The 55,110-nt window shown below is 67.9% G+C and carries 60 protein-coding genes and 2 pseudogenes (2 of these 62 cut by a window edge); 23 read left to right on the top strand and 39 right to left on the bottom strand.

All coding sequences use genetic code 11. The features are described from left to right. The 3 genes from ACTWPB_RS18495 to ACTWPB_RS18485 form a co-directional block, all read left to right on the top strand. Positions 1-10, top strand: the 3' portion of a protein-coding gene (locus tag ACTWPB_RS18495) for a geranyl diphosphate 2-C-methyltransferase (RefSeq protein WP_446221856.1). It extends 863 nt beyond the left edge of the window; only the last 10 of its 873 coding nucleotides appear in the window; the start codon falls outside the window, past its left edge; the stop codon is at positions 8-10. Further along, entirely contained in the window at positions 7-567 is a 561-nt protein-coding gene (gene idi, locus ACTWPB_RS18490) for an isopentenyl-diphosphate Delta-isomerase (RefSeq protein ID WP_446221855.1), read from the top strand. Before ACTWPB_RS18495 ends, idi begins: the two co-directional genes overlap by 4 nt. A gap of 211 nt (positions 568-778) precedes the next feature. After that, positions 779-1,132 (top strand): hypothetical protein, encoded by a 354-nt coding sequence (locus ACTWPB_RS18485; protein ID WP_446221854.1) that lies wholly within the window; start codon positions 779-781, stop codon positions 1,130-1,132. A gap of 66 nt (positions 1,133-1,198) precedes the next feature. Here the strand turns inward: ACTWPB_RS18485 and ACTWPB_RS18480 are convergent. After that, positions 1,199-1,384, bottom strand: a pseudogene (locus tag ACTWPB_RS18480) (Asp/Glu racemase); the annotation flags it as partial. Between the two features lie 21 nt (positions 1,385-1,405). Beyond that, the gene (locus ACTWPB_RS18475; RefSeq protein ID WP_446221853.1) at positions 1,406-2,134 is read right to left on the bottom strand and encodes a GntR family transcriptional regulator; all 729 of its coding nucleotides are present in this window, start codon (positions 2,132-2,134) and stop codon (positions 1,406-1,408) included. Positions 2,135-2,240: 106 nt separating this feature from the next. On the opposite strand from ACTWPB_RS18475, the gene ACTWPB_RS18470 reads away from it, so the two are divergent. Beyond that, positions 2,241-3,419: a serine hydrolase domain-containing protein gene (locus ACTWPB_RS18470; RefSeq protein ID WP_446221852.1), complete on the top strand. Its 1,179-nt coding sequence runs from the start codon at positions 2,241-2,243 to the stop codon at positions 3,417-3,419. A 211-nt stretch (positions 3,420-3,630) separates the two neighbouring features. Continuing rightward, a complete protein-coding gene (ilvA, locus tag ACTWPB_RS18465; RefSeq protein ID WP_446221851.1) occupies positions 3,631-4,854 on the top strand; it encodes a threonine ammonia-lyase in 1,224 nt (407 codons plus the stop codon). Between the two features lie 178 nt (positions 4,855-5,032). Here the strand turns inward: ilvA and argH are convergent, their stop codons facing one another. Both argH and ACTWPB_RS18455 read right to left on the bottom strand, forming a co-directional pair. After that, positions 5,033-6,451: an argininosuccinate lyase gene (argH, locus tag ACTWPB_RS18460; protein ID WP_446221850.1), complete on the bottom strand. Its 1,419-nt coding sequence runs from the start codon at positions 6,449-6,451 to the stop codon at positions 5,033-5,035. A 208-nt stretch (positions 6,452-6,659) separates the two neighbouring features. After that, positions 6,660-7,856 (bottom strand): argininosuccinate synthase, encoded by a 1,197-nt coding sequence (locus ACTWPB_RS18455; protein WP_446221849.1) that lies wholly within the window; start codon positions 7,854-7,856, stop codon positions 6,660-6,662. A 266-nt stretch (positions 7,857-8,122) separates the two neighbouring features. Between ACTWPB_RS18455 and ACTWPB_RS18450 the strand changes: the two genes are divergently transcribed. The 4 genes from ACTWPB_RS18450 (at position 8,123) to ACTWPB_RS18435 (ending at position 9,514) form a co-directional block, all read left to right on the top strand. After that, on the top strand, positions 8,123-8,263 hold the full coding sequence (locus ACTWPB_RS18450) for a hypothetical protein (RefSeq protein ID WP_446221848.1): 141 nt from the start codon (positions 8,123-8,125) through the stop codon (positions 8,261-8,263). A 30-nt stretch (positions 8,264-8,293) separates the two neighbouring features. Next, positions 8,294-8,425, top strand: a complete 132-nt coding sequence (locus ACTWPB_RS18445; protein WP_446221847.1) for a hypothetical protein — start codon at positions 8,294-8,296, stop codon at positions 8,423-8,425. A gap of 62 nt (positions 8,426-8,487) precedes the next feature. Continuing rightward, positions 8,488-8,643 (top strand): hypothetical protein, encoded by a 156-nt coding sequence (locus tag ACTWPB_RS18440; RefSeq protein ID WP_378917529.1) that lies wholly within the window; start codon positions 8,488-8,490, stop codon positions 8,641-8,643. Between the two features lie 118 nt (positions 8,644-8,761). Then, a complete protein-coding gene (locus ACTWPB_RS18435; RefSeq protein ID WP_446221846.1) occupies positions 8,762-9,514 on the top strand; it encodes a DUF4184 family protein in 753 nt (250 codons plus the stop codon). Positions 9,515-9,597: 83 nt separating this feature from the next. Here ACTWPB_RS18435 and ACTWPB_RS18430 read toward each other — a convergent pair whose 3' ends face one another. The 7 genes from ACTWPB_RS18430 to ACTWPB_RS18400 all read right to left on the bottom strand — a co-directional run bounded on the left by ACTWPB_RS18430 (position 9,598) and on the right by ACTWPB_RS18400 (position 16,317). Further along, a complete protein-coding gene (locus ACTWPB_RS18430; protein ID WP_056824335.1) occupies positions 9,598-10,101 on the bottom strand; it encodes an arginine repressor in 504 nt (167 codons plus the stop codon). A gap of 114 nt (positions 10,102-10,215) precedes the next feature. Next, entirely contained in the window at positions 10,216-11,148 is a 933-nt protein-coding gene (gene argF, locus ACTWPB_RS18425) for an ornithine carbamoyltransferase (RefSeq protein WP_446221845.1), read from the bottom strand. Continuing rightward, the gene (locus ACTWPB_RS18420) at positions 11,145-12,347 is read right to left on the bottom strand and encodes an acetylornithine transaminase (protein WP_446221844.1); all 1,203 of its coding nucleotides are present in this window, start codon (positions 12,345-12,347) and stop codon (positions 11,145-11,147) included. Before ACTWPB_RS18420 ends, argF begins: the two co-directional genes overlap by 4 nt. Beyond that, complete coding sequence (gene argB, locus ACTWPB_RS18415) at positions 12,344-13,258, bottom strand: acetylglutamate kinase (protein WP_446221843.1); 915 nt, start codon at positions 13,256-13,258, stop codon at positions 12,344-12,346. Before argB ends, ACTWPB_RS18420 begins: the two co-directional genes overlap by 4 nt. After that, complete coding sequence (argJ, locus tag ACTWPB_RS18410) at positions 13,255-14,481, bottom strand: bifunctional glutamate N-acetyltransferase/amino-acid acetyltransferase ArgJ (RefSeq protein ID WP_446221842.1); 1,227 nt, start codon at positions 14,479-14,481, stop codon at positions 13,255-13,257. Before argJ ends, argB begins: the two co-directional genes overlap by 4 nt. Next, complete coding sequence (argC, locus tag ACTWPB_RS18405) at positions 14,478-15,536, bottom strand: N-acetyl-gamma-glutamyl-phosphate reductase (protein WP_446221841.1); 1,059 nt, start codon at positions 15,534-15,536, stop codon at positions 14,478-14,480. Before argC ends, argJ begins: the two co-directional genes overlap by 4 nt. Before the next feature lie 289 nt (positions 15,537-15,825). Continuing rightward, positions 15,826-16,317 carry a pyridoxamine 5'-phosphate oxidase family protein gene (locus tag ACTWPB_RS18400; protein ID WP_446221840.1) on the bottom strand — a complete coding sequence of 164 codons (492 nt, stop codon included), beginning with the start codon at positions 16,315-16,317 and terminating at the stop codon, positions 15,826-15,828. A gap of 62 nt (positions 16,318-16,379) precedes the next feature. Here ACTWPB_RS18400 and ACTWPB_RS18395 point away from each other — a divergent pair, with 62 nt between their 5' ends. Beyond that, positions 16,380-17,345 carry a helix-turn-helix transcriptional regulator gene (locus tag ACTWPB_RS18395; protein WP_446221839.1) on the top strand — a complete coding sequence of 322 codons (966 nt, stop codon included), beginning with the start codon at positions 16,380-16,382 and terminating at the stop codon, positions 17,343-17,345. A gap of 238 nt (positions 17,346-17,583) precedes the next feature. Here the strand turns inward: ACTWPB_RS18395 and ACTWPB_RS18390 are convergent, their stop codons facing one another. Both ACTWPB_RS18390 and ACTWPB_RS18385 read right to left on the bottom strand, forming a co-directional pair. Further along, the gene (locus ACTWPB_RS18390) at positions 17,584-18,498 is read right to left on the bottom strand and encodes an FAD-dependent monooxygenase (RefSeq protein ID WP_446221838.1); all 915 of its coding nucleotides are present in this window, start codon (positions 18,496-18,498) and stop codon (positions 17,584-17,586) included. After that, positions 18,420-18,680 (bottom strand): FAD-dependent oxidoreductase, encoded by a 261-nt coding sequence (locus ACTWPB_RS18385; RefSeq protein WP_446221837.1) that lies wholly within the window; start codon positions 18,678-18,680, stop codon positions 18,420-18,422. Before ACTWPB_RS18385 ends, ACTWPB_RS18390 begins: the two co-directional genes overlap by 79 nt. Before the next feature lie 100 nt (positions 18,681-18,780). On the opposite strand from ACTWPB_RS18385, the gene ACTWPB_RS18380 reads away from it, so the two are divergent. After that, entirely contained in the window at positions 18,781-19,329 is a 549-nt protein-coding gene (locus ACTWPB_RS18380) for a TetR/AcrR family transcriptional regulator (protein ID WP_446221836.1), read from the top strand. Between the two features lie 22 nt (positions 19,330-19,351). Here ACTWPB_RS18380 and ACTWPB_RS18375 read toward each other — a convergent pair whose 3' ends face one another. The 4 genes from ACTWPB_RS18375 to ACTWPB_RS18360 are packed head-to-tail and all read right to left on the bottom strand — an operon-like array spanning position 19,352 to position 22,362. Beyond that, positions 19,352-19,621 carry a GntT/GntP/DsdX family permease gene (locus ACTWPB_RS18375; protein WP_446221835.1) on the bottom strand — a complete coding sequence of 90 codons (270 nt, stop codon included), beginning with the start codon at positions 19,619-19,621 and terminating at the stop codon, positions 19,352-19,354. A 48-nt stretch (positions 19,622-19,669) separates the two neighbouring features. Next, positions 19,670-20,311, bottom strand: a complete 642-nt coding sequence (locus tag ACTWPB_RS18370; RefSeq protein ID WP_446221834.1) for a bifunctional 4-hydroxy-2-oxoglutarate aldolase/2-dehydro-3-deoxy-phosphogluconate aldolase — start codon at positions 20,309-20,311, stop codon at positions 19,670-19,672. Then, the gene (locus ACTWPB_RS18365) at positions 20,308-21,006 is read right to left on the bottom strand and encodes a hypothetical protein (protein ID WP_446221833.1); all 699 of its coding nucleotides are present in this window, start codon (positions 21,004-21,006) and stop codon (positions 20,308-20,310) included. The genes ACTWPB_RS18370 and ACTWPB_RS18365 overlap by 4 nt, the downstream gene beginning before the upstream one ends. Before the next feature lie 9 nt (positions 21,007-21,015). Continuing rightward, positions 21,016-22,362, bottom strand: a complete 1,347-nt coding sequence (locus ACTWPB_RS18360; protein WP_446221832.1) for an amino acid deaminase — start codon at positions 22,360-22,362, stop codon at positions 21,016-21,018. Positions 22,363-22,467: 105 nt separating this feature from the next. Here ACTWPB_RS18360 and ACTWPB_RS18355 point away from each other — a divergent pair, with 105 nt between their 5' ends. From ACTWPB_RS18355 to ACTWPB_RS18340, 4 genes and pseudogenes are all read left to right on the top strand, one after another. Beyond that, on the top strand, positions 22,468-23,490 hold the full coding sequence (locus ACTWPB_RS18355; RefSeq protein WP_446221831.1) for a sugar kinase: 1,023 nt from the start codon (positions 22,468-22,470) through the stop codon (positions 23,488-23,490). Further along, positions 23,487-24,257 (top strand): IclR family transcriptional regulator, encoded by a 771-nt coding sequence (locus ACTWPB_RS18350; RefSeq protein WP_446221830.1) that lies wholly within the window; start codon positions 23,487-23,489, stop codon positions 24,255-24,257. The genes ACTWPB_RS18355 and ACTWPB_RS18350 overlap by 4 nt, the downstream gene beginning before the upstream one ends. Positions 24,258-24,262: 5 nt before the next feature. Continuing rightward, a pseudogene (locus ACTWPB_RS18345) lies at positions 24,263-24,708 on the top strand (RidA family protein). Between the two features lie 55 nt (positions 24,709-24,763). Continuing rightward, entirely contained in the window at positions 24,764-24,931 is a 168-nt protein-coding gene (locus tag ACTWPB_RS18340) for a hypothetical protein (protein ID WP_446221829.1), read from the top strand. Positions 24,932-24,934: 3 nt separating this feature from the next. On the opposite strand, the gene ppc is transcribed toward ACTWPB_RS18340, so the two are convergent. The 3 genes from ppc to ACTWPB_RS18325 form a co-directional block, all read right to left on the bottom strand. Continuing rightward, the gene (gene ppc, locus ACTWPB_RS18335) at positions 24,935-27,706 is read right to left on the bottom strand and encodes a phosphoenolpyruvate carboxylase (protein ID WP_446221828.1); all 2,772 of its coding nucleotides are present in this window, start codon (positions 27,704-27,706) and stop codon (positions 24,935-24,937) included. A 90-nt stretch (positions 27,707-27,796) separates the two neighbouring features. Further along, on the bottom strand, positions 27,797-28,354 hold the full coding sequence (locus ACTWPB_RS18330; protein WP_446221827.1) for a sugar O-acetyltransferase: 558 nt from the start codon (positions 28,352-28,354) through the stop codon (positions 27,797-27,799). Between the two features lie 54 nt (positions 28,355-28,408). After that, positions 28,409-29,476 (bottom strand): ABC transporter substrate-binding protein, encoded by a 1,068-nt coding sequence (locus tag ACTWPB_RS18325; RefSeq protein WP_446221826.1) that lies wholly within the window; start codon positions 29,474-29,476, stop codon positions 28,409-28,411. Between the two features lie 83 nt (positions 29,477-29,559). On the opposite strand from ACTWPB_RS18325, the gene ACTWPB_RS18320 reads away from it, so the two are divergent. The 5 genes from ACTWPB_RS18320 (at position 29,560) to ACTWPB_RS18300 (ending at position 34,596) form a co-directional block, all read left to right on the top strand. Next, positions 29,560-30,591 carry a FecCD family ABC transporter permease gene (locus ACTWPB_RS18320; RefSeq protein ID WP_446221825.1) on the top strand — a complete coding sequence of 344 codons (1,032 nt, stop codon included), beginning with the start codon at positions 29,560-29,562 and terminating at the stop codon, positions 30,589-30,591. Then, complete coding sequence (locus ACTWPB_RS18315) at positions 30,588-31,670, top strand: FecCD family ABC transporter permease (RefSeq protein WP_446221824.1); 1,083 nt, start codon at positions 30,588-30,590, stop codon at positions 31,668-31,670. The genes ACTWPB_RS18320 and ACTWPB_RS18315 overlap by 4 nt, the downstream gene beginning before the upstream one ends. After that, the gene (locus ACTWPB_RS18310; protein WP_446221823.1) at positions 31,670-32,476 is read left to right on the top strand and encodes an ABC transporter ATP-binding protein; all 807 of its coding nucleotides are present in this window, start codon (positions 31,670-31,672) and stop codon (positions 32,474-32,476) included. Before ACTWPB_RS18315 ends, ACTWPB_RS18310 begins: the two co-directional genes overlap by 1 nt. 16 nt (positions 32,477-32,492) lie before the next feature. Continuing rightward, entirely contained in the window at positions 32,493-33,134 is a 642-nt protein-coding gene (locus ACTWPB_RS18305) for a TetR/AcrR family transcriptional regulator (RefSeq protein ID WP_446221822.1), read from the top strand. A 79-nt stretch (positions 33,135-33,213) separates the two neighbouring features. Further along, a complete protein-coding gene (locus tag ACTWPB_RS18300) occupies positions 33,214-34,596 on the top strand; it encodes a lipase family protein (RefSeq protein WP_446221821.1) in 1,383 nt (460 codons plus the stop codon). Between the two features lie 35 nt (positions 34,597-34,631). Here ACTWPB_RS18300 and ACTWPB_RS18295 read toward each other — a convergent pair whose 3' ends face one another. The 9 genes from ACTWPB_RS18295 to ACTWPB_RS18255 form a co-directional block, all read right to left on the bottom strand. Further along, positions 34,632-35,198 (bottom strand): GTP-binding protein, encoded by a 567-nt coding sequence (locus ACTWPB_RS18295; protein WP_446226404.1) that lies wholly within the window; start codon positions 35,196-35,198, stop codon positions 34,632-34,634. Positions 35,199-35,235: 37 nt separating this feature from the next. After that, entirely contained in the window at positions 35,236-35,676 is a 441-nt protein-coding gene (locus ACTWPB_RS18290; RefSeq protein WP_446221820.1) for a DUF742 domain-containing protein, read from the bottom strand. Continuing rightward, positions 35,673-36,101, bottom strand: a complete 429-nt coding sequence (locus ACTWPB_RS18285; RefSeq protein ID WP_446221819.1) for a roadblock/LC7 domain-containing protein — start codon at positions 36,099-36,101, stop codon at positions 35,673-35,675. Before ACTWPB_RS18285 ends, ACTWPB_RS18290 begins: the two co-directional genes overlap by 4 nt. 28 nt (positions 36,102-36,129) lie before the next feature. Beyond that, complete coding sequence (locus ACTWPB_RS18280) at positions 36,130-39,012, bottom strand: nitrate- and nitrite sensing domain-containing protein (RefSeq protein ID WP_446221818.1); 2,883 nt, start codon at positions 39,010-39,012, stop codon at positions 36,130-36,132. A gap of 379 nt (positions 39,013-39,391) precedes the next feature. Next, complete coding sequence (locus ACTWPB_RS18275; protein WP_446221817.1) at positions 39,392-40,417, bottom strand: hypothetical protein; 1,026 nt, start codon at positions 40,415-40,417, stop codon at positions 39,392-39,394. 49 nt (positions 40,418-40,466) lie between these two features. Next, entirely contained in the window at positions 40,467-40,967 is a 501-nt protein-coding gene (locus ACTWPB_RS18270) for a PspA/IM30 family protein (protein WP_446221816.1), read from the bottom strand. Between the two features lie 40 nt (positions 40,968-41,007). Continuing rightward, positions 41,008-41,763 (bottom strand): alpha/beta hydrolase, encoded by a 756-nt coding sequence (locus ACTWPB_RS18265; protein ID WP_446226403.1) that lies wholly within the window; start codon positions 41,761-41,763, stop codon positions 41,008-41,010. Beyond that, on the bottom strand, positions 41,763-43,247 hold the full coding sequence (locus ACTWPB_RS18260) for a TerD family protein (RefSeq protein WP_446226402.1): 1,485 nt from the start codon (positions 43,245-43,247) through the stop codon (positions 41,763-41,765). The genes ACTWPB_RS18265 and ACTWPB_RS18260 overlap by 1 nt, the downstream gene beginning before the upstream one ends. A 52-nt stretch (positions 43,248-43,299) precedes the next feature. Then, positions 43,300-43,800 (bottom strand): MarR family winged helix-turn-helix transcriptional regulator, encoded by a 501-nt coding sequence (locus ACTWPB_RS18255; RefSeq protein ID WP_446221815.1) that lies wholly within the window; start codon positions 43,798-43,800, stop codon positions 43,300-43,302. A gap of 86 nt (positions 43,801-43,886) precedes the next feature. Between ACTWPB_RS18255 and ACTWPB_RS18250 the strand changes: the two genes are divergently transcribed. After that, positions 43,887-44,438 carry a hypothetical protein gene (locus tag ACTWPB_RS18250; protein WP_446221814.1) on the top strand — a complete coding sequence of 184 codons (552 nt, stop codon included), beginning with the start codon at positions 43,887-43,889 and terminating at the stop codon, positions 44,436-44,438. 65 nt (positions 44,439-44,503) lie between these two features. Here the strand turns inward: ACTWPB_RS18250 and pheT are convergent, their stop codons facing one another. The 3 genes from pheT to ACTWPB_RS18235 form a co-directional block, all read right to left on the bottom strand. Beyond that, positions 44,504-47,005, bottom strand: a complete 2,502-nt coding sequence (gene pheT, locus ACTWPB_RS18245) for a phenylalanine--tRNA ligase subunit beta (protein WP_446221813.1) — start codon at positions 47,003-47,005, stop codon at positions 44,504-44,506. 19 nt (positions 47,006-47,024) lie between these two features. Then, a complete protein-coding gene (gene pheS, locus ACTWPB_RS18240; RefSeq protein ID WP_446226401.1) occupies positions 47,025-48,086 on the bottom strand; it encodes a phenylalanine--tRNA ligase subunit alpha in 1,062 nt (353 codons plus the stop codon). 191 nt (positions 48,087-48,277) lie between these two features. Further along, a complete protein-coding gene (locus tag ACTWPB_RS18235) occupies positions 48,278-48,835 on the bottom strand; it encodes a Uma2 family endonuclease (protein WP_446221812.1) in 558 nt (185 codons plus the stop codon). Positions 48,836-49,594: 759 nt separating this feature from the next. On the opposite strand from ACTWPB_RS18235, the gene ACTWPB_RS18230 reads away from it, so the two are divergent. Beyond that, positions 49,595-49,840, top strand: a complete 246-nt coding sequence (locus ACTWPB_RS18230) for a hypothetical protein (RefSeq protein WP_446221811.1) — start codon at positions 49,595-49,597, stop codon at positions 49,838-49,840. Here ACTWPB_RS18230 and ACTWPB_RS18225 read toward each other — a convergent pair. The 6 genes from ACTWPB_RS18225 to infC form a co-directional block, all read right to left on the bottom strand. Next, complete coding sequence (locus ACTWPB_RS18225; RefSeq protein ID WP_446221810.1) at positions 49,825-49,992, bottom strand: hypothetical protein; 168 nt, start codon at positions 49,990-49,992, stop codon at positions 49,825-49,827. The genes ACTWPB_RS18230 and ACTWPB_RS18225 overlap by 16 nt on opposite strands. 335 nt (positions 49,993-50,327) lie before the next feature. Further along, on the bottom strand, positions 50,328-50,918 hold the full coding sequence (locus ACTWPB_RS18220) for a DUF1707 SHOCT-like domain-containing protein (RefSeq protein WP_446221809.1): 591 nt from the start codon (positions 50,916-50,918) through the stop codon (positions 50,328-50,330). Between the two features lie 91 nt (positions 50,919-51,009). Further along, positions 51,010-51,807 (bottom strand): TrmH family RNA methyltransferase, encoded by a 798-nt coding sequence (locus ACTWPB_RS18215; protein WP_378917431.1) that lies wholly within the window; start codon positions 51,805-51,807, stop codon positions 51,010-51,012. Between the two features lie 35 nt (positions 51,808-51,842). After that, positions 51,843-52,229, bottom strand: coding sequence for a 50S ribosomal protein L20 (gene rplT / locus ACTWPB_RS18210; RefSeq protein WP_019046423.1), 387 nt, complete (start codon positions 52,227-52,229; stop codon positions 51,843-51,845). 116 nt (positions 52,230-52,345) lie between these two features. Next, positions 52,346-52,543, bottom strand: a complete 198-nt coding sequence (rpmI, locus tag ACTWPB_RS18205; RefSeq protein ID WP_056824456.1) for a 50S ribosomal protein L35 — start codon at positions 52,541-52,543, stop codon at positions 52,346-52,348. A gap of 29 nt (positions 52,544-52,572) precedes the next feature. Continuing rightward, a complete protein-coding gene (gene infC / locus ACTWPB_RS18200) occupies positions 52,573-53,319 on the bottom strand; it encodes a translation initiation factor IF-3 (protein ID WP_446226400.1) in 747 nt (248 codons plus the stop codon). A 334-nt stretch (positions 53,320-53,653) separates the two neighbouring features. Here infC and ACTWPB_RS18195 point away from each other — a divergent pair, with 334 nt between their 5' ends. Beyond that, a complete protein-coding gene (locus ACTWPB_RS18195) occupies positions 53,654-53,995 on the top strand; it encodes a DUF1844 domain-containing protein (protein ID WP_446221808.1) in 342 nt (113 codons plus the stop codon). Between the two features lie 463 nt (positions 53,996-54,458). On the opposite strand, the gene uvrA is transcribed toward ACTWPB_RS18195, so the two are convergent. Further along, positions 54,459-55,110: the 3' end of an excinuclease ABC subunit UvrA gene (gene uvrA / locus ACTWPB_RS18190; RefSeq protein ID WP_446221807.1), read on the bottom strand. Its footprint extends 2,324 nt past the window's final position; 652 of the gene's 2,976 nt are visible here — the last part of the coding sequence; the start codon falls outside the window, past its right edge — the gene reads right to left on this strand; the stop codon is at positions 54,459-54,461.

Below are 55,110 nucleotides of genomic sequence, written 5' to 3'. Positions count from 1 at the left end.
GTCCAGGTGACCGAACAGCTCGCCGACCCGTCGACCGACCGTGAAGCCATGCTTGTCGAGTTGGTCGACGAATCAGGTGTAGCGATCGGAGCGTGCTCGGTGGCCGATGCTCATCGGCCACCGGGCACGCTCCACCGCGCCTTCTCCGTGCTGCTGTTCGACCGGCACGGGCACGTCCTGCTCCAGCAGCGCGCCGCGGTGAAAACCAGGTTCCCGCTGCAGTGGGCCAACACCTGCTGTGGGCATCCGGCGCCCGGTCAGGCGGTTGTCGAGGCCGCCGCGATCCGGTTGCGCGAGGAGTTCGGGATGGTCGCCGAGCTCACCGAGGTCGGTGTGTTCACCTACCGCGCCGGCGACGAGCGGACCGGTCGCATCGAACACGAATACGACCACGTCCTGATCGGCGCCGTCGGCGACCTGCCCCCGCAACCGGACCCGGCCGAGATCGCCGGCTGGGCGTGGATCCCGGCGCAGGCCGTGCGTGCCGACTTGGCGGAGAACCCTGGCAAGTTCACGCCATGGCTGGCCCAGGTGCTCGAGATCGCCGAACAGGCCCATCAGCACTGACCAGGGCTGTCCCTGCTAGCTCTGACCAGGGCGGTTCCTGCTAGCTCTGACCAGGGCGGTTCCTGCGCAGGCTACCGGATAGATGCGCATATCTATATCTGTAGATGTTTCTGATTCCTTGGCGAAATCACAGGCTCACCACAGTCCGCGAACAGGCCACCCGGCGAAGCTGGACTCCGAACGGTCCGCACGACGGCGAGTGAGGTATGTGATGGTCGAGGTCGAGATCAACGACGACACGGTGACGGTCAATGTGCTCGGTGGGCATCGCCTACTCGCCCTGCGCCAGCAGGTCGTGATCGACCGCGCCGCGATCACCGAGATCGCCACCGCCGAAGTGGACCTGCGGCCCCCGTGGGTGCGCGCTCCCGGCACCTTCATCCCCGGCGTGATCGCGGCGGGCGTCTACCGCGGCAAGGGCCGCAAAGAATTCTGGGACACCACTTTCGGCGGCAGCGCGGTCCGGATCGACCTGGACGGGCCCGACTTCACCCGCCTGGTCGTCGACGTCGACGATCTCGAGGCGGTGCTGAACGCCCTGAGCACCGAGACCGCCCGCGTCTGAACAGCATTCACGAGCCGAAGAGTTCCAGCAGACCCAGATAGGTCTTCGGCGGCGGTGTCGCGAACGCTCCCCGACCCCCTCGGTGACGATCTCGCGCGCGTCCGGGTCGGTCTCGAGCGCGAGTACCGGTACCTCACCCGCGTGGATCCCGCGGCAGAACCATTGCATCCCCTAGTGTTCCGCCAGATCCGCAGCTCGCCCTACGGTGCGACCGAGCGTCGTGACGACACCGAATCCGCGACCGAGATAAGTATCAGCGGTTTCCCGGGAATTTCACGCCTGTTGCACCGAAGGTATATCTTCCGGCGCGAGCAGTCCGGTGTCGGCCGGCAGGGTCGCTACCACCGTTTCCAGCCTGCGGTGGTGCTGCTCGGCGGCCACGAGCAGGCGGTCGATGTCGCGCGCGAGGAACGCGTCGAGCATGGCGATATGGTCGATGTGCAGTCGCTCGCGGTCGAGCCGGTCGATGTGGACCATCGACTGCACCGGTTCGGTGACATTCCACGCGGCTTCGAGCATGTGCAGCAGCCGGAACATCCGCGACGGCCGCGTCAGCGCCACATGGAAGCTGCGCGACTGTCGCTGGTATGCCTCGGGATCGTCGTCGAGGATGGCACGTTCGAGTAGCTCGTTCACCGCGAGCAGGTGCGCGCGTTCGGGCTCATCGGCGTGCATCGCGGCCGCGGCGAGTGAGGCCGTCTCCAAAGTGTCACGCACGATGTACATTTCGCGCAGTTCACGGGCGGTGAGCTGGGCAACCTGGTAGCCGCGTTGCTGGCGGTGGGTGACCAGCCCCTCGCCGATCAGCGTCTCGAGCGCCTCGCGGACCGGGATGTGACTCACCCCGAACAGCTCGGCGACTGCACGCAAGGGGATCACGGTGCACGGCGGTACGGCACCGTCGAGGATCACCCGGCGCAGTTCGCCGAGAATCACCTGCGGTCGGCCTGGCTCATCGACCACAAGCCTTGCGAGCAGCGCTGATCGTCGTCCCGGGGGCATGCACACATGCTATGGACCGTGTATTGCGCGCGGACTGTTCGATGTGACAGCTGGGAAACGATCACCGTACCGACCGGTCCCTAGTGCGTGATGGCATCCTCGGAGGATGGAAGTTTCGACAGCGCAGTCGGTGGATCGCCGTTTCGTGCGTTTGGTCACCGTCTTCGACCATCTGTTCCGCAAGCCCTCGCACGGCGGTGGCGCGTTGTGTGTGTATCTGCACGGCGAGCCGGTGGTGGATGTGTGGGCAGGCTACGCGAGTCCGGGTGTGCCGTGGACCGCCGAAACGGTGGCATTGGGCTTCTCCACCGGAAAAGGTGTGGCCTCCACAGTGATTCACCAGTTGGCCGATCGTGGGCAGCTCGACTACGACAGCCCCGTCGCCGAGTACTGGCCGGAGTTCGCGGCGGCGGGCAAGGCTGACATCACTGTGCGCGATGTGCTCACCCACCGTGCCGGCCTGCACCGTCTGCGTGGTCTGCTGCCCGGCCCGATCGAGAGTTTCCTCGACGACAACGCCGTCACCGCCGCGCTGGCCGCGGCTACCCCCGACCCACGGCGCCGACTCACCAGCGGCTATCACGGAATCAGCTACGGGCACTTGGCCGCCGAGATCGTCCACCGTGTCACGGGTCGTGAGTTCGTCGATGTCGTGCGCACCGAACTCGCCGAACCCCTTGGCGCCGAGGAACTCTGGTTTCGGGTGCCGCACGACCAGCGCCACCGCATCGCCACCACCTTCCCGCGCCTGCGCGCCGCGGGTATGGACTGGGACACCGGCTCCGATCTGCTCACCCGCACCCGCTTCGCCGCCGCCGCGGAAACCACGCCCCGCGGATTTGCCGACCTGATCGTCGATGCGCGCGTCCACGATTCGGTGATGCCCGGCGTGAACGGCGTCTTCTCCGCCCGCGCCCTGGCCCGCGTCTACGCCGCCCTCGCCAACGGCGGCGAACTCGACGGCACCCGCGTCCTGTCCCCCGACTCGATCCGCCGCTTCGCCACCCGCCAGGTCTTCACCCCCGACTACGTTTTGGCCTTCCGTATTCCCTGGGCCATGGGCTTTCACGGTGTCCCGATGAAACCCTCCAAGTCCGACCCCATCTCGGCCTTCGGCCACTTCGGCCTCGGCGGCTCCGGCGCCTTCGCCGACCCCGAGACCGGCTTGTCCCTCGCCTTCGTCACCAACCGCCTCGGCGGCAAACTCACTCCGCTCGGCGATGCCCGCCTCACCCGCCTCGGCACCATCGCCCACAACATCGCCAAGGCCGAACTCCGCCCCTGACGCCGTACGCCCAGACACCTGGCGGCGGCTCGCCCATGACACCGACCGCTGACTGGACGGTTGATCACTAGGCGATCAGGTAGGCATCGCCCAAGTAGCAATCACCATGGTTGCCTGATGATCACACGTCCAGGAGGCGACGGTCGATGAACTCCGCCTGATTCGGACCACGGCACCTCGTTCCACGCCGTGGGACGCCGGGCCTGGCACCATGTGGCGAATGGAGACCGTGGGACTGGAGCGGATCGAGGCGGCAGCGCGACTGTTGGCGCCCGTGATTCGGCGGACGCCGACTGTGGGGTCGCGGGTGCTGTCGGAGCGGGCCGGCACGCAGGTGCTGCTCAAATGTGAGAACTTGCAGCGGACCGGGTCGTTCAAGCCGCGCGGGGCCTACAACCGGATCGCGAATCTGCCTGCGGCGGAGCGGGCGCGGGGTGTGGTGGCGGCCAGCGCCGGTAATCACGCGCAAGGGGTGGCGTGGGCGGCGAGCGAGCTCGGGATCTCCTCGACGGTGTTCATGCCGGTCGGGGCGTCGCTGCCGAAACTGGTCGCCACGCGCGCCTATGGTGCCGAGGTGCATCTGGTGGGCGCCACGATCGACGAGTCCTTGGTCGCCGCACAGGAATTCGCCGAACGCACCGGCGCGACCCTGATCCATCCCTTCGATCATCCCGACATCGTCGCTGGTCAGGCGACGGTCGCGCTGGAGATTCTGGAGCAGGTTCCCGACGTGGGCACGGTCGTCGTGCCGACCGGTGGCGGTGGGTTGCTCGCGGGCGTGGCGGTGGCGTTGCACGCGCTGGCGCCGCATGTGCGGGTCATCGGCGTGCAGGCGGCCGAGGCGGCGGCGTGGCCGGATTCGCTGGCGGCGGGCAGACCGGTTCGGGTGCCACGGATGTCGACGATGGCCGACGGTATCGCGGTCGGGCTGCCGGGTGCGGTGCCCTTCGCCCATGTCGCCGAGTTGGTGTCCGAGATCGTCACTGTCGAGGAGGACGCGCTGTCGGAGGCGCTGCTGCTCTGCCTCGAGCGAGCCAAACTCATCGTCGAACCCGCGGGCGCGGCAGGTGTCGCCGCCCTGCTCACCTCTGCCCTGCACGACCTCCCCGGCCCGGTGGTGACGATTCTGTCCGGCGGCAATATCGACCCGCTGCTACTCACTCGCGTCATCGGCCACGGCCTCAGCGCCGCGGGCCGCTACCTCGCCATGCACGTCACCATCGACGACCGCCCCGGGGCACTGTCCGAACTACTCGGCGTCGTCGGCCGCGCGGGTGCCAGCGTGGTCGACATCGTGCACTCACGCACCGGAATCTGGCTCGCGGTCGACGAGGTAGAGGTCTCGCTCACCGTCGAGACACGTGGTCCCACCCACCGCGACTCCGTTCTCGACGCTCTGCGTGCGGCAGGCTTCCGGGTGCACGCCGAGCTCTAGAAAACCCAGTGTGCCCCACCGAGTTCCAGCACCGGAGATGACGAGCAGAATCCACGACATGACGAGCCTCTTGTCGCACTCCGTGTACGGCTACCCTCGTCCGGGCTCACGCCAAGCTGTCACACCGGCAACCGCTCGGCAAGCAGGTGGTGGGTGATCACCACCTGCCGATCAGCGGTCAGCGCAGCCAGGCGCGCGCGTCGGCGGCGTTTTTGCGAACCTCGTCGAGCTGCTCGGCCACCCGCACACCGGCGGTACCACCGCGTGCGTTGCGCGAGGCGATGGAGCCCTGCACCGTGAGCACTTCGCGCACACCGGCGGTCAGCGCCGGGTCGACGGCGGCGAATTCGGCGTCGGTCAGCTCGTCGAGACCGACTCCACGCGCCTCGGCCACCCGCACACACGCACCGGCCGCTTCGTGGGCGACGCGGAACGGAACGCCTTGGCGCACCATCCATTCGGCGATGTCAGTGGCGAGAGTGAAACCGGCAGGGGCCAATTCGGCCATCCGGTCGGTGTGGAAGGTGAGGGTGCCGACCAGTCCAGCGATGGCGGGCAGGAGCAGTTCCAGCTGGGCGACCGAGTCGAACAGTGGTTCTTTGTCCTCCTGGAGGTCGCGGTTGTAGGCCAACGGCTGGGCTTTCAGCGTTGCCAGCAGACCGGTCAGGTTGCCGATCAGGCGCCCCGCCTTGCCGCGAGTCAGCTCCGAGACATCGGGGTTCTTCTTCTGCGGCATGATCGACGAGCCGGTCGACCAGGCGTCGGCCAGCGTGACGTAGCCGAATTCCGGTGTGCTCCAGATGATGACTTCTTCGGCCATCCGGCTCAGGTCGACACCGATCATGGCCAGCACGAACGCGGCCTCGGCGGCGAAGTCACGCGAGGAGGTCGCGTCGATCGAATTGGCCGCGGAGGCAGTGAAATTCAGCTCCGCGGCGATCTGCTCGGGATCGAGGCCGAGCGAGGAACCGGCCAGCGCGCCCGAACCGTAGGGCGAGACGGCAGCGCGCTTGTCGAAGTCGCGCAGGCGTTCCAGGTCGCGCAGCAGCGGATGCGCGTGGGCGAGCAGGTGATGCGAGAGGAGTACCGGCTGCGCGGCCTGCAGGTGGGTTTTGCCCGGCATCACGGCGTCGGGGTGCGCGGCGGCCTGCGCGACCAGGGCGTCGACCACGTCGAGCACACCGGCGGCGACGCGACGCACACCGTCGCGCAGCCACATCCGGAACAGGGTCGCCACCTGGTCGTTGCGCGAGCGACCGGCCCGCAGCCGACCACCGAGCTCGGTGCCGACCCGCTCGATCAGCCCACGCTCGAGCGCACCGTGCACATCCTCATCGGAGTCGGCCGGGCCGTAGGCGCCCGAGTCGACGTCGGCGGCCAGCGCGTCCAGACCGGCCAGCATGGCGGGCAGATCATCGTCGGCGAGCAGCCCGGCCTTGTGCAGCACGCGAGCATGCGCCTTGGAGGCGCGAATGTCATAGGGCGCGAGCACCCAGTCGAAATGCGTCGACTTGCTCAGCGCCGCCATCGCCTCGGCGGGACCGGACGCGAATCGCCCACCCCAGAGCGCACCTTCGTTGGTTCCGACGTGGGTCATCGTGTGCCCTTTCCCGGGTGTCGATCGGCGACAGCGGTCACGGCACAAGCGCGCACAAGGACCGCCCTTTCGAGCCTAATTGCTGACTGATCTCGCAAGTACATGGGCAACTCACCGGGCACGCCCAGAACGCTGGCGCATCCCAGGGTGAGCCCGGCAAGTCACACGACCACCACCCCACGACCGGCAACAGTCGCGGGGAGGCGGACTAGCGCAGGTCGCGGCGGGCGGCGACCTTGGAGGACAGGCCGTGGATCTGGACGAAGCCCTTGGCCAGCGACTGGTCGAAGGTGTCGCCCTCGTCGTAGGTGGCCAGGTTGAAGTCGTAGAGCGACTGCTCGGAACGACGGCCGTTGACGACCGCGGACCCACCGTGCAGCACCATCCGGATCTCGCCGGTCACGGTCTGCTGGGTGTCGGAAATGAAGGCGTCGAGCGCGCGCTTGAGCGGGGAGTACCACAGGCCGTCGTAGGCCAGCTCGCCCCAGCGCTGCTCGACCTGGCGCTTGTAGCGGGCCAGTTCACGCTCCACGGTGACGGCTTCGAGGGCCTGGTGCGCGGTGATCAGCGCGATGGCACCCGGTGCCTCGTAGATCTCGCGGCTCTTGATGCCCACGAGCCGGTCCTCGACCATGTCGAGACGGCCCACACCCTGACGACCCGCACGCTGGTTCATCTCCTCGATGGCCTGCAGCACCGAGACCGGGCGGCCGTCGATGGCGACCGGCACACCCTTGTCGAAGGTGATGATGACCTCGTCGGGCGCCTCGAAGTTCACCGTCGCGTCGGCGGTGTAGTCGTAGACGTCCTTGGTCGGCGCGTTCCACAGGTCCTCGAGGAACCCGGTCTCGACCGCGCGGCCCCACACGTTCTGGTCGATGGAGAACGGCGACTTCTTGGTGACGTTGATCGGGAGCTTGTTCTCCTCGGCGAAGGCGATGGCCTTCTCCCGGGTCCAGGCGTAGTCGCGGACCGGGGCGATGACCTCGAGGTCGGGCGCGAGCGCGCCGATGCCGACCTCGAAGCGGACCTGGTCGTTGCCCTTGCCGGTGCAGCCGTGCGAGACAGTGGTGGCGTTGTGGAACTTCGCGGCCTCGACGAGGTGCTTGACGATCAGCGGGCGGCTGATGGCCGAGACGAGCGGGTACTGGCCCTGGTACATGGCGTTGGCCTGAATGGTGGGCAGGCAGTACTCGTCGGCGAACTCGTCGCGCGCGTCGACCACGATGGCCTCGACGGCGCCGCAGTCCAGTGCGCGCTGCCGGATCGCGCTCATGTCCTCGCCGCCCTGGCCCAGGTCGATGGCCACGGCCACCACCTCGGAACCGGTCTCCTTCGCGATCCAGCTGATGGCGACGGAGGTGTCAAGCCCACCGGAGTAGGCGAGTACGACGCGATCGGACATGTCTGTTGTGCTCCTCGAAGTCTGGGACGTACGGGCTGCCCTGAGCAGTATGGATGCTCCGGCCGCCGGTTCGGCTCACGCCGTTGCTACAAATGATTATGCATGATGATGCAATCTCATTCATAACTGGGGGGTGCCGAATCGGTCCCGCCACGCCGAAATAGCCGATTACCTGCGATGACACTGCCACACCCCTTGGCGAGTACCCCCGGCTGTGAGACGCTGGTCACAGCAGATAGCCACGGGTCGGGACCGAAGGAGCCATCATGCAGTCGCTACGTGATTTCGCCGAGGCCAACTACGACCTGATCGGGACGGTCGTCATCGGACTCGGAAACTTCGGCCTGACGGTCGCCAAGACCGTCATAGAGCTCGGCACCCCACTGCTCCAGGGATTCTTCGCCTGACCCACTGACGTCGAATCCAGGGAGCACACCATGGACGAACTCCTGCAGTTCCTGTCGGACAATTACGAAGCCGGCGCCGCCCTCGGCCTCTATATCGGCCGCACCGCCTTCGAGATCACCGCACCGCTGACCTTGCTGATCCTGAACTTCCTCAACTCCTGATACCGCACGTGTGGCACGCTGGGAGCGCACTATTCGGCTCGCCACACGGGAGGACGAACAAGATGCTCCACTACATCGCCCAGGAATTCTCGACCCTCGGCAACGGTGTTCTCGATGTCGGCAGGGCCGTCGTCGAACTGGTCCAGAACATCATCGACATCGCCACACCGAACAACCAGGGTGGCGGCGCGGGCGGCGGACAGTACCCGTTCAACTGAGAGCCCCACCCCAGACGTTCACCGCCCTGGCGATGCGCATGGCTACCGACCGCGATCCCCGCCCAGGACTGTGCTCGAGGCTGAGTAACGCAGTACCACAACCGATTACGGTGGCCGTGTGCCGATCACATTCGCCCACCCGGTCGCGGTGCTGCCCTTTGCCCGGCACCTTCCCCTTCCCGCGCTCGTCGCCGGATCTGTCGCCCCGGATGTCGTCTACTACCTGCCGGTGTCCCTGTCCGGCTCCGTGACCCACTCGGTCATCGGGATCCTGTGGTGGGACCTGGTGATCGGTCTCGTGGTGCTGTCGGCATTCCGCGTCTCCGAAGGCCCCGCTGGTGCGCTGCTGCCCTTCTCGCTCTCCGTCCCGGCCGATTCCGGACCGGCGTGGCGCAGCGCGGTGCGGACCGTTGCCGCGGTTCTCGTGGGCGCCGCAACACACGTACTCTGGGATTGCTTCACTCAGACAACAGGTTTCGCTGTCCGTCACTGGGATGTGTTGCGGACGACGGTCGTCGAGCCACACAGGACCTACAACGTCCTCGGTTATGTCTGCTCTCTCGCCGCAACGGCGGCTCTCGCCTATCTCTTGGTGCGCCGCACCCGCCGCGCCTGCCGCACGGCCTCCGCGTCGCTGCGGTGGCGGTGGGTCTTCGTCGCCGTTCTGCTCGCGGCGGCCACGACCGGCGCGGGGCTCGCTGTCGGCGATCCGGTCACGCGGGTCAGCACCTACGACCTGGTCCGGCACACGATCATCGGCGCGGCCCAAGCGGCCGCATGCGCCTGGGTGATCTACGCCGTGCTGTGGCATATCGGTGCCAGTCGAAAGTCATCGCGACGAGCGGACACTGTGGAGCACGAGGACGGGTAGCGGTCACGCACAGCGCGAGGTTCGTCGGCGAGTGTCAATCCTGCGTGGTTGCGTAAACGTCAGGGAAACCAACCGTGCTCGAGTCAGGCCAGGTCTTCGATTTTCGCGGCCAGTTCGGCGCCGGTGAGTGGTTCGCGGGCGATGACGGCGATGGTGTCGTCGCCGGCGATCGTGCCGACGATGTAGGGCAGGGCGGCGCGGTCGAGGGCGCTGGCCAGGAAGTGGGCGGCGCCGGGTGGGGTGCGCAGGACGGCGAGGTTGCCGCTGGCGTCGGTGGAGACGAGCAGGTCACCGAGGAGTTTGGACAGGCGGCCGGTGCCACCGGTGACACCGCGGACGGGGCTGCCGTCCTCGGGGACGATGTAGACGCCCGCGCCGCCGTCGGCCGCCCGCAGTTTCACCGCGCCGAGTTCGTCGAGGTCACGCGACAGGGTGGCCTGGGTGGTTTCGATCCCCTCGGCCGACAGCAGGGCGGCGAGTTCGGTCTGGCTGCGGACCGAGTGGGAGGTCAGCAGCTCGATGATGCGCGACTGGCGGCCGGCGCGGGTGCGGGCGATCGCGGGTGAGCCCTTCTCGGGTGCACTCATGCCTGCGCCTCGCTGTCGCTCGGCTCCGGCATGAGTGCACGGGCAGCTGTGTTTTTCAGCCGCTCGCTGCGCTCGCTCATCGCCAGGCCTGCACGCCGGCCCCGGTTCGCGGTCTCACGCGGCGGCTTTCGCGAGCAGCCACACCAGCAGCGCCTTCTGCGCATGCAGGCGGTTCTCGGCTTCGTCCCAGACCACGCTGTGTCCGCCGTCGAGCACCTCGTCGGTGATCTCCTCGCCACGGTGGGCTGGAAGACAATGCAGCACAATCGCTTCCGGGTCGGCGTGGGCGAGGAGCTCGGTGTTGAGCTGGAACGGGCGGAACGGGCCGACGCGGTCGAGACCGTCGTTCTCCTGACCCATGGAGGTCCAGGTGTCGGTGACGAGCACGTCGGCACCGGTCGCGCCGACCACCGGGTCACCCGTGACCGACACTGTCGCACCGGTTTCCGCGGCCCGCTTGGCGGCGGCGTCAAGAATCCACGGCAGCGGCTCGAAGCCCGCGGGCGCGGCCACGGTGACATTCATGCCGGCGGTCACCCCACCGAGCAGCAGCGAGTGGGCCATATTGTTGGCGCCGTCACCGAAGTAGGTGAGATTCAGTCCCGCGAGGGCCCCCTTGCGCTCGCTGATGGTCTGCAGATCGGCAAGCACCTGGCAGGGGTGGAATTCGTTGGACAGCGCGTTCACCACGGGAACCGTTGCGGTGACGGCCATCTCGTCGAGGCGTGACTGTTCGAAGGTCCGCCACACGATGGCGTCGACGTAGCGCGAGAGCACGCTGCCGGTGTCGCCGAGGGTTTCCTCACGACCCAGCTGGGTGTCGCGGCCGTCGACGACCACGGCGTGGCCGCCGAGCTGAGCGATGCCGAGCTCGAACGAGAAGCGGGTGCGGGTGGAGTTCTTCTCGAAGATCACCCCGACCCCGCGCGGGCCGTCCAGGGGCCGGTACGCGAAGGGGTCTTTCTTCAATTCGGCGGCGATGGCGAGGATCTCGGCCTGCTCGGCCTGGGTCACATCGTCGTCGCGCAAGAAATGACGCAGGGTCATTCGGTCGCTCCCTTAGCATCGGCGGCGGCCTTGTCGAGGATCTCGGGCAGGTCGGCGACGAAATTGTCGGCCTGGGTTTCGGTGAGCACCAGGGGTGGTGCCAACCGGATCACGTTGGGCTTGGCGGGGTTCAGCAGGTAGCCTGCCTCGCGCGCCCGTTCGTCGACATACGCGGAGATGTCGTTGCGCAAGACGATGCCGATGAGCAGGCCCGCGCCGCGCACGTGGTCGATTTCGGGGTGCTCGAGCAGGGCGATCCCATCGCTGAGCCGCTTCCCGATCCACTCCACATGGGTCAGCAGGTCCTCGGAGTCGATGGTCCGCAGGACCGCCAATGCCGCTGCGGCACACACGGGATTGCCGCCGAAGGTGGTGCCGTGCAAGCCGGGCGTGAGCAGTTCGGCGGCCCGGCCCTGCGCCAGCACGGCGCCGATCGGCAGGCCACCGCCGAGGCCCTTGGCCAGGGTGATCGCGTCGGGCACGATGCCCGCCGCCTGGTGCGCGAAAAACGTTCCGGTGCGGCCGATTCCGGTCTGCACCTCGTCGAGGATCAGCAATGCCCCTGCCCGCGAAGTGATCTCGCGCGCCCGAGCCAGGTAGTCGTGCGGCGGGACAACCACACCGCTCTCCCCCATCATCGGTTCGAGGAATACCGCGGCGGTGTCGGAGTCGACCACCGCGTCGAGTGCGGCGGCGTCACCGTAGGGCACGTGCACGACACCGGGCGGCATCGGCTCGAACGGCGCCCGCTTGGCAGTCTGACCGGTGAGTGCCAGCGCGCCCATGGTGCGACCGTGGAACGCCTCCTCGGCGGCGACGATCTTGGACCGTCCGGTGAGCCGCGCGATCTTGAACGCGGCCTCGTTGGCCTCGGTGCCGGAGTTGCAGAAGAACGCCTTGCCCTCACCGTCGCCGAAGTGGGCCAGCAGCTTCTCGGCCAGCTCGATCACCGGCTCGCTGGCGTACAGGTTCGACACGTGGCCGAGCGTGCCGAGTTGCTGGGTGACCGCTTCCAGGATGGCGGGGTGGGCGTGGCCGAGGCTGTTGACCGCGATGCCACCCAGGAAGTCGATGTAGCGCTTGCCGTCGGCGTCGTAGAGCACCGCACCGGCGCCGCGCACCAGCGCGACCTTCGGGGTGCCGTAGTTGTCCATCATCGCGGCCGACCACCGCTGCTGCAGCATCTCTGTTTCGCTCATGATTGCGTTCCATCCGGTGACCCGGCGGGGGTCACCATGGTTCCGATTCCTTCTCCGGTGAACAGTTCCAGTAGTACCGAATGCGGCACGCGCCCGTCGATCACGTGGGCACTGGGGACCCCGCCGAGTACGGCGCGCAGACACGCTTCCATCTTCGGCACCATGCCCGCATCCAGGCGCGGGAGCAACTTCGCCAACGCGTCGGCGTCGATCCGGCTGGTCAGCGAGGAGCGGTCGGGCCAGTCGGTGTAGAGGCCCTCGACGTCGGTGAGCACGACGAGTTTCTCCGCGCCGATGCCCTCGGCCAGCGCGGCGGCGGCGGTGTCGGCGTTGATGTTGTGCACCACGCCGTCGGCGTCGGGGGCGATGGTGGAGACCACCGGGATGCGGCCCGCGTCGATCAGGTCGAGCACGGCGCCGGGGTTGACCTCGGTGACATCACCGACCAGGCCGATGTCGGTGGCGACACCCTCGACCGCCACGGTGCGCCGGGTGGCGGTGAACAGGTGCGCGTCCTCGCCGGAGATGCCGACCGCGTACGGGCCGTGCGCGTTGATCAGCCCGACGAGCTCACGGCCCACCTGACCGAACAGCACCATCCGCACCACGTCCATCACCTCGGGGGTGGTGACGCGGAAGCCGCCGCGGAATTCGCCTGCCATACCAAGCCTTTTCAGCATGGCGTTGATCTGCGGGCCACCGCCGTGCACGACCACGGGGTGCACGCCGACGGTGCGCAGGAACGCCATGTCGGCGGCGAAGGCGGCCTTGAGTCCGTCGTCGACCATGGCGTTGCCGCCGTATTTCACGACCACGATCTTGTCGCGGAATTTCTGCAGCCACGGCAGCGCGTCGGCGAGCACGTGTGCCTTGTCCAGCGCCGAAAGGGTGTGCACCGCACTGCTGCTCATGAGCTGTACGCCGAGTTCTCTTCGACGTAGGCGTGCGAGAGGTCGGTGGTGCGCACCATCGCGGTGCCCTCGCCCACGTGGAGTTCGATCAGCACGTGGACGTCTTCGCCGGACAGGTCGACCTCGCGGGCGCCGGGCGCCCCGACACTGTCGACACAGACCGGATTGCCGTTGAACGACACCGCGATCCGGTTCGGATCGAGGGTCACCGGCGCGATGCCGACGGCGGCGAGCACGCGACCCCAGTTCGGGTCGGAGCCGAACAGCGCGGTCTTGACCAGACTGTCGCGGGCGACGGCGCGGGCGACGGTCAGCGCCTCGTCCTCGGAGGCCGCGCCGGTGACGGTGACCTGGACCCGCTTGGTGACACCCTCCGCGTCGGCCATCAGCTGCGCGGCCAGGTCGTCACAGACGGTGAACACCGCGGCATCGAGTTCGTCTTGCGAGGGCGCGACGCCGCTGGCACCGTTGGCCATGAGCAGCACGGTGTCGTTGGTGGAGCAGGAGCCGTCGACATCGAGCCGGTCGAAGGTGTATTTCGTGGCCTTGCGCAGCGCGGAGTCGAGCTGGTCGGGTGTGGCGACGGCGTCGGTGGTGAGCACGACGAGCATGGTGGCCAGCGACGGCGCGAGCATGCCCGCACCCTTGGCCATGCCGCCGACGTTCCACTTGTTCTCGCTGTGGAACGCCGACTCCTTCGGGACGGTGTCGGTGGTCATGATGGCGTGAGCGGCGTCGGAGCCACCCGACATACCGCCGCCCATCTCGTGCACGATCTCGGTGATCCCCGGGATCAGTTTGTCCATCGGCAGGCGGTCACCGATGAGCCCCGTCGAGCAGACCGCGATCTCGCCCGCGCCGGTCTCGGTGCCCCAATTGCTCAGTGCCGCGGCGAGTTCCTCGGCGGTCTTGTGGGCGTCCTGGAAGCCACCGTGGCCGGTGCAGGCATTCGCGCCACCGGAGTTCAGGATCACCGCACGCAGGTGACCGGTCTTCAGCACCTGCTGCGACCACAGCACCGGCGCGGCCTTGACCTGATTGCTGGTGAACACACCGGCAGCCGAGTACTCGGGGCCCTCGTTGAGCACCAGGGCGAGGTCCGGCTTGCCGCTGGCCTTGATACCGGCCGCGATGCCCGCCGCGCGGAATCCCAGTGGCGCGGTGACGCCCTGGGTGTGGATCAGTTTGCCGTGGTCCGGGGTCTGCGGATCAGGGGTCGTCACGGTGCCACTCCTACGGTGGAAAGTCCTGCGGTCTCGTCGAATCCGACGGCCAGATTCATCGATTGCACCGCGGCGCCCGCGGTGCCCTTGGTCAAGTTGTCGATCGCGCCGATCACCACGAGCAGACCCGCGTCGGCATCGACGGTGACCTGCAGGGTGATGGCGTTGGAGCCGAGCACCGAACCGGTCTGTGGCAGTATGCCTTCGGGCAGCAGGTGCACGAAAGGTTCGTCGGCGTAAGCCTTTTCGTAGACGGCACGCGCCTGCGCGGCATCGACCTTCGTCGGAGCGGTGCAGGTGGCGAGGATGCCGCGCGGCATCGGCGCGAGCACCGGCGTGAACGACACCGAGACATCGACGCCGCCTGCGGCTTTCAGGTTCTGCGCGATCTCGGGGGTGTGCCGGTGCGCGCCCGCGACGCTGTAGGCCCGAACGCTGCCCATCACCTCGGAACCGAGCAGGCCGACATCGAGCTTGCGTCCCGCACCCGAAGTACCGCTCACCGCAACCACATTCACCGCGGGCTCGATGATCCCGGCGGCGATCGCCGGGGCCAGCGCCACACTCGACACGGTCGGATAGCAGCCTGGCACGGCGATCCGCCGGGCGCCGGTGAGCTTCGCCCGCCCACCGGGCAGCTCGGGCAGACCGTAGGGCCAGCTGCCCGCGTGCGGGCTGCCGTAGTACTTCTCCCAGGCGGCGGCGTCGGTGAGCCGGTAGTCGGCGCCGCAGTCGATGATGACCGTCTCGTCGGACAGTGCCTGCGCGATCGCGCCGGACTGGCCGTGCGGGAGACCGAGGAACACGATGTCGTGACCGGCCAGGATTTCGGGGGTGGTCTCGTCGAGGATCCGGTCGGCTAGCGGCAGCAGGTGCGGCTGCAGCGCGCCCAGCGCGGTACCCGCGTTGGAACCGGCGGTCAGCGCCCCGATCTCGAGGCGCCCCGCTCGGTATGCGGGATGCCCGAGCAGAAGACGCAACACTTCGCCACCGGCGTATCCACTCGCACCGGCAACCGCCACCCGCAGCACGGGTCCTCCCGACGAATCAACCATGTGATGATTATGCACGACTATGCAAGCTCATTCATGAGCGGGTGTGACCGACTTCGCCTCCGACGCCCCGATCAGGCGCGCTACCAGTGGAAACACCACAACGGTCGTCGCGCCCGCCGCAACCAGGATCGAGGCGACATCGTCAGTCAACAGGCCGGTCTGGGTAGCCCACCCTCCCCCGGCCAGGTTCGGTGGAAACTTGGACGATTGATCACCAGGCCTCTACGGCTGGTTTCGAGGGGAAAATCCGAACATGAGGGCCTGGTGATCAACCGTCCAGGTGGGTGACTCAGTGCTTGCGGACGATGGTTTCGCCTGCGCCGGGTTTCCAGACGGTGATGTCGAGGTGGTCGTCGTTGGTTTCGACGGTGGAGGCGCCGGTGAGGTCGGCGATGTAGAAGTGGTCGAATTTCTCGCCGCGGATGTCGAAACCGCTGTCGTCGAACAGTTTTTGAGCGAAGCGGGCGTGCACGGCTTCGTCGCGCAGATCGGTGACGGTGCCGAAGAGTTTCGCGTCGCCGTCGGAGACCATGGTGTCGACGGTGGCGGTGTGCAGGCAGAAGCGCGGATCGCGGGCGAGGTCGTCGAATTTTCGGGTGTTCGGCATGCCGGCCAGGACGAGCATGTCCTCGAAGACCATCGGCTCGATCGGGCTGATTCGTGGCGATCCGTCGGCGCGCAGGGTGGCGAGCATGCACAGGTTGCCGGTGGCCTGGTGCCTGCGCTGGAACAAGGCCGCGATGCTCGGTGCTTCTTCGGTGAACTGGCTCCACGTGGTCATATCTCGTACGGTACGACTCAACCTTGACATCTTGTGTCAAGGTTTGCGGCTAGTCTCGAGATATGCGGGCGAGCAGGTTGGTTCAGTTGCTGCTGCTGTTGCAAGCAGGCGGTGGCGCAACCGCGAGCGAGTTGGCACGGGAGCTCGAGGTGTCGGTGCGCACGGTATATCGGGACGTGGAAGCGCTCTCGGAGGCGGGCGTTCCGGTGTACAGCGAACCGGGTCGCGGTGGTGGTGTGCGGCTGATCGACGGCTACCGAACCCGGCTCACCGGCCTCACCTCCGACGAAGCCGACGCCGTCCTGCTCGCCGGTCTCCCGGGCGCCGCCGCCGACCTGGGCCTCGGTACCGTGCTGGCCACCGCCCAGCTGAAAATGCTCGCCGCCCTCCCGCCGGAACTGCGCGGCCGCGCCACCCGAATCGCCGAACGCGTCCACATCGACATGCCCGGCTGGTTCCAGCGCCCCGACGAAACCCCCACCCTCGCAACGGTTGCCGACGCCCTCTGGCACGACCGCGTCCTCACGATCACCTACCGCCGTCGCGACCGCACGGTGGAGCGGACCCTCGACCCACTCGGTCTGGTCATGAAGGCGGGCACCTGGTACCTGATCGCCCGCGACCACGCCGACATCCGCTCGTACCGCGCGAGCCGGATCATCACAGCCGAACAGACCGGTGAATCCTTCACCCGCCCCGCCACTTTCGATCTCGCCGCGCACTGGCAATCCGCGGCCGAGGAGTTCGCGCGATCCATGCTGCGAGTCAGCGCACACTGCCGGATCTCCACCGACCACCTGAGCCTGCTGCGCCTCGTGAACGACCCCGCCGCGGTCAACGATGCCCTCGCATCCGCGGGACCACCCGATGCTGACGGCTGGACCGACATCACGATTCCCGCCGAGTCCTACGAAGTCCTGGCTCACGCCCTGCTCCCCCTCGGCGAACACGTCGAAGTCCTCACCCCACCCGAACTTCGCGCGACCATGACCGCCACTGCCGCGGCGATGTTCGCGCGCTACCACTGATCTGCGGGCACTCGCTCAACACCGGTATCGCATCGAAACCTCGCTGACGAACCGCCGACCTCGACGCCTCATCGATGCACCGGCCGACTGAACTCGACGCCGTCCAGGCATTCACCGAAACAGGCGACCGCCGAACCGGAGCAGGGCAGGGGTAGGGGGTATACCCAGAGGGGGTATCACATGCGCCGGACCCTTCGGCGGCTGTCCAGAAACGGCAACTCAGCCCCCGGACCCGGTCTCAACAGGTCCAGTCGAGAACCTCTGCCATGGAACGCAACTGGATCGACGTGGGAGTGAGGCGCAATGATGTGTTGCGGAGGGTGACCAGGGGTCGCGCGGACAGTTGGGCGATGGTACCGATCCGCGCGGAGCGTTCGACGATCATCTGAGTACGGGGGCGACGTTCTCGGTCGTAGCGAGCGAGCCCGTCGGGTTCGGCCGCCAGGCGGGCCAGGACCACCGCGTCTTCGAGAGCTTGGCAGCCGCCCTGGCCGAGGTTCGGCGTCATCGCGTGGGCGGCGTCGCCGAGCAGGGCGATACGGCCGGCGGTGAAGGTCGGTAGCGCTGGTAGGTCATAGATATCGTTGTGCAGCACCGTGTTCGGGTCCGCGGCGGCGAGGAGGGCCGAGATCGGGTGGTGCCAGTTCTCGAAGCGATCCCGGACTTCGGCGAGGCTGCCGGTGGCGTTCTCGGGGGCGTTGTAGACCGCGAAGCAATAGACGCGACCGTCCGCGAGCGGGGCCATGCCGAAACGTGCGCCGCGACCCCAGGTTTCACCGAACTCGGTGAGCGGCTCGTCGATGTCGACCACCGCGCGCCAGGCGGTGTAGCCGGCGTAGCGCGGGGCGACTTCGCCGCAGACAGCACGTCGGACGACACTGCGAATCCCGTCGGCGCCGACAACCAGATCGGCTGTCGACACGCCTTCGGAGTGGATCACCGATCCGTCGACTCCCGCCTCGAGCACCGAGATACCGGTTCGCACAGCACCTTCGGGAAGTGCCGCGCGCAGGATCTCCAGGAGTGCGGCGCGATGGATCACGACCGGGGTGCCGAATCGCTCGCGCATCGTCGCTACGTCGGTGCGCGAGAGCCATCGCCCACGGTCATCCCGAATCCCGGCCGACACCTCCGCCATTGCCTGCGCACGCACCGCAGGACCGACACCGAGGAGATCCAGTGCACGTAAGGCGTTGGACCACAGCGAAATCCCCGATCCGACCTCCGCGACCTCCGGTGCCGCTCCAGCACCTCGACAGACCAACCCCTCCCCGCGAGCGCGAGCGCTGCGGCCACTCCCCCGATTCCGCCGCCGACGACGATTGCTGTAGGCATCGCACTCTCCCTCGTTTCAGGTACGCCCATGACCGTACTACGCCCGTAGTGCCCGCCTCCGCAACTGTAGCGTGGCTCACTACGGGCGTAGTATCAGCCCGTGGCTACCAAACGCGAGCAGGTTCTCGATGCAGCAATCGAGGTACTCGGTAGCGGCGGCTCACGCGCGCTGACCCACCGCGCCGTCGACCAGGCCGCCGAGCTACCGGCCGGCTCGGCGTCCAACTACTTCCGCACCCGCGAAGCGCTGCTGTGCGGCGTCGCCGAACGCCTGGAACAACGCGATCACGCCGACTGGGAAACACTGAACCGCACACTCGGCCCCGCCACCGTCGACCACCTCATAGACGGTCTCGCGCTGTTCGTCACCCACGCGACAACCACCGACGCCATCCGCACTCGAGCACGCCTGGCGCTGTTCGGCGAGTCGCAAACGATGCCCGCCCTCCACGACTCCGTCCAGCGTGGACACCGACGACTCCGTACCTGGGCGATCGAGATGGCCGCCTCGGTGGGCCTGACCGCAACCGACACCGGCATTCTCGTCGACTACCTCGACGGCGCCGTCGTACACCGCCTGACCGGCGCGGACCGCGGAAAAGACCCCCACGAGGCCCTCACCCGCCTGACGTGCGCATTACTCGCCTGACCAAGACCACGTGCCGATCGGATCATCCGCGTACCTGTGCGGCGACGGTTCCGCAGCCCCGCTGAACTCCACTCAGTCCGGGCATGATCACCGCGATGTGGCCGAGGATGCCACCAAAGCCTGCTTCCAGTAGTGACTCACCGGCTTTCAGTGGTGTGCCGACGATCTGGGAGATCGGCAGCCCGGCGGCCGGCGCCGGCAGCAGTCCGGTCAACAGCAGCGCGACGAACGGCTCCAGTCCGACCTTGATGATGGCGATGAGCAGGACAGCGATCGCGAGACCACACCACACCAGGTGGTGGTGCGCAACCAGTCGATGGTGGCGCCCATGGAAAACCTCTCAATCAAGCGAACGAACGAAATGCGCGGCTTTGGAGCCGATGTGGGACCATCGCGCGGCCTCGACGTCGGACGGGGCGACCACTTCGGTGCCCGCGGTGACGGCGATCGCGCCCGCGCGGAGGAAGTCGCGGGCGTTGTGGGAATTGACGCCGCCGGAGGGGATCAGGAACATGTGCGGGAACGACCCGAGCAGATCCTTGACGTACTGCGGGCCGAGCGCGCGGGCCGGGAAGATCGTCACCGCCGCCGCCCCCATCTCCGCCGCGGCGAGGACCTCCGACGGCGTGAACGCGCCCATGATGACCGGAATCGTGTGTGCCGCAGCCACTTCCGCAACCTCGGGACGCAACGCGGGCGTCACCAAGAACCGGGCACCGACCTCGATGGCGGCCTCGGCCTGCTCGCGGGTGGTCACGGTGCCGACCCCGATCACGGCGTCGGTGACCGCGGTGGCCTTGCTGATCGCGTCGAGCACACCGAGCGTGGTGAAGGTCAGTTCGAGTGCCCGCAGCCCGGCGCCCGCGAGTGCTCCGGCGAGCGCGGCCGGGTCGGGGATGTCGGGGGCACGGACCACCGTGAGGGCCCGGTCGGCGCGGATCACTTCCATGGCCTGCGACGACGAGCTGAGCAACGGGTTCATCGGGTCTCCTCCTTCGTGGTGTCCAGGCGCAGGGCGCGACCGGCGCGTACTCCGGTCGCGGTGCCGCGACCATCGCGCACAACGCGGCGAGTTCGCCGGTGTCGGCGTACATTCCGGGCGTGTAGGTGAGCTCGCTGGACATCCCGACCGCGCCCCTGTTCGAAGCCCTCGGCCAGCAGCGCGCACATCCGGTCGATCTCGGCGGTGGTGGCCACTCGCTGTTCGCCGCCGACCACGAGCATGCGCAGCATGCCCTGCGGAACGAGGTAGGCGGCATTGGGCGTGATGCCCTGGTCGAGGCGGGCCAGGTAGTGCGCGACGGTGCGCCGGTCGAAGGCGAAGTCGCCCGGGTTGCCGTTCCCGCCCGCGATCTGCTTGCGCACCACCGCGAGCGCGGCGTCGTCGATGGGCGCGTAGGACAGCTGGCCGATCACCTCGGTGGTGACACCCTGGGTGATCTTCGGGAAGTGGTCGGGATGGGCGAGCAGATACAGATCGGAATGCGCGTGCGTGTCGATGAATCCGGGCGCGAGGACCGAACCCGGTTGTACCGCAATAACGCTCGCGTCGGATTCGATGGTGCCGGGTGGCGCGATCTCGGCGATGCGGCCGTCGCGGATCCCCACGTCGCCGCGGGTGTGTGGGGCACCGGCGCCGTCGACGATGTCGATGTCACGCAAGAGCAAGTGCGTCATGCTCATCCGTCAGAAGTAGGTGCGGATCAGGTCGACCACGCGCGGGTGGGGCGCGTCGGCGCTGTCGATCACCGGGATGCGGCGCCACTTGTCGAACGCGGTGCAGGGGTGGGAGAGGCCGAGGCGCACGATGGAACCGACCGGCAGATCGTCGGAATCGGCACCGGGCAACCGCAGGAAGGTGTGCTGATCGTTGAGCGCGGTGACCATCGCGTTCGGCGGGAGGGTGCCGCCGATCACCTGCTGGGCCACCGGCAGTCCTTCGTCGAAGGGGAAATCCCGTTTGCCGCCGTCGAGCAGGGCCAGTTCCGGTTCGGGTCGCGAGACCACCCGGGCCCAGCCGTGCATGGCCGAACGAAGGCCTGGTTCCTCGGCGGGCGCGGTGAGCGGGGAGATTCCCGCGTAGAAGCCGTCGTCGTGGACGAGGTAGGCGCCGCTGCGCAGGACCACGGTGGTCGGCACGCCGCGCACACCCCGGGGATCGGCAAGTCCGGCGAGTTCGCCGACCACGAGTTCGGGGTAGGCGCTGCCGCCCGCGGTGACGACCGCCGGACCCGAATAGGCGCCCGCCGCAACGAGTTCGGAGTGCAACGAGGCCAGTTCGCCCAGATAGCCGCGCACCGCGGCGACACCCTCGGCGCTGCGATCGTGAGCCAGCGCGCCCTCGTAGCCCGCGACACCGGCCAGGCTCAGCCGCTCACTCGCACCGATGGCGGCGGCGACCGCGTGCGCTTCGCGACGGGTGCGGGCACCGGTCCGGCCGTGCGGTCCACCCAGTTCGACGAGCACCCGCACGCGCGGACCCGCGGCGGTATCGCGCAGGATCTTGTCCATCAGTTCGACGGTGGCGACGCCGTCTGCCCAGCAGTAGAGCTCGAAGCCGGCGTCCCGCGCAGATTCCGCTGCGGCCCAAGCCAATCCGACCGGGTCAGCCAGGGTATTGGCGAGCATGATCCGGCCGAGACCGAACGAGCGCGCGAGCTGCGCCTGCCACGCGGTGGCCAGGGTGATCCCCCACGACCCGGCCACGAGCTGCTCGCGCCACAGTTGCGGCGCCATCGTCGTCTTACCGTGCGGGGCGAGGGCGACACCTGCCGCGGCGGTCCACTCGGCCATGAGGTCGCGGTTCGTGTCGAGCCTGCCACGGTCGAGAGTGAGCAACGGCGTCTGCCACTGATCCAGACGCGGTGCGCCGGCGAGGTATTCGCGCACGGTGCTCCCCCACGCCGCGGGCGGCGCGCTCTTGTCACAGGGTCCGAGCAACTCGCCGGCGAGGGCGTCCACGACGTCGTTGTCGATGATCACAGCGTCCCCTTTCTCTTCGACCGAAACCTGCGTGGCGGCTCGATCAGTCATATCGAACAAGCATTGCATATGTTGCAACGATGGTTGCGCTGAATGTGGCCGCTCGTTATTGTGCATCTCCAGGACAGTGACCGCAAGCACGAAAGGGCGAACAAGGTGACCCAGGCAACAACCGTTCAGCCCAGGGCGGTCACCGTCGGCGAGGGGCTGGCCGTGCTGATCGCGGGCCCGGGACCCCTGGAACAATCCGTGCGGTTCGATCGCGGCGCGGGCGGCACGGAGGCCAACGTGGCCGTGGTGCCGACCCAGCTCGACGTGTCGGCGGCCTGGCTGTCACGGGTCGGCGACGACGGATTCGAGCGATACCCGGTCGCCGAACTCAGCGCTCGAGGGGTGGATGTCGCGGCAGTCGCCATCGATCCCACGCGGCCCACCGGCCTGTACGTCAAGGAACGTGGGGCGGGCTCCGGCGCGGCCAACGACCTGGATGCCGACGCCAGCCGCATGCACTGCTACCGCACGGGTTCGGCCGCCAGCGCGCTGTCACCTGCTGACCTCGTGGCCGGGGCACCCCCGCTCGACGGTGCCGATCTCGTGCACTTCACCGGCATCACCCCGGCACTGTCGGAGTCGGCGACCGCGCGCACCCGCACACTGCTGGCCCGGCCTCGGCGCGGGCTGGTCAGCTTCGACCTGAATTACCGTCCGGCAGTGTGGGGTTCGCGCGTCGACGAGGCCGCCGGCGAACTCGACGCGCACCTTCGTGGCGCCGACGTCGTGTTTCTCGGCGCCGACGAGGCCGAGGAGATCTTCGGCACCGGCGACCCGGCCGCCTTGCGCGCGTTGTTCCCCGAACCCGCCCAGCTGATCGTCAAGAACGACAAGCACACCGTCACCGGCTTCGAGGGTGAGTTCTCGATCGAGGTGCCCGCGCTGACGCTGGAGATCACCGAACGGATCGGTGCCGGTGACGGTTTCGCCGGCGGCTACCTCGCCGCCCTGCTGCACGGCGCAGATCTGCGCACGCGCCTGCGGTGCGCCGCGGCAGTGCTGACCGCCACCGGCGATTCGGCGAAACTGCCACCGCCGGAAGATATTCAGCGCCTCGCGCTACTCCCTGACGATATCTGGGCCATGCTGGGTTACCCCGCGGCACTGGATGAAACGATCAGCCGATGAGTCAAAGCGTGTCGCGGGCCCTGTCCATTCTCATCGCCCTCGGCGAGAGCTCGCGGTCCCTCGACGAGCTGGCTGTCCGGCTCGGCGTCCACAAGTCGACGGTGCTGCGGCTGCTGCAGACCATGCAGGCCGATCGGTTCGTCGTGCGCGACAACGCGCACCGCTATTCGCTCGGTACCCGGATGTTCGAATTGGCCAGTCGCGCACTGGAGAACCGTGATGTGCGCACCGTCGCCCGCCCGCACCTGAGCGCGCTGGGCGCGGCCACCGGGCAGACCGTGCACCTGGCCGTCTACGAATCCGGCGACGCCGTCTACATCGACAAGGTCGACGCCGAACAGGCGGTGCGGATGTACTCGCGGATCGGCAGGCCCGCACCGCTGCACTGCACCGCGGTCGGCAAGGTGCTCGTGGCTGCGCTGCCACACGACGAATGGCCCACGGTGGCAGCACGATTGGACTACCACCCCTTCACCACCCGCACCCTGCGTACCCCCGAGCAGTATCTGGCCGAATTGACTCTCGTTGCCGCGCAGGGGTTCGCCGAAGACCACGAGGAACACGAGAGCTTCGTCAACTGCATCGGTGTCGGCGTGCGCGACGGGATCGGTGCCGTCGTCGCCGCCGTGTCGGTCTCGGTCCCCGACGTGCTGCTCGACCATGATCAAGTGCTGGCGTTGTTGCCGCAGGTCAGGGCGACGGCCGACGCCATCTCCACCGAACTCGGCTGGGACCCGGGCCGAGACGGCACCGCGAGAAAAGGCTGAACCACATGTCCGGCATGACCGCCGACGCCCCGGCTCCCGCCCACTCCTTCTCCCAGGGCGTGCGCAAGGGCCCGTTCGTCCAGGTGTCGGGTCAGGGCCGGGTGGATCCCGAGACCACCGAGTACCTGCATCAGGGCGATGTCGCCGCGTAGACCACCCGCACCCTGTTGAACGTCAAGGCGATCATCGACGCCTCCGGCGCCACCTTCGACGATGTGCTGATGCTGCGCGTCTACCTCACCGAGCGCGAGGATTTCGCGATCATGAACCAGGCGTGCGGCGAACTCGTCACCAAGCACACCAGCAACGGCGTGCTGCCCTCGCGCACCACCGTCTTCACGGCCCGCCGCGCGCGGAGATGCTGGTCGAGATCGACGCGATCGCCGTCGTAACCGACTGTGCCACCGCGATTCCCATCATGTCGTGGACGCCACCGATGCGTGCGTGTTGAGATGGGGCGGCCCCCGCACGGGGGTGTTCACCCAGTCCTACCCGAGGATCAGCCTATGTTCGCCAAGATCGCCCGCCCGCTCGCCGTTGCCGCCCTCGCCCTGTCCGTGACCGCGATCGGTGCCGGAACCGCTACGGCCGCCCCCGCGCAGCCGGTCGTCGGCTCGGTGTCGATCTGCACCGGCATCCCGGTCGGCCCGTTCACCATCAGCGTCTGCCTCTGAGCGTTAGCCCGAATTGCGCAGCGCGGTGGCGAGGCCGTTCATGGTGAGCAGGATGCCCCGCTTCACCAGTTCGGAATCGTCACCGCCGCGTAGCCGGGCCAGCAGGTCGACCTGGAGCTGGTTCAGCGGCTCCAGGTAGGGGAAGCGGTTGTGGATGGACTCGGCCAGCGAGGGGTTGTCGCTGAGGAGTTCGGCGTGGCCGGTGACCGCCAGGTACATGCGGATGGTGCGGGCGTGTTCGTCGGCGATCATGGCGAAGATGTCGGCGCGCAGGGTTGCGTCGGTGACGAGCTCGGCGTAGCGGGCCGCGATGTCGAGGTCGCTCTTGGCCATCACCTGGGCCAGATTCGACAGCACGGTGTTGAAGAACGGCCAGCGCTGGTAAAGGTCGGTGAGACGCGCGAGGCGGGCAGGATCGTTACCGACCCAGTCTTCGAGCGCGGTGCCGGTGCCGTACCAACCGGGCAGCATGACCCTGGCCTGGCTCCAGGCCATCACCCAGGGGATGGCGCGCAGGTCCGAGACCGAATTGGTGGGTTTGCGAGAGGCGGGACGGCTGCCGATATTGAGGTCGCCGACCTCGGCGACCGGCGTGGATTCACGGAAGTACTCGACGAAGCCCGGGGTGTCGTGCACCAGAGTCGCGTAGGCGGCACGAGCGCGGGCGGCGAGGTCGTCGAGCAGTTCGTAGGCCGGTTCGGCGTCGTCGCCGAGGCCCTCCACATCCAGTAGCGTCGATTCGAGCGTGCCCGCGATCAGCGATTCCAGATTGCGATGTGCCGCACCGGATTCGGAGTACTTCGCGGCGATCACCTCGCCCTGCTCGGTCAGCCGCAGCGATCCCCGCACCACGCCCGCGGGTTGGGCCAGGATGGCGTCGTAGCTGCGGCCGCCGCCGCGACCGACGGTACCGCCGCGACCGTGGAACAGCCGCAACCGGATTCCCGATTTCCCGGCCACCTCCACCAGGTCCAGTTCCGCGCGGTAGAGCGCCCAGTTCGCGGCGAGGTAGCCACCGTCCTTGTTGGAATCGGAGTAGCCGAGCATCACTTCTTGGCGCATACCCGCCGCCGCGACCAACTCGCGATAGACCGCAACCTCCAGCACCGCGGCCAGAGTCGACGCACCGGCGCTCAGGTCCTCGATGGTTTCGAACAGCGGGACGATGCCGACGGGGCAGCTCGGCGCGGTGTCGGCGGTGCCCGGATCGAGAATGCCTGTTTCCTTCAACAGCAATGCCGCTTCGAGCATGTCACTGACCGAGGTGCACATGCTGATGATGTAGTTCGGGATGGCGGCGGCACCGAAGGTGTCGATGACCGCTTTGGCGGCGCGCAATACCCCGAGCTCCTTGGTGGCGAGCTCGCTCAGCTGCGCGTTCGGCCCGAGAAGTGGTCGGCGCGTGAGCAATTCGGCGGCGAGCAGTTCCACCCGCCCGGCTTCGGACAGGCTCGGATAGTCGACGTACACACCGGACCAAGCCAGCAGTTCGGTGACGACCTGTTCGTGCACCTCGGAGTTCTGGCGCAGATCGAGACCCTGGAGGTGGAAGCCGAAGGTTTCGATGGCGTGGCGCAGGGCGGCGAGGCGGTCGTCGGCGAGCAGCCCGTCGCCACTGGCGCGCAGGGATTCGTCGATCGCGTCGAGGTCGTCGAGGACGGATTGGGGCGTCGGATACGGGGCGGCACCGGCATCGAGGCCCTGCTCGGGCAGTGCACCGAGTGCCAGCTCGGCGGTGGCACTGAGACGGCCCCGAATCGCGTGCAGCGCACGACGATACGGTTCGTCGGCGAACAGGCCGGGGTCGGGATAACCCGCGGCCGCGAGCTCTGCGACCGGCGAAGTCACCTGCACCAGGCGCGCCGATAGCGACAGGGTCTTCTCGAGTTCGACCAACTCGTCCAGGTACCGGCCGAAGGCATAGGCGGCGGCTTGTCCGGCTGCCGTGTGCACGACTTCCGCTGTGACGAAAGGGTTTCCGTCGCGGTCACCGCCGATCCACGAGCCGGGGCGCAGGATCGGGCGTGGCAGAAGATCTTCGGAGGGCCAGCGCGTCCGCAGCGCCGCGCGCACCTGCGCGTTGATCGCGGGGATCACGTCGTAGAGAGTCAGGTCGTAGTAGCGCAGGCCGACGGAGATCTCGTCCTGGATCCGCAAGCGCGCCAACCGGATCAGCGCCGTGCGCCACAGGGTGAGCACTTCGCGCCGGATCCGCAGTTCGGATTCGTCGAGGCCGGGCTCGCCGGGTTCGAGCCGGCGGCGCAGGCGCATGAGTTCGGTGATCTTGGACTGCACGTCGAAGACGGTGCGCCTGCGGGTTTCGGTCGGGTGCGCCGTGATCACCGGCGAGACGAGCGCGTCGGTGAGCAGGTCGGCCACCATCGCACCGTCGAGCCCTGCCGCGTCGAGTTTGCCGTAGGTGGCGGCCAGCGAGGAATCCTGCGGCGGCTCACCCGCCGCCACGTGCGCGGCGCGCCGCCGGTCACGCTGGATGTCCTCGGCCAGATTGGCCAGCAGCACGAAATAGCTGAATGCCCGGATCAGCGGGATCGCGACCTCGGTGGGAGTGCCGTCGAGCATATCGGCGACGGCGCTGCGCTCGACCTCCTCGCGGCGCACCCGGAACGCCTCGATGCGAACGCGCTCGATCAGGTCGAACACCTCGGGACCTTCATGGTCACGGATGGTGTCGCCCAGGATGCCGCCGAGGAACCGGATGTCGGAGCGCAGCGGCCGGGTGGCTTCGGGTTCCCTCTCGATTCGCGATTCGCCCATGGTCAGACAGTATTGCCACGGACTCCCCGACGCGACCCGACACCGCACCCGCCCCGCATGTCGCGCGCAGCCGTGGTGGTGTCGGCGCACCTAGAGCTGCCTGATCACCCGCGCCGGATTACCCGCCGCGAAGACCCGATCCGGCAGGTCGCGGGTGACCACGCTGCCCGCGCCGACCACCACATCGTCGCCGATGGTCACGCCGGGGCACACGATCACCCCGCCGCCGAACCAGGCATTGTTCCCGATCCGGATCGGGGCCGCGGATTCCCAGCGCTGCCTGCGCTTTTCGTGCTCCTCCATCGGATGCAGCGCGGTGAGCAGCTGACAGCGCGGCCCGATCGAACAGTCGTCCCCGATGGTGATCGGCGCACAGTCGAGCAGAATCGCGTCGTAGTTGAGGAAGCTGTTGGCCCCGATCTCGATCAGGTACCCGTAGTCACACTGGAACCGCGGCATGATCCACGAGCCCTCCCCCAGCGTGCCGAGGAGATCGCCCAGCAACTCGGTGCGCCGCCCGGTCGCCTCCGGCCCGGTCCGATTGAACTCGTCGCACAACCGTTGCGCCCGCTGCCGTTCGGCCACGAGTTCTGGATCGTTGTCTCGATACAGCTCCCCGGCCAGCATCCGCTGCTTCTGTTCGCCCACCCCGCCGAGTGTAGGGGCGGGCGAACAGTGCACCGCGTGATGTTTTCGGGTCGGCTACTTCGCCGGGTCGACCTCGAAGGTCTCGGCGATGTCGTCGAGCACCTGGTGCGCGCCGGTGAGACCGACCGAGGTCAGCCAGACCAGGTCGTCGACCGGAGTGATCTTGCCCCGCAGCTGATTCCACAGCGGGTTGGCCTCGGCGGCCGCCTTGCGCTGGGTGGCGGCGTCCTCGCCGTTGCTGGTGAGGAAGACATAGTCGGCGTCGGCGTCGAGCAGACGCTCGGGGCTCAGCGTGATCGAGAAGTCGTTCTTCGGGTCGGCGGACTTGTCGGGCTGGTTCAGGCCGGTGTCGGCGAAGATGTCACCGATGAAGCTGACCCGCTGCATCAGCCGGTCTTCCTTGGGCAGGAAGCGCAGCAGCGACACAGTGGGCGCGTTGCCACCGTTCTTCGCCTTGATCGCCGCGCCGATCTTGGCGGCACGGTCCTGGTACGCCGCGAGCTTGGCCGTGGCGAGGTTCTCCTTGTCGATCGCCTTGGCGAGGAGCAGGAGATTTTCCTTCCAGGTGGCGCCGGTGGTCTGGCTGAACACGACCGGCACGGTGCCCGAACCGAGCTTGATGCCCTTGAACTGCTCGTACTGCTTCTCGTGGCGAATCTTCGCCGACACGATCAGATCCGGTCGGGCACCGGCCAGCTTCTCGATATCGGGGGTCTGCAGGTTACCGATATTCACCGCTCGACCGGCGCAGGTCTCGGCAGCCGCGCCGAGGAACGCGGGCAACTTCTCGCCCATGGTCTGGTACGTCGTGTACGCGACCACTTCGGTGTTCAGCACCAGGGCGGCGTCGACGAAGGTCTGATCCAGCGCCGCGACCCGGACCGGTCGGGTGGTGATGGTGGCGGGGTCGACCACCGTGCCGACATTCGTGCCCGCTTTGTCCTTGACCGCGCCGGCCTCGATGGTGCGCGGGTAGGCGCCGCCGTCGAGGTTGCTCGCGGTATCGCAATCGCTGCCTGCGGCGCCGGTGGTTGCCCGGTCCTGGCCGCACGCGGACAGACTCAGGACGGCCGCGGCGACTACCGCGGCGGCGGCGAGCCTGCGGCTCAGTGGGGTGTTCATCGACGTCTCCCGGTTGGTTCAGAGTTTCTCAGGGTTGCTAACCTAGCGAAGCCTTACCTAATTACCAACTATGAAGAGGGATAGTGACCGCATCGCCGCCCGGAGCCGTGTTCGCCAACACGCGGTCTCGCCGGTTGCTACTGATCGCAGGACTGTTGGCCGCGGTGCTCGCGGCCGTTCTGCTCAGCTTGGCCGTCGGATCCAAATTCATTGCTCCCCTTGATGTTCTGGATGCGCTCGGCGGCACGACCGACACCGAGAACGGCGCCATCGTCAACGGCCTTCGCCTGCCACGCACCCTGCTGGGGATCCTCGCCGGCCTCGCGCTCGGCATCGCGGGCGCGGTGATCCAGGGTCACACCAGAAACCCACTGGCCGACCCGGCGCTGCTGGGCATCACCCAGGGCGCGGCGCTCGGCATCGTCTTGGCGGTGATGATCGGCGGCATCTCGAGCCTGTTCGGTTACGTGTGGTTCGGCTTCGCCGGGGCGCTGATCGCCACCGTCACCGTGTTCGTCATCGGCGCGACGGGCCGCGGCGGACCGACCCCGGTGACCCTCGCCTTGGCGGGTGCCGCTGTCAGCTACCTGTTGCAGGGCCTGATCTCGGCGGTGGTGCTGTTCGGCACCGACGTCACCGACATCTACCGCTTCTGGAAGGCCGGGTCGCTGGTCGGGTCCAACCTCGATCTGCTCGGCAAGGCCACACCGTTCGTCGTCGCCGGGATCGTCCTCGCCCTGGCCAACACCTCCGCGCTCAACGCGCTGGGCCTCGGCGAGGACACCGCCCGCGCACTCGGCCATCGCGTCTTCCTGGCCCGCACCGTCGGCATCGCCTCGATCGTGCTGCTGACCGGCGCGGTCGTGGCGATCGCCGGGCCGCTCGGCTTCGTCGGGCTCGTCGTTCCGCACCTGGCGCGCGGTATCACCGGGCCCGACTACCGCTGGCTCGTGCCCGTCGCCGGGCTGCTCGGCGTGGTCATGGTGCTGGTCGCCGACATCGCGGGTCGGCTGGTCCTGGACAAGGGTGAGCTGCCCGCGGGCATCATGCTCGCCTTCGTCGGCGTCCCGTTCTTCATCGTGCTGGTCCGCCGCCGCAAGCTGGTGACCATATGAGTACCGTCCGGGCGGTCCGGCTGGGACCGGTGTCGTGGCAACTGCGACTTCGCACGACCGCCGTCCTGCTGATCGGCGTCGGGATACTCGGCGCCGCGAGTTGCGTCGCCCTGGCGCTGGGCACCTACACGATGCCCGACGGCGGTCCGGTCACGCCGTGGGATGTGCTCGCGGTGCTCACCGGTGGCGGCGACGAGGGCCTCGCCTACGTGGTGTGGGATCTGCGGCTGCCCCGGATTCTCACCGGCGCGCTGGTCGGCGCGGCGCTGGCGTTGTCCGGCGCGATCACTCAGGGGATCGCCCGTAACCCCTTGTCCAGTCCCGATATTCTCGGCGTCACCGCGGGTTCGAGCGTCGCGGCGGTCGCGGTGATCGCCCTGTCCGGCAGCCGTGGCCAGATCAGCGGCGTCGCCGCCGAGATCGGGGTGCCCGTCGCGTCCATGCTCGGCGGATTGCTCGCCGCACTCGGCGTTTTCTTCCTGGCCTGGCGCGGTGGCATCGAAGGTTATCGGCTCGTCCTCGTCGGTCTCGGCGCAGGTTCACTGCTCTCCAGCGTGACCTTCTGGCTGCTCAGCGTCGGCGAAGTCGATATCGCGACACGGGCGGTGACCTGGCTGACCGGCAGCCTCAACGGCAGTAGCTGGATCCAGGTGACACCGGTGGCCATCGCCCTCGCGCTCCTGGTGCCGGTGGTACTGGCGGGAACCCACCTGCTCGGCGCACTGCATTTCGGCGACGACACCGCCCGCTCGCTCGGTGTGCGGCTCAACGCCGCCCGCCTGACCCTGCTGGTGCTGGCCGTGCTGCTGGCCGGGGTCGCCACCGCCTCGGCGGGGGCCATCATCTTCATCGCGCTCGCCGTACCCCAGGTGGCGCTGCGGCTCACCGGGTCGGCGCAGCCACCGCTGCTGACCTCGGCGCTGCTCGGCGCGGCCTTCACCGTCACCGCCGATCTCGTCGCCCGCACGCTGCTGCCCGCGGGCGAGCTCCCCGTCGGAGTGATCACCGCCGTACTCGGCGCGCCCTATCTGATCTATCTGTTGATGCGGCGCAATCGTGCCGGGAAAGCGGGCGTGTGATGACCGTTCGGCTGCAAGCCAGCGACGTGACCCTCGGCTACGGGCCGACGACTGTCGTCGACGGTCTGAACCTCGACATCACCGGCGGCACCGTCACCGCGGTGATCGGACCCAACGGTTGCGGCAAATCCACGCTCCTGCGCGCGATGGCCCGGCTGATGCGCCCGGCCGGTGGTCATGTCCACCTGGACGGCAAACGGATCGACCGTATGTCGACCAAGGAAGTGGCGCGCGTGCTCGGCATCCTGCCCCAATCACCGCTCGCCCCGGAAGGTCTCACCGTCGCCGACCTGGTCGCCCGCGGCAGACACCCGCACCAGCGCTGGTACCGCCAGTGGTCCGCCGACGACGAATCCGCCATCAACGAGGCCCTGACCTGGACCGACATGGTCGAGTTCGCCGATCGCCCGATCGACGAACTATCCGGTGGGCAACGTCAGCGCGCGTGGATCTCGATGGCGCTGGCCCAGGACACCGACCTGCTGCTGCTCGACGAGCCAACCACCTTCCTCGACCTCGCCCACCAGATCGAGGTTCTCGACCTGGTCCGGCGCCTGCACGCCGACGCGGGCCGGACGGTGGTGATGGTGCTGCACGACTTGAATCTCGCTGCGCGCTACGCGCATCGACTGGTCGCCATGCGCGCGGGCCGCGTGGTTGCCGCGGGAACGCCGGCCGAAGTCCTCACCGAGGAAGTGGTGGCGGAGGTCTTCGGCCTGCGCGCGAAGGTGATCGACGATCCGGTCACCGGAACCCCGCTGGTGGTCCCGATCGGACCGGTCGACACCGAGACGCCGAAACCCTGACCAGTAGGGTCGTGGGGTGACATCTGGGCGGACCCGACACAACTACACCGGCACCTCGGTCGCCGAACGACAGGTCGAGCGCCGGGCCTTGTTCATCGACGCGGGACTGACCGTTTTCGCGGAGAGGTCCTACGCCAACAGTTCGCTGACCGATGTGTGCGCGGTCGCGGGCTTGTCGCGTCGGCAGTTCTACGAACAGTTCGCCGGGCGCGAGGAATTGCTCGTCGCGGTGTACGACTCAGTGCAGGACAAGGCCGGGGCGGCGGTGGCCGCGGCGCTGGCGGCGGCGGAATCCGACGATGTCCGCGCGCTCATCGATGCGGCGGTGCGGGCTTACACGACGGCGATCACCGACGACATCCGGTGTGCCAAAGTCGCTTTCGTCGACATCGTCGGGGTGAGCCCCGATATCGAGCAGTATCGGGCGCAGGTCAGGGATCGGTGGGGTGAGGTGGTCACCGCGATCGCGGCTGGGCGCGACGGGGTGCGGATGCCGCCGGGCGGCTGGCGGGTGCCGATGGCGGCGTTCATCGGCGCAGTGAACGGTGCCGTGCACCAGTGGAGCCTGGACGACCCGCGCCCACCCGTCGACGAGCTGGTCGATGTCTTCTCCACGATCCTGAACAGCCTGATCTCAGCGGTATCTCCGGGCAGCTGATTGCGATCTACGCCACACCCGTGTCATAGTAGCCGCTATTGAGACGAAGGCGTCTCAATTCATGTGAGGACTGTGCGCGATGAGATCTTCCTTCGTTCGGCGATGGCTTGCCATCGCCACCGGCTTGCTCACGGCGGCAACGGTGTTGACGGCCGGAACGGTCGCGGCCGAGCCGTCGGCCACACCCCCGCCGGTGATTCCGCTGCCGCCCGAATGGGATCCGGGCTTCTATCTGCCGCCCGCCGACGTGGTGGCGGCGACGCAGCCGGGTGCGATCATCGCGGTCCGGCAGGTACGGGTCGCCGATTTCGGACTCCTGCCGATCGATGTCGACGCCTGGCAGGTGTCCTATCGCTCCAACAACAGCCGTGACGAGGCGATCCCCGCAGTCGCCACCCTGATCAAGCCGCGCGGACAGGCACCGTCGCCGCGCAAGCTGCTTTCGGTGCAGCTGGCCGAGGACTCGACCGCGGGCTACTGCGCGCCGTCCTATGCGCTGCAACACCTTTCGGTGGCCGCGGTAGCCGGTCAGATCGTCGTGCCCGCCGAATTCCTGTTCGCGCAAGCGGCGCTGTCGCAGGGCTGGGCCGTGGTCATCCCGGACCATCAGGGTCCGAATTCGGCCTACGCGGCCGGACCGTTGGCGGGCCGGATCACCCTCGACGGCATTCGCGCGGCGACCAGCTTCGCCCCGCTCGAGGCGGGACCGGCCGCGCCGGTGGGGCTCTACGGCTACTCCGGCGGTTCTATCGCGACCGGGCATGCCGCAGAACTGCACAAGACCTACGCACCTGAACTGAACATCGTGGGCGCGGCCGAAGGTGGTGTCGGCGCCGATCTCGGCGCCGCGCTGAGCATGGCGAACAACCAGCTCACCTCGGGTCTCGTGTTCGCCGCGGTTCTCGGCCTCACCCGCGAGTACCCCGATTTCGCGGCCTATCTCGATCAGCGGCTCGACCCGCTCGGCAAGGCGCTGTTCGCCATCAAATCGCCGCTGTGCGTGCAGTATCAGTCGGCCATGCTGCCGTTCCTGAATCTGACCGGCATGATCGGCTCCGACGGGAACCCACTCGATGATCCGCCGGTCGCGGCCATGCTCGACAACACCCGCATGGGCAAGTCCGTCCCCGATATGCCGTTGTTCGTCTGGCATTCCGCGTGGGACGAGATCCTTCCCCTCGCCGCCACCGACACCCTCGTCGACACCTACTGCCGCGACCCCGCCACCTCGCTCACCTACACCCGCGATCACGCCAGCGAACACATCATCGCCGAAGTCGTCGGCGGCCCCGCGGCTCTGCTGTGGCTGCGTGACCGGCTCGACGGCGTTCCCGCCACCCCCGGCTGCACCATCAGCGACGCGGGCACGATGGGCGCCACCCCAGGCGCGCTCGACTTCCTTGGCGAATCGCTCGCCGCGAAGTTCGCCACGCTCTTCGGCACCCCACTCGGCGCTCGCTGAGAGTTCGCGGCCGCGGCATGACCGATTCGGACCCCTCAGCTCACCTCCCGGTGACGCGGTTGAACTCGGTGGAGAAGGACCTGTTCCAAGAGGGCGACGAGGACATCGCGCACCGAATCGCGGTCGCGGGCATCGCAGTCCAGCACCGGAATCCAGTCGTCAAGACCGAGAGCTTCGCGGACTTCGCCCAGGTCGAAGCGGGTGGCGTCGGCGAAGCGGTTGACCACCACAACGAAGGGCGTGTGGTGCTCTTCGAAGTAGTCAAGGACCGGGTAGCAGTCCTCTACCCGGCCGGTGTCGACGACGATGACCGCGCCGAGGGCGCCGTCGACCAGGTCGTCCCACAGGAACACGAAGCGGTCCTGGCCGGGGGTGCCGAAGAGGTAGAGGATCAGGGATTGGTCGAGGGTGATGCGGCCGAAGTCCAAAGCCACTGTGGTCGCGGTCTTCTCGGCGCGGCGACCGGGGTCGTCGATGCCGATGGAGACCTCGGTCATCGAGGCTTCGGTGACCAGGGGCTCGATTTCGGAGATGGCGCCGATGAAGGTGGTCTTGCCGACGCCGAAGCCGCCGCTGACCACGATCTTCACCGAGGACGGCATAGCCGGTGCGGTGGTGCGGAATTCGGAGCTGCGGAGTTCAGAGTGCGCGGACAAGGTCGCGGATCCTCTCGATGGCGGCGGTCGACAATTCCGGCGCGTCACGGACGGTCACATGCCCCGCCGCCGCCAGATCGCTGACGATCACCTTGGCGATGCCGATCGGAACCCGCAGGGCGGCACCGATTTCGGCGATGGAGTGCGGTGTCCGGCACAGCTGGACAACGGTGCGCTCCTCGAAGCGCAGCGGAGCCGACAGCGCGGACGGCGGTGCCTGGACGAGGGTTTCGATGCGCAGGCCGTCCAGCACCGGGACGGTGCGGCCCGCGGTGAGCACGAACGGGCGAACGAAGCGGTCGTCGACATCGTCGTGATCGGTGGGGGTCACCGGCACCGACCCGACGAGCTCACGCCAGCCCGTCGGCTGGTTCATCGGGATCATGCGCGGGTCGGGCAACCGCGGGAGATCGGGATCTCTCATCTGCGCAACGACTCTCGCAGTTCGCTGATCAGCAGCGGGTCGAGCAGTGATCCGGCGCGCTCGGCGAGGACGGCCATCTCGTAGCCGACCAGGCCGACATCGCAGCCACCGTCGGCGATCACGCCGAGGCAGCTGCCGTCGCCCAGTGCCGACACCAGCAGGAAGCCGCGTTTCATCTCGATCATGATCAGCTCGAGACCGTCGAAATCGTAGCTGCGCGAGGCGCTGCGGGCGAGGCTGGACAGACCCGACACCATCGCGGCGAGCCGGTCGGCGCCGGTGCGGTCGAGGCCGTCCGACATCGCGATCAGCAGCCCGTCGGAGGAGACGGCGACGGTGTCGCGCACGCCGTCGGTGTTTCGGACGAAGTTGCCGAGCAGCCAGTTGAAGGTGTGTGGATCGGCGGTCGGTAGGTGGGTGGTCACCGGGTCTCCTGGGGTCTGGTCCGATCGGTCAGCGAGTGGGATCGATTGGGGTGGAGGATGATTCGGCCGCGCCGCCACGTTCGTGACCGGTGCGGAACGAGGCGAGCATGGTGCGGGTCCGGTCGGGGGTTCGTTCGACGACAGGCGGCCGGTCCTGCCGGTCGGCCGGATCACGGCGGGTTCGCTCCGGTGCGCCGGTGATCTTGGCGCGCTTGCTGCGTTTGACCAGACCGTTGCGGGTGCGTTCGACGGCCGGGGCACCGATGGACTCCACGGCGGGTAGCTCACGCGGTTGCGATACCGGCGAGCCGTTGTGGCCTCGGGCCACTGCCTCGGAGCGTTCCGGGGCTACCGCGCCGAAGTGGTCTGCGCCGTTGCGCGGTGGGTGCACGGAATCGGGTGTGCTGCTGAGGAACTGCGCGTAGACGGAGCCGCTGGATGAGTGGTTCGCCGATACCTGACCGCTGCCGTTGGCGTCGGTGTTGCCGCTGCCGTTGGCGCTCCTGCTCGGTCCGGATTCCATGTTGCGGCTGTGCCGGGACCGACCGCTGGTGTCGGTCGGCTGCGCGGTGCCGATGCCGTGGATGGCGTGGGAAGAGTCGTCGGAAGTCTCGACCGGGCGACCGTCGGCCCACTCTGAACCTGCTGCCCCGGTCGGGATCCCGTGCTGTCGCGGCGTCACCGAGCCGACCGTGGCGCCATTGCGCGCAGACCCCATCGAGTAGCACGCAGCATCGCCGCGCCCGGCGATCGCCGCGCCGAGGACGGTGCTGTTGTCCGCGGCGGCGACCGCACCGTTGCGTGGCGGCGTCGCCTCGGAAACCCCGGCAGCACTGGATGAATGCGTGTCCGCGACGACGGAGGTGGCGTTGCGCCCCAGCGCCGCGAGGTCAGCCGATGCCCGGCTTGCGCCCTCCACGGAGCCTCGGGCGGCTCCGTTTCTCGAATCCGCAGTCTGGCCGGCCTTTTCGTCGGCGAGCAGGGACGGCGGGAGGAGCAGGCGGGCGACGATGCCGCTGACCGGTGAGGTGTTGAGTTCCACGTCGATGCCGAGGCGACCTGCCAGCCGTCCGACCACGTAGTGGCCGAGGTAGCGGGTGGAGGCGACGATGAAGTCCTGCTCGCCGCGCAGCCTGGCGTTGGCTTCGGCGAGTTGCTCGGCGGGCATACCGACGCCGTGGTCGACAACGGCGAGCAGGTAGCCGCCGGCGACCTTGCGGCCGTACACCTCGACCTCGAGATCGGGCGGCGAGAAGGCCAGCCCGTTCTCGATGAGTTCGGCCAGAATATGGGCCAGTTCACTGACCACGGCGCCGGTCACGGCGATGTCGTCGATCCGGCGCAGCACCACCCGGCGGTAGTCGTCGACCTCGGACAACCCGGCCCGGATCACGTCGGTGAGCGCGATCGGTTCGGCCCACCGACGCGGGCTGGCCTCGCCGACCAGCACCAGCAGGCTTTCGGCATTGCGCCGCATACGGGTGGCCAGGTGGTCGAGTTCGAACAGGTTCGACAGTGCCTTCGGGTCGAGTTCCTCGCGTTCGAATTCGCTGATCAATCCCAGCTGACGCCGCACCAGGTTCTGATTGCGGCGGGCCAGATTCGCCATCGATTCCGTGGTGTTGCGCCGCACCAGCGCCTGTTCGGAGGCGAGGTCGAATGCGGTGGTCTGCACACGATCCAAAGCTCCTGCGACAGCGGCGATCTCGATGCTCGCACCGCGCGGTGTACGGACCGGTGCGGGCGGATCGGGTTGGGCGTCGGCGGCACTGCGCCAGGCGGCGATCACCTCGGGCAGTCGCGTGGAGGCGACGTCGTCGGCCTCGGTGGCCAGTCGGGCCAGCGGGCGGACGATGGCCCTGATGCTGGCGAAGACCAGCGCGACTTCGGCGGCGATCGCCAGCAGCGCGGCCAGGGCGAATCCGGCCAGAATCAGCGCGGCGTCGCGGCGAAGTTTCTCGGCCCGCGCGCCGATGTCATCACCGATGACCTGCTGCACGGTGCGCTGTTCGTCGATGACCGCGGTCATCTGCGCCCACCAGACGGCCGGGTCGACCGGCTGGATCAGCGGTCCCAGCGTCGAGGCGATCGCGATGTTCTCCGATTCGGTTGCCCGCGTGGCGTTCTCACTGGCCAGCACCGCGTCCAGGCGCGCCTGCTGGGCGGGGGTCGCGTCGTGGCCGAACGCGGTGAGCGCGGCATTGCGGGCGGCGCGGATGTCGAGGAACTGCACGTACTCCCCCGACGCGAATTCCCCGGCGGCGAAGACGCCGTTGAGGAAGCCGCGCTCGCGGGCCGCGAACTCCTTCGCGTCACCGAGGGCGTAGAGCGCTTGCAGACCGTGCCGGACCGCCGGATCGCGCGCCTGGTCGAGACCGAGCGAGAGGCGGTTGAGCGCGTCGATGCCGTCGGTATAGAACTGGAACGCCGCCTGCCGGGTGACATTGCGATTGTCGACCTGCGAGCGGATCGCGGGCATCCCCGCCAGATGACCCAGCGCCGAACGCACCTCCCCCGCACCGGGTGGGTCGCCCGCGATGGTAGTCACCAGGACGCGCAGGGCCGCGTCGGTGCCCGCGCGCTGGTCGGTGACGGGCTGGCGCAGGCGTTGATCACCGCCGAGCAAGCCGTTGCTCAGACCGCGCTCGCGCTGCACCTGCTGCACGAGGTCCTGCGCGGCCAGCGCGACCGCCACAGCGTCCACGGTCTCACCGCTGCGGCGGTAGGCGCTGACCTGTGTCGACATGGTCAGCCCCAGCAACGCGAGCACCAAAATCAGCGACACCGCCAAGATCCGGGCGAGCTGGCCGGAAATGGTGCGCGGCCGGATCAGCCCGGCGCCGGCCACCTGTCCTCTAGCGCCGTCGTCCGATCGGGTTCCGGTCGGGTTCGGCCGGGAACGTGCACGCACACCTGCTCCTTTGCAATGCCACCGCAACGTAATTCGCGATGGCTCACGGAAAGTCAGGTGCAAACTTGCACTCCGCGCACTGCGCGGTCAATGCGGAACGGTGTAAAGCAGCATTTCGTGCGCTGATCTAAACATGCCGGAAATGCAGCCGGGTGTGTGTAGCCGAATGCTCACAGCCGGACCGGCGGCGAGTTGGCCGACCGGTTCACTGCCGGATACATACTGGTCAGTATAGAACGTGACACGCAACACAGGTGGTGCAAACAATCAGCAGCCGCACCTCGAATGGTCTGCATCACTATCAGCCGCGATGATGGTGCGCACACCGAGAAACAAAGGTGTATCAATCAATTCGCGCTACAGAACGCTATTCGCGGAATTACTCGCCGCCGAGAATTCCTAGCACCTGATCCGAGTAGAAGAACGGCTCGAGCCGTTCCCTGATCAGCCCGGCAAGCACACCGTTGCGCTTGGCCGACTCGATGACGGCCGGGCCGTAGCGCAGGATCTCGGCACTGATGTCGTCGGCGTCGAGGCCGAGCTCGGGCAGCATCGCCGAGAGCGTGTGGTTGCCGTACCTGGCGTAGAACACCGCGACGCACTCGTGCACGAGCAGGCCGAAGTACTCCTTCTCCCTGGTGGTCACCGCGATCTCGTAGCAGATCTGAACCAGCTCGTTGAGGTCCTTCTGGGTGAGGTATTCGCGCAGGCCCGCGACGGGTTCGTCGGCGTGCAGGTCCCAGAATTCCATCGCCGCCGAGTGCACCGGGGCGTCGCGCAGCATGTCGCGGATCGCGTTGTTGGTGCGCTTGAGCGCGAACAGCGCGCCCTTGCCCGCGAGATCACCGACGAAGGTGCTGTCGGCCGCGACCTTCTTGGCCCGGTTGGCCGCGGACTGACCCAGCGACATCAGCGAGGAGACGCCCGGAATCTTCTCGGCGCGTTCACGATTGGCAGCCATGAAGTCGCCGATCAGCTTGTCGACGAAACGCGAGGCCACGGTAGCGACGAGCGGGCTCTCGGTGAGCCGGTCCAGGATCCGCTCCTGGGCCTGATGCATGCCGAAGATCTTCTCCAGCAACGCTTCCACCGGTTCGCGGTCGACGACGTCGCCGAGGGTGTATTCGGTGTTCGACGCGATGTGGTCGTAGATGGCATCGGAGAAGATGCCGACGGTATCGGCGATCACGGGGCTACCGCCGATGCGGTCGAACACCGTGGCCACCGTCTGCTCGCCCTGCTCCAGGGAGACCACGTCACCGAACCGAATCGTCTCACCGACGGTCAGCACGGCTGCCACGTCGCGGGCGATCACCTCAGCGAACCGGTCACCGGTCACCTCCGCGAGCAGGAATTCCACCTGTGCGTCGAGCAGTCGGTCGGCGATCTGGCGCGCCTGCGTCATCTTCTGTGTCCACCCATCACGGTCGTTGCTGGAACGGGAGGACGCGTGGCTACTTGTCGCCGGAATCGTTGCCGTGCACCGATTTCCGGATCTGATCCAGACGCGCACGCGCGGCTTTCTCCCGCGCCTCCCATTGTTCGTCGACGCTGCGACCCGCGGGAGTCTGCCGGTCGAGCTCGTCCATTCCCTGCGCGGTGCCGAAACGCTGCTCGACCTTATCCCGAACCGAGTCGAATGTCGGCACTCCCGAAGTGGAATATCCGCCGGTGGCGGTGGGTGCGCCGGTCATCGGTAGCCCGGACGGTACCGGCGGTACCGGCATCGCGCCTCCGACCTGCCCGGATGCGACGGGCACCACATCCGCGTCGATGACATTCGTGTCCAGAGTCACAGGGCCGCCGGTGTCGGCATGACCGGTGTCGGCTGTGGCCAGTGCGGCGGCGACGGCACCGAGCCCGGGGCGTCCGGCGACCGCGGCGCGCAGCACCGAAACCAGCTTGTCGTCGGGCAACGCGGCCAGGCGGCCGAGGAGTTCGCTCGTTTCGCTCATACCGCCAGGCTACGCAAAATCGGCTACCACCAGGTCCCGGCTATCGGTCCGCCCAGTCGGCGATGATCTTCGCCCATTCCGCGCCGAGGGTGTCGATCACATCGTTGTGGCCCGCACCGGGGACCACGATCAGCTGTTTCGGATCCCGCGCCGCCGCGTACAGGCGTTCGGCGTGGCGCAGCGGGAGGAGTTCGTCGCGGTCGCCGTGCATCATCAGCACCGGGACGCGCAGCGTCGCGATGTGCCGCAGGCTCGGGTACGCGTTCGGGATCAGCGGGGCGGGCAGGAACGGGTAGACCGAGCGGGCGGCGGCGCGCATGCCGCTGAACGTCGACATGAGGATCATGCCCGCGGGCGGGTGTTCACTCGCCAGTTCGAGCAACACCCCGCCGCCGAGGGATTTGCCCAGGTAGTAGACCCGATCGGGGTCGACTTCGGGTTGATCGAGCAGAGCCTGGCGGGCGGCTCTGGCGTCGAGGTAAGTGCCCTGTTCGCTCGGGGTGCCCGCGCTGTGGCCGAAGCCGCGGTAGTCGAAGGCGAGCACGTCGAAACCGGCTTCGACCAGCAACGCGATGATCGAGACGCGGTCGCCGATGGTGCCCGCGTTGCCGTGCGCGTAGAGGATGTGGCCGCGTGGCCGCTCGGCGCGCACGAACCAGCCGTGCACGTCGAGGCCGTCGGCGGTGCGCATGGTCAGATCGCGATAATCCAGGCCGAGCGCCGCCGGGGTTTGGGCGAGATGTTTTTCGGGGTGGTAGACCAGCGCGTTGAGCACGCGCGTCGCGGGGTGTCGCATCACTTGCCCCGCCCCGCCTGGAAGCCGAAGTCCCAGTTGTAGAGGCGGGCGATCTCCACCACGCCACCGCCCGGCTGACCGGCGGGCGGGCGAACGAACGCGCCCTCGCGACGCACCACGAACTCGCCGTTGACGTTCTCCAGCGCGAACAACACCGCGTCGCGAGAGTTGTCGGTGCAGCCGTCGAGCGTCATCTCGATGGGCGCGGAATTCACCGTGTTCAGGGTGACAGTGGCGTGCACATTGCGGAAATCGCTGGCACCGTCGTAGATCGAGGCGAACACGAGGATGCGGCGGATGAACTGGGTGTCATCGAGATTGACCGACAGGTTCTCGCCGGTGATGCTGGCGCCGGTGCGGTCGTCCTGGTCGAGGTGGATGAACGGCGGTTCGTAGAGTGCGCCGAAGCGCCGGTCGAGGGCTCGCACGGAACCGATGGCGCCGTTGACCAATTCGAAGAAGCAGCACAGGTCGAGGTCGATGTTCTTGCCGCGGAGTTTGCCGAACAGGCGGCCGGTGGCGGCCATCGAGGTCCAGTTGAGGTTCACGCGCATGACGCCGCCGGTGGCGCCGTGTTTCGTCAGGGAGACCGACGGAGCTTCCTTGGTGAGGGAGACCTTCGCGAGATCGACCGGAGGCGGGGCCATGGGGGGTTGTTGCTGGGGTGGGAAGCCTGCCGCGTGAGGCTGATTCGGGTTGAACGCCTGGCCGGGCGGCGGCGCGTACGGCTGGGCTGGAGAGTTGGACGGCTGCGGCGGCGCGTACGGCTGCGGCGCGGGGGTGAACGGCGGCGGCGCGTAGGGCTGCTGCTGGTTCGACGGGAACGCCGGGGTCGGCGGCATGGGTGGTGGGGTGTGGGGCAGGTTCGGCACAGGTGCGGGGATGAACGGCTGCGTCGGCGGCGCGTACGACTGTTGCTGACCCGGCTGGACCGAGGCGAACGGCGGCGGGGGTGCGGGCGGCGCGGGGGCCTCATCGACGGAGATACCGAAATCGGTGGCGAGCCCGGCCAATCCGCTGTCGTAGCCCTGGCCGACGGCGCGGAACTTCCACGCGCCCTGGCGGCGGTACAGCTCGCCGAGCACGAACGCGGTTTCGGTGGTCGCGCCACTGCTGTCGAAACGCGCGACCTCGGCGCCGTTCGCGGTGTCGATCACCCGGATGTAGAGACCATGGAACTGACCGAAGGTCCCCCCGTCGGCGGACGCGGCGAGCACGATCGTCTCGATCTGCGGCTCGACCTGTCCGAGATTCACCGACAGTGCGTCGACAACGGTGTGCCCCTGCTGCTTTCCTTCGTACCGAACCGCCCCCGAAGGATGCACGGCTTGGTTGTAGAACACGAAGTCGTCATCGGAGCGCACCTTCGCCCCGGCGAGCAACAGCGCGGACGCGTCGGCATCGGGCACACCCTGCCCCGACTGCCAACCCAATTCGACGCGGACCGCGGAGGCAGGCACCGCAACATTGGCGCCTTTGATCATCGACACATCGTCCAACCTATCCCGACCCCCGACCGCACCCAACCGGTCGCCCCTATTCCAGCCGCATGACGGCCGAATTCTCGCGTCGCGCCGGATAGGTGGAACCTTCGCCCGCGATGATGCGCGTGAGGATTTCGCGCAATCGGTCGACCTCGGAATCACCGATCACCTGATCGAGATGCCGATCGAACTGTTCGACCACCCGGAGGCCCGCCTCGACCGCCGACCACCCGCGTTCGGTGAGCCGCACCAGCCGCGCCCGGCCGTCTGCGGGGTCCGGCCCGACCTCGACGTAGCCGCGATCGGCCAGGTGCCGGATCAGCTCCCCCATCGCCTGCTTGGTCATTCCCGCCCGCTCGGCGAGCACGGTGAGGCGGGTGCCCTCGAGGTCGATCACCTGGAACACCGGCGCGTGGGCGGCGCGGATGTCGTCGAACCCGGCGGCGAGCAGACCCGCGTCGAGTTCGGCGGACAGGGTGCGGGCCGCCGCGGACAGCAGATTTCCCAGCGGCGGCGGCCGATCGAGCAAGGGATTAGTCAGGTGCTTGACCAAATTCTTCCGCCTTTCTATGGTTAGTCAAGAACCTTACTAGTTGAGAGGCTGGTGCGATGCGCACAGCGGCGGTGGTTTTCACGAGCGTGGCAGTTCTGATCGAAGTCGCCTGGCTCGCGTTCGGGGACGCGACGATCGGGGCGATCACGATAGGAGCAGCGGCGCTGGTCGCGGTGACGGCCGCGACGCTGGGGCGGGTGCGGGCGCTGGTCATCGCAACCAGGGTGGCGCTGGGTCTGCTGTTGGCGGGTTCGGTCGCGGACCGGTTCGGGATATTCGGCGGCCCGGGCAGCCCCGGGGTGTCGTGGGGGTCCTACGCGGAGTTCCTCGACTACACCCGAACATTGCTCCCGGCGTTCGCCGGTGACGCGGCGCCGATCGCGGCGGCGGTGGCGACGGTCGCGGAAGGTGTGCTCGGCCTCGCGCTGATCTTCGCGGTGCGACCCCGGATCACCGCGGCGGCCACGGCGGCCCTGTTCACGATGTTCGCGGTGGCGATGGCGACCTCGGTCGGGTTCGCCGCGACGGCCGACTACGCGGTGCCGGTCATGATCGGCGGCGCGCTCCTGGTGAGCACAGCGGCCGCACCCGCGTCGCACGGTCGGCGATTCGGGTTCGGCCGACGCGAAATCGCCTGAGCGACAACCACTCACGACGAAGGCCGCCCGGAGGAACCGGACGGCCTTCTGTTGTCGAGCGGGGATCAGCCGCGCAGTTCGGCGCCGACCGCGGTGGTAGCCGAGGCGACGGCGGCGTCGCGGGCGGCGCTGGCTTCGTCTTCGGTGAGGGTGCGGTCGGGGGCGCGGAAGCGCAGGGCGTAGGTGAGGGATTTGCGGCCCTCGCCTGCTTGGGCGCCTTCGTAGACATCGAACAGGGCGATGCTTTCGAGCAGGTCGCCACCACCGGTGCGGAGCGCGGTTTCCACCTGCGCGGCGGGGACGGCCTTCTCGACGCTGATCGACACGTCCTGCAGGACGGCGGGGAACGCCGAGATCGTTGGGGCAGGCAGGGATTCGTCGAGCGGCAGGGCGTCGAGGTCGACTTCCAGCGCGCAGGTGCGCGGCGGCAGACCGGCGCGCTCGAGGACGGCGGGGTGCAGTTCGCCCGCGTGTCCGACGACCACGCCGTCGACGAGCAGCTCCGCGCAGCGACCGGGGTGCCACGGGAGGTAGGCGGCGGACCGCCGTTCGATGACGACACCCGCCGCGTCGGCGATGTCGTCGACCAGCGCGAAGGCGTCGGCGGCATCGGCCGGACGGCCCGGACCCCACGGCCCGCGCGGGTCGTGCTTACCGCTGAGCACCGCGACGACGTGCACCGGCTGGGCGGGCAGCGACGCTTTGAGCTCGGCGATCTGCTCGTCGGTGGGACGACGGTCCACCGGCAGCGCCTCGACCGAGTGGGTCTGCGCACCGGGCCGCACCACCTGGGCGATGCCGTAGATGGTCAGGTCGCGCGCACCGCGAGAGATGTTGCGGGCGGCCACTTCCAGCAGACCCGGCAGCAACGTCGTCGCCAGTTCGGGGCGGTCGCTGTCGAGGGGGTTCAGCACGCGGGTTGTGGTGCGGCGCGGGTCGTCGGCGTCCAGACCCCACACCTCGAACACACCACCGGGCAGGAAGGCAGGCGGCGGCACCTCGACGGCACCGGAGAAGGCCAGTGCCCTGCTCACCGCGCGGCGACGCTGCTGCTGCGCGGTCAACCCGCGGCCACCCGGCGCGGTCGGCAGAATGGACGGGATCAGCTCGAGGCCTTCCAGCCGCAGGACCTCTTCGACCAGGTCGGCGGGCTGCGAAAGGTCGGGGCGCCAGCTCGGCGGAGTCACCAGCAGCTGGGTCTTGCCCGCGTCGTTGACCTCGATATCGACGCCCGCGCCGATCTGGGCGAGCCTGCGCACGGAGGTGCCCGCCGGGTAGGTGACCCCGGCGATGCGGTCGGGCAGGTCGATGTCCATCGCGATCGGCGCCACCGGCGCCAGGGGCACCCTGATGTCGGTGAGCGCGGATTCGATGGTGCCGCCGGTGATGTCGGCGAGCAGGGTCGCGGCGCGGTCGAGCGCGGCGATATTGATCTCGGGATCCACGACACGTTCGTAGCGCTTGCCCGCCTCCGAGGAGAGCTTGTGGCGGCGCGATGTCCGGTACACCCGCAGCGGGTTCCAGACGGCGGCTTCGAGGACCACATCGGTGGTCCCGGCACCGACCTCGGTGCTCGCGCCACCCATGACACCGGCGAGGGAGATCACGCCGGACTCATCGGCGATCACCACGTCCTCGGCGTCGAGGGTGCGCTCGGTGTCGTCGAGGGTGCGCAGGGTCTCGCCCTTGTGCGCCGAGCGAACAACCAAGCCGCCGTGCAGCTTTGCCGCGTCGAAGGCGTGCAGCGGCTGACCGAGTTCGAGCATCACGTAGTTGGTGACGTCGACAGCCGGGGAGATCGGGCGCATGCCCGACAGCATCAGCCTGCGCTGCAACCACAGCGGGCTCACCGCGTTCGGGTTCATCCCGGTGACGCGGCGCGCGCCGAAGCGCGTGCAGTCCGAGTCGTCTTCCAGGCGTACCGGCCAGGCGAGCGCGTCGGCCTCGGACAGCGTGCGCTGGGCGGGGTCGGCGTATTCGAGGTCGAAGCCGCAGGCCAGTTCGCGGGCCAGGCCGCGCACCGAGAAGCAGTAGCCGCGGTCGGGGGTGATGTTGAGTTCGATGATGGTGTCATCGGTGGCGAGCAGCACATTCGCGTCGTCGCCGGGCTGCGCGGATCCGGGCTCGAGCACCAGGATGCCGTCGTGATCTTTGCCGATGCCCAGTTCGGCGACCGAGCAGATCATGCCGTTGGAGGTGTGCCCGTAGGTCTTGCGCGAGGAGATCTTGAACCCGCCGGGCAGCTCACCACCGGGCAGCACGACAACGACGAGGTCGCCGACGGCGAAATTACGTGCGCCGCAGACGATTTCCTGCAGTTCAGGGTTGCCGACGTCGACCTTGCAGAAGCGGATCGGCTTCTTGAACTCGGTCAGCTCGGTGATCTCGGCGACGCGGCCGACGACCAGCGGCTTGTCGATCTCGCCGCCGATCGGCTCGAGCTTGTCGACCTCTTCGACTTCCAAACCCACCCGGACGAAGCCCGCGTCGAGCTCTTCCGCCGACACCGACCACTCGGGGGTGGTGCGCTGCAGGATCTCGGTCAGCCAGGACTGTGCTACTCGCACTTGACGTTTCGCTCTCTCTCTAAGACCGGATACCGAAGGGCAGGGTGAACCGCACGTCACCCTCGACGATGTCGCGCATGTCGGGGATGGTGGTCTGGAACTGCAGAGTGCGCTCCATACCCATGCCGAACGCGAACCCGGAATACACCTCGGGATCGATGCCGCTGGCGATGAGGACCTTCGGGTTGACCATGCCGCAGCCGCCCCACTCGATCCAGCCCGCGCCGCCCTTCTTGTTCGGGAACCACACGTCGACCTCGGCCGACGGCTCGGTGAACGGGAAGTAGTTGGGGCGCATGCGAGTTCGGGTCTCGGGGCCGAACATGGCCTGCGCGAACGCGTCGAGGACACCGCGCAGGTGTGCCATGGTCAGGCCCTTGTCGATCGCCAGACCCTCCACCTGGGAGAACACCGGGGTGTGGGTGGCGTCGAGCTCGTCGGTGCGGAAGGTGCGGCCGGGGCACGCGACATAGATCGGCACCTCGCGCTCCAGCATGGACCGCACCTGCACCGGCGAGGTGTGCGTGCGCAGCACCTGGCGCGAACCCTCCGGGGCGATGTGGAAGGTGTCCTGCATGGTGCGCGCCGGGTGATCGGGCAGGAAGTTCAGCGCGTCGAAGTTGAAGTGCTCGGTCTCCACCTCGGGACCCTCGGCGACCTCCCAGCCCATGCCGACGAAGAAGTCGGCGATCTGCTCGGAGATCACGGTGATCGGGTGCCGGGCGCCGACGGGCCGGCGACGGGCGGGCAGCGTGACGTCGATCTTCTCGGAGATGAGCACAGCCTGGTCGCGCTCCTCGAGGAGCGCGGCACGGCGTGCCTCGAACGCATCGGAGACCCGCTTACGCGCGACGTTGACCCGCTTACCGGCGTCGGCCTTCTCCTCCTTGGGCACGCTGCCCAGCCCACGCTGCGCGAGTGCGATCGGCGACTTGCCGCCGATGTAGTCGGTCTTGGCGACCGCCAGCGCATCCAGATCAGCCGCCGCGGAGAAGGCCTTCTCGGCCTCTGCCGCCGCTGCCGCGAGTGCCTCCTCGGTCAAAGAGGCGTTTTGCTCGACTCCACTGTTGTCGTCGGCCACGATCTTCTCGACTCTCCCCTGGGGATCGGTTCGCGGGCGCGTCATTGCCATCCCGCATCGGTGCTGCGTAAATCCTATGGGATGGGGTTCGCGCGATTCATCCGGATTACTCGCGGGACAATCGCCGCTGGTCGAGCGGGTCACGATAAGGACTGACCAATCCAGGTCGGGGTGTGCTGTCGTGGCGCCGGCTACTGGTCGTATCGGGGTAAGCATGCGGTGTCGAGGAAAACTGCCATCGGGTCGAGGAGGTCGATCGGGTCGCCGTAGACACCTTCGGTCAGTTCGGCGTAGCCGCCGGCGGCGGGCCCGGCGAACAACGCCCAGCGACCGACGCGAGGGTCGATGACGAGCAGGGCGCGCACGCCCGCCGCGGCATACCAGCCATTCTTGCCGTTGATCTGGGCCGCCCGCTCCGACTTAGAGATGACCTCGACGGCGAGTTCGACTTCGAGTGGGTCGGCGAGCCAGTCATCGTCGGTGTCCCAGGTGTCAGGGAGGATGACCAGGTCGGGAGTGCAGTAATCGTCGATATCATCGGGCATCGCGATCGAGGTGACCTCATACGCGGCCAGCCCGTCGGGCATCGACGCCTCCAACTGCTGACGCAATCGGCGGATGGAACCCGCGTGTTTCCCACGCGGGGTCGGTGACATCACGAGCGACCCTCCAAGAATCTCGACACGCAGACCGGTCGCGCGCTCGATCTCCTCGGCGACCTCACGGAGATTGCCAGGTCGGGGATGCATCGCGGGAAGGGTCATGCGCCTCGCTCCATTCGTGCGGACTGCTGTGCTCAACGATACCGCGACGTGCTCAAACCAGTAACCGACTGGCTCAGCCCGGTGACCGAACGAATCCGCAGCTCACGTTGCGCGACCGGCGCTGTCAACCACATCGGGTGGCCGACCGGCCACAGCAACACAGTGCGAGCGCAAGTCCCGTGCTGACTGTCGTGCCCGAAATCGCCCGGTTCTCAGGCCAATCGGAAATCGATCGGAAATCGAAGGAACCGAATGAGTTCGGGGTGCGTCCAAATGATCAAACACACCAGCGTGTTCGACTCGAGAACAGGACGACTCGATGGCTGAACAGACAGGCGATCCGACGTCTCCGCAGGGGCGGCGTGCCCGACTTACTGCTCCAGGGAGCGGTCTTGCGTTGTGTGGCTTCGGGATTCGGCCGGTGGGGCGGCGGCCGTTCTCCCGTGCGGCGGGGTTGTGCGCGCACCGGCCCGAGCAGCAGGCGACTCCGGAGCAGGGGCAGCACCCGGACAGTGTCGGATGACGGAGCTCAGCGACCGTCGGGTCGTATCGGCCGGCGAACGGCTCTACGTTCGATTCCAGGCTGCACGACCCAATCGACACGGTCGATATCCGGGTGTGTTCGGCTTGGTGAACGGGTTGTGGGCCGCAGGGCATTTGAGCGCTCGGGAGGTGCGGTTTCGCCGTGGCGGTAACGATTGGTTCAGCGAGAATCTGACGAATCCGAGCGATGTGGATCCGCGCGTGTACGACCGTGAGCTGTATCCGGGTGCGGCCTCGTGGTTCAAGGCGAGTGCGGTGTCGATGATCGAGCGGGTCGAGGGATATCTCGCGATTCTCGATGCGCACGGGGTCGAGTGGGAGCGGTTGGACTCCGCTGTGCCGGGGGACATCATCTACGACGATGCCGAGCAGGTGGTTGTTGTGCCGTTCGGCGACAACCACCTGCTCCGGGAACCGCCTGCGGTCAGCGGCTATTCCGCGGGGTGAGTATGCCGGGGAAGGAAGGCTGCTGCCACCGCGGCGCAGGCGACCAGGGCCGCGCCGACCCAGACCGCGGGGACCAGGCCGTCCACGTAGGACCGGGGGTCGGTGTAGGAGCCGTGGGAGGCGAAGACTGAGGCCAGGACGGCGATGCCCATGGCTACGCCGACTTCGCGGACGGTGCTTGCTGATTCTCGACGCCATGCCCTCGGCGGCAGGGGAAGCGCTGGCCATGACGATGGTGGAGGAGAGGGCGAAGGTGAGGCCCATGCCGATGCCGCCAAGGACGAAGGCGGCGACGAAGGCGATATAGGGGACGTCGGCGGTGGTGATCATCGCCATCCAGGCGAGGGAGACGGCCAGGAAGAGCTGGCCGATCGCGATGAGGGTGTGGGGCGCCGACGCGGTCGACGCTCAGGCCGGCCTGTGGTGCGACGACCATCGGGCACCCCTCGATCCGCCGATGCCCGATACCCCCGGTTCATCAGGGCCGCTACTTCTGGCCGCCCTCTAGTTCCCGGATCCGTTTCGCGGCCTCCGCGAGCCGCTTCTTCCTGGCCTCGTTCTCGGACTTCTTCAGGTCCTCATAGACCTCTTCGTCGGAATCGCTGAACCGCAGGATCATTCGCGGGATGCTCAGCGTGATGATCAGCGACGGCCACACGATCCAGGCGTAGTCCCACCCGACGATCACCTGCAGCACGAGGAAACTGATCAGGGTGATACCGACGATGATCCAGTCGATCGAGGCGATCGTGTCACCCCGAGCACGGATCGCGGAGAGTTCGGCTGCCGCGGTCGAGGTCACGACCGGATTCTTGACGCTCTTCGCCGCGGCATCGTCGACGAAGGGCACCTTCGCCAACTGCCCGTCGACCCGGGTGAGCGGCAGTCCGCCGGGCAATCCGCGGAACGGTTCGGTGAGCGCAGCGAAGGTGCGGGCGGTGGCGACGGCGCCCGAGCGGTCGTAGAACTCGGCGATGTCCAACCGTCCGTCCGCGAAGTGCTTGCCGAGTACGTCGAGCGCGTGCGTGCGTTCACCGTCGCTGAGTAGCAGACCGTCGGGATCAGGAGTCGCGGTCACAGCGGCACTTCCTCGCTAGTACATGGCATCGACTACCAAGTCTAACGCCGCGTCCGGCATCAGCGATGGATACCGAGCGTTGCCCTTCGTCCTACTTCGCGTGCTGGACGCGCGCGCTCGCGTAGAGGCAGATCGCCGCTGCCGCAGCCAGATTCAGGCTTTCGGCACGGCCGTGGATGGGGATGCGGATGCGGTGGTCGGCGCGGGCGGCGACGGCGGGGTCGAGGCCGTGGGCCTCGTTGCCGAAGAGCCAGGCGACCGGTCCACTGAGGATGTCATCGGCGGCGTCGAGGTCGACTTCGCCGTTGGCGGCGGTCGCGAGGATCGTCACGCCCGCGGCGGAGATCGCGTCGAGAGTGGCGGTGATATCGCGGCTGCGGGCTACCGGGACATGGAACAGGCTGCCCGCGCTGGCACGGACACATTTGCCGTTGTGCGGGTCGACGGTTTCCCCTGCCAGCACCACACCGTCGGCGCCGACGGCATCGGCGACCCGGATCAGGGTGCCCGCGTTGCCGGGTTCGGCGATCTCGACGGGAACGGCGAGCATGCGCGGACCGCGGTCGAGGATCTCGCCGAGCGGCACGTCGAGGAGTTCGCAGACAGCGACAAGGCCGGGCGCGGTGACGGTTTCGCCGAGATGTTCGGCGGCACGATCGCTGACCAGCGTGGTGCGGATGCCGTCGGCGGTGGCACCGGCGATCAGCGCGTTATCCCGACCGGCGGCCGCGAGCGAGTAGAAGATCTCCCGGACGCGGCCGGTCTCCAGGGCGGCGGACACGGCGTTGGCGCCCTCGGCGAGGAACAGGCCGGACTTGCGTCGCTGGGCCGCGCGCTGGAGCTTGACAGCGGAAACGACCCGCGGATTGCGCTCGGAGAGCGCGTCCACGGGTCGTTCCGACAGATCGCTGTGTGTTGTCAAGCTCAGGCAGCGGTGGCCGGGGCGTTGACGTCGGCCGGCAGTGCGGCCTTGGCGACAGCCACCAGGCCGGCGAAGGCCTCGGCGTCGGAAACAGCGAGCTCGGCGAGGATCTTGCGGTCCACCTCGACACCAGCGGCCTTGAGGCCCTGGATGAAGCGGTTGTAGGTGATGTCGTTCAGACGCGCGGCGGCGTTGATACGAGCAATCCACAGCTTGCGGAAGTCACCCTTGCGCGCCTTGCGGTCACGGTAGGCGTAGGTCAGCGAGTGGAGCTGCTGTTCCTTGGCCTTGCGGTACAGGCGCGAACGCTGGCCCCGGTAGCCCTTGGAGGCCTCGAGGATGGAACGGCGCTTCTTCTGAGCGTTGACGGCCCTTTTGACGCGTGCCACTTTGGTAGTCCTTGATCATCTGGGGGCGCGGCGGCGCCCGAATTCGGTAGTTGTCGGCGTCCGGTTATCCCGGCCGCGGAATCGTCGGGTTGCGACGGTCGAGCTGACCGGAAAGGTCAGGCGAGACCGAGCAGCCGCTTCACGCGGGGGACGTCGACGGAAGCGACGGACTCCGTGCCTTCCAGACGACGAGTCCGGCGAGAGGACTTGTGCTCCAGGAGGTGGCGACGGTTCGCCTGCTCGCGAAGCAGCTTGCCCCGGCCGGTCACCTTGAATCGCTTCTTGGCGCCGCTGTGGGTCTTGTTCTTCGGCATGGATTCCTCTATCTAGTCGTTGAAATCGTTTACTGCGGGTCGGCCGGCGCAGCCTGCTCGGCAGGCGCGGCCTCAACCGGTGCTGCCTGCTCGACCGGTGCTGCCTGCTCGACCGGTGCGGCCGGTTCGGCACTGGCGGGACCGGTCGGCAGCGGCGCACGTGTCGCCGCCGGTGCCGAGGAGTCCTGCTGGGCCTTCACCCGCGTCTTCGCGCCCTTGTGGGGAGCGAGGACCATGGTCATGTTGCGGCCGTCCTGCTTGGCCGAGGTCTCGACGAACCCGAGATCGGCCACGTCGGAGCCCAGACGCTGGAGCAACCGGAAGCCGAGTTCGGGACGCGACTGCTCACGACCGCGGAACATGATCGTGACCTTGACCTTGGACCCGGCTTCGAGGAAGCGAACGACGTTGCGCTTCTTGGTCTCGTAGTCGTGGTCGTCGATCTTCGGACGGAGCTTCTGCTCCTTGATCACGGTCTGGACCTGGTTCTTACGGGACTCGCGCGCCTTCTGCGCGGTCTCGTACTTGAACTTGCCGTAGTCCATGATCTTGCAGACCGGCGGACGGGCATCGGGTGCTACCTCGACGAGGTCGAGGTCGGCTTCGAGCGCGACGCGTAGTGCATCTTCAACACGCACGATCCCAACCTGTTCGCCGCCGGGTCCGATGAGACGAACCTCGGGAACACGGATGCGATCGTTGATGCGGGTCTCAGTGCTGATGGGGCCTCCTAGGTCAAGCGGTGTCGTCTTAACGACCGCACGCAATAACTGCAACCCCTGTTTCAACACGAAAGCCCCGTTGCGGTATTTCTCCGCGACGGGGCCCGATGTCGACCGATCGCCCACAGCCGATGCCCTCACGAGCTCGGTTGTCGACCCCCGCGTGCCAGGCACACGGGAAACCCGCCACAATGAGCGGGTGACCGGGACCGCATATCCGTACGATTGCTCGCCGGTAACGGTGGGAGTCGGGCTCCACTTATCTGCCCCACGGATGCATGACACATCCAGGGGCGGTCGTCAGCGGAAAGCTTAGCATGGCGTTGGGCTATCACCGAATCAGCCGGGCGCGAGCATCCGGAATCCGGCTCGCTATAGCCTGATCAGCATGACTGACGAGCTCGATCCTCCCGTGCGCGACCTGGCCGATATCCCCGCTGTCGAGGTGATCAGCCGCGCCGCCGTGATGCTGATGAGCTCGGCCGCGGAGAAGCTGGGACTGGCCGAGGAGAACCCGCATGCGGGCGCGGGCGTCGATCTCGACGAGGCGCGCCGGGTGATCACCGCACTGGCCGGGCTGGTCACGGCGTCGGTGGAGTACCTCGGCCCGCACGCGGGTCCGATCCGCGAGGGCTTGCAGGCGCTGCAGCGCACGTTCCGCGAGGCGTCCTCGGTGCCGGACGCGCCGGGAATGGGTCCGGGCGAGAAGTACACCGGTCCGGTGCACTGAGCCCTGTCAACGAAAAGATCCGCCGACGCGGTGCGTCGGCGGATCTTTTCTGTGCTGCGAACGAACGTCGCGACTCAGACCACGGGGGCCGGAGTGGGACCGCCGGGGGTGACCGACACGGCCGAGCCGGAGGAGATCATGTTGGCGAGTGCGGTGAGCAGCGCCGCGCTTCCGGTATCCATTACAGGCGTTCCTTTCGAATTCAGGTCAGACGGTCGGCTTGGTGGGCTCGTAAGCCAACGATGACCCGCCGGCGAGGAAACCGAGAATCTGGGCGATGAGCGCCGTGGTGGCTTCATCCATGAGGACGTTCCTTTCGAACTACACGACGATCGAGCCGTCGACAAACCGCTACTACCCGGTACTCCGGGGACGGTGAGGCGAATGTTACCTACGGCTGTTTCACTTTGTGGTGGTTTCGGAAAGTCCCTGCCGGGATGTCTCGAAAGGACGGTAGCCGGGCTCAGCGCAGCGCGGCCGCCTTTCGCGCCAACCGCTTGGCCGCGGTCGTCTCCACCGGCGCCTTCTTCGCCGCGGGGGCGGCTTTCTTGGCGGCCTTCTTCGCGGCGGACTTCTTCGGCGCGGGCGCTGCCAGCACCTCCTTGAGGAACTGCCCGGTGTAGCTGTCCGACGCCCCGGCGATGTCCTCCGGCGTGCCGGTGGCGACCACCGTACCGCCGCCCGAACCGCCCTCGGGGCCCATGTCGATGACCCAGTCGGCGGTCTTGATGACGTCGAGGTTGTGCTCGATGACGATCACCGTGTTGCCCTTGTCGACCAGTCCGTTGATCACCGCGAGCAGTTTGCGGATGTCCTCGAAGTGCAGCCCGGTGGTCGGCTCGTCGAGGATGTAGACCGTCCGCCCCATGGACCGTTTCTGCAGCTCGGCGGCCAGCTTCACCCGCTGCGCCTCACCGCCGGACAGGGTCGGCGCGCTCTGGCCCAGACGCACGTAACCCAGGCCGACCTCGACGAGTGTCTTGAGATAGCGGTGGATCGAGGTGATCGCCTCGAAGAAGTCGGCCGCCTCGTCGATCGGCATGTCGAGAACCTCGGCGATGGTCTTGCCCTTGTAGTGCACCTCGAGGGTTTCCCGGTTGTAGCGGGCGCCGTGG

The organism is Nocardia sp. IBHARD005 (assembly GCF_052814245.1).
This window is presented reverse-complemented; position numbering and strand designations above follow the sequence as displayed.

Coding starts and splice junctions, on each gene's coding strand:
- argF (WP_446221845.1), bottom strand. CDS start 11,148: ATGACCCTGCGTCATTTCTTGCGCGACGACGATGTGACCCAGGCCGAG.
- ACTWPB_RS18225 (WP_446221810.1), bottom strand. CDS start 49,992: ATGGGCATCGCCGTCCTGGCCTCAGTCTTCGCCTCCCACGGCTCCTAC.
- ACTWPB_RS18315 (WP_446221824.1), top strand. CDS start 30,588: ATGAGTACCGTCCGGGCGGTCCGGCTGGGACCGGTGTCGTGGCAACTG.
- argH (WP_446221850.1), bottom strand. CDS start 6,451: ATGACCCACGTCGGAACCAACGAAGGTGCGCTCTGGGGTGGGCGATTC.
- ACTWPB_RS18310 (WP_446221823.1), top strand. CDS start 31,670: ATGACCGTTCGGCTGCAAGCCAGCGACGTGACCCTCGGCTACGGGCCG.
- ACTWPB_RS18195 (WP_446221808.1), top strand. CDS start 53,654: ATGACTGACGAGCTCGATCCTCCCGTGCGCGACCTGGCCGATATCCCC.
- ACTWPB_RS18350 (WP_446221830.1), top strand. CDS start 23,487: ATGAGTCAAAGCGTGTCGCGGGCCCTGTCCATTCTCATCGCCCTCGGC.
- ACTWPB_RS18370 (WP_446221834.1), bottom strand. CDS start 20,311: ATGAACCCGTTGCTCAGCTCGTCGTCGCAGGCCATGGAAGTGATCCGC.
- ACTWPB_RS18485 (WP_446221854.1), top strand. CDS start 779: ATGGTCGAGGTCGAGATCAACGACGACACGGTGACGGTCAATGTGCTC.
- ACTWPB_RS18275 (WP_446221817.1), bottom strand. CDS start 40,417: ATGACGCAGGCGCGCCAGATCGCCGACCGACTGCTCGACGCACAGGTG.
- ACTWPB_RS18365 (WP_446221833.1), bottom strand. CDS start 21,006: ATGACGCACTTGCTCTTGCGTGACATCGACATCGTCGACGGCGCCGGT.
- ACTWPB_RS18385 (WP_446221837.1), bottom strand. CDS start 18,680: ATGCCTACAGCAATCGTCGTCGGCGGCGGAATCGGGGGAGTGGCCGCA.
- ACTWPB_RS18440 (WP_378917529.1), top strand. CDS start 8,488: ATGCTCCACTACATCGCCCAGGAATTCTCGACCCTCGGCAACGGTGTT.
- ACTWPB_RS18395 (WP_446221839.1), top strand. CDS start 16,380: ATGCGGGCGAGCAGGTTGGTTCAGTTGCTGCTGCTGTTGCAAGCAGGC.
- ppc (WP_446221828.1), bottom strand. CDS start 27,706: ATGGGCGAATCGCGAATCGAGAGGGAACCCGAAGCCACCCGGCCGCTG.
- ACTWPB_RS18470 (WP_446221852.1), top strand. CDS start 2,241: ATGGAAGTTTCGACAGCGCAGTCGGTGGATCGCCGTTTCGTGCGTTTG.
- argC (WP_446221841.1), bottom strand. CDS start 15,536: ATGGTTGATTCGTCGGGAGGACCCGTGCTGCGGGTGGCGGTTGCCGGT.
- ACTWPB_RS18340 (WP_446221829.1), top strand. CDS start 24,764: ATGTTCGCCAAGATCGCCCGCCCGCTCGCCGTTGCCGCCCTCGCCCTG.
- argB (WP_446221843.1), bottom strand. CDS start 13,258: ATGAGCAGCAGTGCGGTGCACACCCTTTCGGCGCTGGACAAGGCACAC.
- ACTWPB_RS18290 (WP_446221820.1), bottom strand. CDS start 35,676: ATGAGAGATCCCGATCTCCCGCGGTTGCCCGACCCGCGCATGATCCCG.
- ACTWPB_RS18445 (WP_446221847.1), top strand. CDS start 8,294: ATGGACGAACTCCTGCAGTTCCTGTCGGACAATTACGAAGCCGGCGCC.
- ACTWPB_RS18455 (WP_446221849.1), bottom strand. CDS start 7,856: ATGTCCGATCGCGTCGTACTCGCCTACTCCGGTGGGCTTGACACCTCC.
- ilvA (WP_446221851.1), top strand. CDS start 3,631: ATGTGGCGAATGGAGACCGTGGGACTGGAGCGGATCGAGGCGGCAGCG.
- rpmI (WP_056824456.1), bottom strand. CDS start 52,543: ATGCCGAAGAACAAGACCCACAGCGGCGCCAAGAAGCGATTCAAGGTG.
- ACTWPB_RS18475 (WP_446221853.1), bottom strand. CDS start 2,134: ATGCCCCCGGGACGACGATCAGCGCTGCTCGCAAGGCTTGTGGTCGAT.
- ACTWPB_RS18325 (WP_446221826.1), bottom strand. CDS start 29,476: ATGAACACCCCACTGAGCCGCAGGCTCGCCGCCGCCGCGGTAGTCGCC.
- ACTWPB_RS18295 (WP_446226404.1), bottom strand. CDS start 35,198: ATGCCGTCCTCGGTGAAGATCGTGGTCAGCGGCGGCTTCGGCGTCGGC.
- ACTWPB_RS18260 (WP_446226402.1), bottom strand. CDS start 43,247: ATGATCAAAGGCGCCAATGTTGCGGTGCCTGCCTCCGCGGTCCGCGTC.
- ACTWPB_RS18235 (WP_446221812.1), bottom strand. CDS start 48,835: ATGCATCCCCGACCTGGCAATCTCCGTGAGGTCGCCGAGGAGATCGAG.
- ACTWPB_RS18300 (WP_446221821.1), top strand. CDS start 33,214: ATGAGATCTTCCTTCGTTCGGCGATGGCTTGCCATCGCCACCGGCTTG.
- ACTWPB_RS18265 (WP_446226403.1), bottom strand. CDS start 41,763: ATGCGACACCCCGCGACGCGCGTGCTCAACGCGCTGGTCTACCACCCC.
- ACTWPB_RS18270 (WP_446221816.1), bottom strand. CDS start 40,967: ATGAGCGAAACGAGCGAACTCCTCGGCCGCCTGGCCGCGTTGCCCGAC.
- ACTWPB_RS18450 (WP_446221848.1), top strand. CDS start 8,123: ATGCAGTCGCTACGTGATTTCGCCGAGGCCAACTACGACCTGATCGGG.
- ACTWPB_RS18430 (WP_056824335.1), bottom strand. CDS start 10,101: ATGAGTGCACCCGAGAAGGGCTCACCCGCGATCGCCCGCACCCGCGCC.
- ACTWPB_RS18360 (WP_446221832.1), bottom strand. CDS start 22,362: ATGACTGATCGAGCCGCCACGCAGGTTTCGGTCGAAGAGAAAGGGGAC.
- ACTWPB_RS18420 (WP_446221844.1), bottom strand. CDS start 12,347: ATGAGCGAAACAGAGATGCTGCAGCAGCGGTGGTCGGCCGCGATGATG.
- ACTWPB_RS18400 (WP_446221840.1), bottom strand. CDS start 16,317: ATGACCACGTGGAGCCAGTTCACCGAAGAAGCACCGAGCATCGCGGCC.